Origin of the sequence: Rhodopirellula europaea 6C, assembly GCF_000338295.1 — a bacterium.
Taxonomy (GTDB): Bacteria; Planctomycetota; Planctomycetia; order Pirellulales; family Pirellulaceae; genus Rhodopirellula; species Rhodopirellula europaea.
On record NZ_ANMO01000024.1, the window covers coordinates 1 to 57,671 of the forward strand.

General features: G+C 54.9%; 42 protein-coding genes (1 of these 42 running past the window's edge). 16 read left to right on the forward strand and 26 right to left on the reverse strand.

Going from position 1 to position 57,671, the window contains the following annotated elements; translation table 11 throughout:
- A partial coding sequence (locus RE6C_RS01825) for a putative inorganic carbon transporter subunit DabA (protein WP_052034905.1) occupies window positions 1-2,404 on the reverse strand: 2,404 nt, incomplete at its 3' end.
- Window positions 2,405-2,624: 220 nt separating this feature from the next.
- On the opposite strand from RE6C_RS01825, the gene RE6C_RS01830 reads away from it, so the two are divergent.
- The 4 genes from RE6C_RS01830 (at window position 2,625) to RE6C_RS01850 (ending at window position 7,724) form a co-directional block, all read left to right on the forward strand.
- The gene (locus RE6C_RS01830; protein ID WP_008653301.1) at window positions 2,625-4,004 is read left to right on the forward strand and encodes a two-component system sensor histidine kinase NtrB; all 1,380 of its coding nucleotides are present in this window, start codon (window positions 2,625-2,627) and stop codon (window positions 4,002-4,004) included.
- The gene (locus RE6C_RS01835) at window positions 4,001-5,368 is read left to right on the forward strand and encodes a sigma-54-dependent transcriptional regulator (protein WP_008653305.1); all 1,368 of its coding nucleotides are present in this window, start codon (window positions 4,001-4,003) and stop codon (window positions 5,366-5,368) included. Before RE6C_RS01830 ends, RE6C_RS01835 begins: the two co-directional genes overlap by 4 nt.
- A gap of 247 nt (window positions 5,369-5,615) precedes the next feature.
- On the forward strand, window positions 5,616-7,313 hold the full coding sequence (locus RE6C_RS01845) for a SulP family inorganic anion transporter (RefSeq protein ID WP_008653306.1): 1,698 nt from the start codon (window positions 5,616-5,618) through the stop codon (window positions 7,311-7,313).
- 27 nt (window positions 7,314-7,340) lie between these two features.
- Window positions 7,341-7,724: a translation initiation factor gene (locus RE6C_RS01850; protein ID WP_008653307.1), complete on the forward strand. Its 384-nt coding sequence runs from the start codon at window positions 7,341-7,343 to the stop codon at window positions 7,722-7,724.
- Here the strand turns inward: RE6C_RS01850 and RE6C_RS01855 are convergent.
- The 8 genes from RE6C_RS01855 to RE6C_RS01890 all read right to left on the reverse strand — a co-directional run bounded on the left by RE6C_RS01855 (window position 7,706) and on the right by RE6C_RS01890 (window position 18,112).
- Window positions 7,706-8,389, reverse strand: a complete 684-nt coding sequence (locus RE6C_RS01855; protein WP_008653310.1) for a class I SAM-dependent methyltransferase — start codon at window positions 8,387-8,389, stop codon at window positions 7,706-7,708. The two genes, RE6C_RS01850 and RE6C_RS01855, sit on opposite strands and share 19 nt — an antisense overlap.
- A gap of 6 nt (window positions 8,390-8,395) precedes the next feature.
- On the reverse strand, window positions 8,396-9,649 hold the full coding sequence (locus tag RE6C_RS01860; RefSeq protein WP_008653311.1) for a protein kinase domain-containing protein: 1,254 nt from the start codon (window positions 9,647-9,649) through the stop codon (window positions 8,396-8,398).
- On the reverse strand, window positions 9,646-12,228 hold the full coding sequence (locus RE6C_RS01865) for an ATP-binding protein (RefSeq protein ID WP_008653314.1): 2,583 nt from the start codon (window positions 12,226-12,228) through the stop codon (window positions 9,646-9,648). The genes RE6C_RS01860 and RE6C_RS01865 overlap by 4 nt, the downstream gene beginning before the upstream one ends.
- 3 nt (window positions 12,229-12,231) lie before the next feature.
- On the reverse strand, window positions 12,232-12,606 hold the full coding sequence (locus RE6C_RS01870; protein WP_008653315.1) for a hypothetical protein: 375 nt from the start codon (window positions 12,604-12,606) through the stop codon (window positions 12,232-12,234).
- Window positions 12,607-12,619: 13 nt separating this feature from the next.
- Window positions 12,620-14,281, reverse strand: a complete 1,662-nt coding sequence (locus RE6C_RS01875) for a serine/threonine protein kinase (protein ID WP_008653318.1) — start codon at window positions 14,279-14,281, stop codon at window positions 12,620-12,622.
- A gap of 80 nt (window positions 14,282-14,361) precedes the next feature.
- Window positions 14,362-15,096 carry a polyprenyl diphosphate synthase gene (uppS, locus tag RE6C_RS01880; RefSeq protein ID WP_008653320.1) on the reverse strand — a complete coding sequence of 245 codons (735 nt, stop codon included), beginning with the start codon at window positions 15,094-15,096 and terminating at the stop codon, window positions 14,362-14,364.
- Window positions 15,093-16,553 (reverse strand): tetratricopeptide repeat protein, encoded by a 1,461-nt coding sequence (locus RE6C_RS01885; RefSeq protein ID WP_008653321.1) that lies wholly within the window; start codon window positions 16,551-16,553, stop codon window positions 15,093-15,095. The genes uppS and RE6C_RS01885 overlap by 4 nt, the downstream gene beginning before the upstream one ends.
- Window positions 16,553-18,112: a sigma-70 family RNA polymerase sigma factor gene (locus RE6C_RS01890; RefSeq protein ID WP_007328293.1), complete on the reverse strand. Its 1,560-nt coding sequence runs from the start codon at window positions 18,110-18,112 to the stop codon at window positions 16,553-16,555. Before RE6C_RS01890 ends, RE6C_RS01885 begins: the two co-directional genes overlap by 1 nt.
- Window positions 18,113-18,919: 807 nt before the next feature.
- Here RE6C_RS01890 and RE6C_RS01905 point away from each other — a divergent pair.
- Entirely contained in the window at window positions 18,920-19,465 is a 546-nt protein-coding gene (locus tag RE6C_RS01905; protein ID WP_008653329.1) for a TFIIB-type zinc ribbon-containing protein, read from the forward strand.
- A gap of 102 nt (window positions 19,466-19,567) precedes the next feature.
- Here the strand turns inward: RE6C_RS01905 and RE6C_RS01910 are convergent, their stop codons facing one another.
- The 3 genes from RE6C_RS01910 to RE6C_RS01920 all read right to left on the reverse strand — a co-directional run bounded on the left by RE6C_RS01910 (window position 19,568) and on the right by RE6C_RS01920 (window position 21,592).
- Window positions 19,568-20,395 (reverse strand): class I SAM-dependent methyltransferase, encoded by an 828-nt coding sequence (locus RE6C_RS01910; protein ID WP_008653332.1) that lies wholly within the window; start codon window positions 20,393-20,395, stop codon window positions 19,568-19,570.
- A 21-nt stretch (window positions 20,396-20,416) separates the two neighbouring features.
- A complete protein-coding gene (locus RE6C_RS01915) occupies window positions 20,417-20,971 on the reverse strand; it encodes a DinB family protein (RefSeq protein WP_008653335.1) in 555 nt (184 codons plus the stop codon).
- 129 nt (window positions 20,972-21,100) lie between these two features.
- Complete coding sequence (locus RE6C_RS01920; protein WP_008653336.1) at window positions 21,101-21,592, reverse strand: thiol-disulfide oxidoreductase DCC family protein; 492 nt, start codon at window positions 21,590-21,592, stop codon at window positions 21,101-21,103.
- Between the two features lie 207 nt (window positions 21,593-21,799).
- Here RE6C_RS01920 and RE6C_RS01925 point away from each other — a divergent pair, with 207 nt between their 5' ends.
- Together RE6C_RS01925 and RE6C_RS01930 are read left to right on the forward strand one after the other, a co-directional pair.
- Entirely contained in the window at window positions 21,800-23,563 is a 1,764-nt protein-coding gene (locus tag RE6C_RS01925) for a membrane protein (protein WP_008653338.1), read from the forward strand.
- Window positions 23,560-24,165 carry a hypothetical protein gene (locus RE6C_RS01930; protein ID WP_008653339.1) on the forward strand — a complete coding sequence of 202 codons (606 nt, stop codon included), beginning with the start codon at window positions 23,560-23,562 and terminating at the stop codon, window positions 24,163-24,165. The genes RE6C_RS01925 and RE6C_RS01930 overlap by 4 nt, the downstream gene beginning before the upstream one ends.
- Here RE6C_RS01930 and RE6C_RS01935 read toward each other — a convergent pair.
- Entirely contained in the window at window positions 24,141-24,917 is a 777-nt protein-coding gene (locus RE6C_RS01935) for a hypothetical protein (RefSeq protein WP_039960976.1), read from the reverse strand. The genes RE6C_RS01930 and RE6C_RS01935 overlap by 25 nt on opposite strands.
- 257 nt (window positions 24,918-25,174) lie before the next feature.
- On the opposite strand from RE6C_RS01935, the gene RE6C_RS01940 reads away from it, so the two are divergent.
- The 3 genes from RE6C_RS01940 to RE6C_RS01950 all read left to right on the forward strand — a co-directional run bounded on the left by RE6C_RS01940 (window position 25,175) and on the right by RE6C_RS01950 (window position 30,784).
- Entirely contained in the window at window positions 25,175-25,948 is a 774-nt protein-coding gene (locus RE6C_RS01940; protein ID WP_039960984.1) for an RsmE family RNA methyltransferase, read from the forward strand.
- 120 nt (window positions 25,949-26,068) lie between these two features.
- Window positions 26,069-27,409: a DUF8689 domain-containing protein gene (locus RE6C_RS01945; protein WP_008653345.1), complete on the forward strand. Its 1,341-nt coding sequence runs from the start codon at window positions 26,069-26,071 to the stop codon at window positions 27,407-27,409.
- Window positions 27,410-27,550: 141 nt separating this feature from the next.
- Complete coding sequence (locus RE6C_RS01950) at window positions 27,551-30,784, forward strand: serine/threonine protein kinase (protein ID WP_008653347.1); 3,234 nt, start codon at window positions 27,551-27,553, stop codon at window positions 30,782-30,784.
- 12 nt (window positions 30,785-30,796) lie between these two features.
- Here RE6C_RS01950 and RE6C_RS01955 read toward each other — a convergent pair whose 3' ends face one another.
- The 6 genes from RE6C_RS01955 to RE6C_RS01980 all read right to left on the reverse strand — a co-directional run bounded on the left by RE6C_RS01955 (window position 30,797) and on the right by RE6C_RS01980 (window position 36,729).
- Window positions 30,797-31,459, reverse strand: a complete 663-nt coding sequence (locus tag RE6C_RS01955; protein ID WP_008653349.1) for an HAD family hydrolase — start codon at window positions 31,457-31,459, stop codon at window positions 30,797-30,799.
- Window positions 31,460-31,461: 2 nt separating this feature from the next.
- The gene (locus RE6C_RS01960; protein WP_008653351.1) at window positions 31,462-33,801 is read right to left on the reverse strand and encodes an efflux RND transporter permease subunit; all 2,340 of its coding nucleotides are present in this window, start codon (window positions 33,799-33,801) and stop codon (window positions 31,462-31,464) included.
- On the reverse strand, window positions 33,798-34,469 hold the full coding sequence (locus tag RE6C_RS01965) for a signal peptidase II (protein WP_008653352.1): 672 nt from the start codon (window positions 34,467-34,469) through the stop codon (window positions 33,798-33,800). The genes RE6C_RS01960 and RE6C_RS01965 overlap by 4 nt, the downstream gene beginning before the upstream one ends.
- A gap of 203 nt (window positions 34,470-34,672) precedes the next feature.
- Window positions 34,673-35,107, reverse strand: a complete 435-nt coding sequence (locus RE6C_RS01970) for a thioredoxin family protein (protein ID WP_236617868.1) — start codon at window positions 35,105-35,107, stop codon at window positions 34,673-34,675.
- 181 nt (window positions 35,108-35,288) lie between these two features.
- Window positions 35,289-36,191: a DUF1571 domain-containing protein gene (locus tag RE6C_RS01975; RefSeq protein ID WP_008653356.1), complete on the reverse strand. Its 903-nt coding sequence runs from the start codon at window positions 36,189-36,191 to the stop codon at window positions 35,289-35,291.
- A gap of 301 nt (window positions 36,192-36,492) precedes the next feature.
- Window positions 36,493-36,729 (reverse strand): hypothetical protein, encoded by a 237-nt coding sequence (locus RE6C_RS01980; RefSeq protein WP_008653358.1) that lies wholly within the window; start codon window positions 36,727-36,729, stop codon window positions 36,493-36,495.
- 332 nt (window positions 36,730-37,061) lie between these two features.
- Between RE6C_RS01980 and RE6C_RS01985 the strand changes: the two genes are divergently transcribed.
- The 3 genes from RE6C_RS01985 (at window position 37,062) to RE6C_RS01995 (ending at window position 40,696) form a co-directional block, all read left to right on the forward strand.
- Entirely contained in the window at window positions 37,062-37,895 is an 834-nt protein-coding gene (locus RE6C_RS01985; RefSeq protein ID WP_008653359.1) for a signal peptide-containing protein, read from the forward strand.
- A gap of 73 nt (window positions 37,896-37,968) precedes the next feature.
- Window positions 37,969-40,047, forward strand: a complete 2,079-nt coding sequence (locus tag RE6C_RS01990; RefSeq protein WP_008653361.1) for a serine/threonine-protein kinase — start codon at window positions 37,969-37,971, stop codon at window positions 40,045-40,047.
- A complete protein-coding gene (locus tag RE6C_RS01995) occupies window positions 40,028-40,696 on the forward strand; it encodes a hypothetical protein (protein ID WP_008653363.1) in 669 nt (222 codons plus the stop codon). Before RE6C_RS01990 ends, RE6C_RS01995 begins: the two co-directional genes overlap by 20 nt.
- Before the next feature lie 91 nt (window positions 40,697-40,787).
- Here RE6C_RS01995 and RE6C_RS02000 read toward each other — a convergent pair whose 3' ends face one another.
- The 4 genes from RE6C_RS02000 to RE6C_RS02015 form a co-directional block, all read right to left on the reverse strand.
- On the reverse strand, window positions 40,788-43,697 hold the full coding sequence (locus RE6C_RS02000; protein WP_008653365.1) for a leucine-rich repeat domain-containing protein: 2,910 nt from the start codon (window positions 43,695-43,697) through the stop codon (window positions 40,788-40,790).
- Between the two features lie 142 nt (window positions 43,698-43,839).
- Window positions 43,840-44,637 carry a uracil-DNA glycosylase family protein gene (locus RE6C_RS02005; protein ID WP_008653366.1) on the reverse strand — a complete coding sequence of 266 codons (798 nt, stop codon included), beginning with the start codon at window positions 44,635-44,637 and terminating at the stop codon, window positions 43,840-43,842.
- 2 nt (window positions 44,638-44,639) lie between these two features.
- Entirely contained in the window at window positions 44,640-45,404 is a 765-nt protein-coding gene (locus tag RE6C_RS02010; protein WP_008653368.1) for a hypothetical protein, read from the reverse strand.
- 7 nt (window positions 45,405-45,411) lie between these two features.
- Entirely contained in the window at window positions 45,412-46,356 is a 945-nt protein-coding gene (locus RE6C_RS02015) for a shikimate dehydrogenase (RefSeq protein ID WP_236617870.1), read from the reverse strand.
- A 200-nt stretch (window positions 46,357-46,556) separates the two neighbouring features.
- On the opposite strand from RE6C_RS02015, the gene RE6C_RS02020 reads away from it, so the two are divergent.
- Both RE6C_RS02020 and RE6C_RS02025 read left to right on the forward strand, forming a co-directional pair.
- The gene (locus RE6C_RS02020; RefSeq protein WP_008653371.1) at window positions 46,557-47,855 is read left to right on the forward strand and encodes a phenylacetate--CoA ligase; all 1,299 of its coding nucleotides are present in this window, start codon (window positions 46,557-46,559) and stop codon (window positions 47,853-47,855) included.
- Window positions 47,856-48,066: 211 nt separating this feature from the next.
- Window positions 48,067-50,466, forward strand: coding sequence for a polysaccharide biosynthesis tyrosine autokinase (locus RE6C_RS02025; RefSeq protein ID WP_008653373.1), 2,400 nt, complete (start codon window positions 48,067-48,069; stop codon window positions 50,464-50,466).
- A 259-nt stretch (window positions 50,467-50,725) separates the two neighbouring features.
- Here RE6C_RS02025 and RE6C_RS02030 read toward each other — a convergent pair whose 3' ends face one another.
- Window positions 50,726-52,051 carry a polysaccharide biosynthesis/export family protein gene (locus tag RE6C_RS02030; RefSeq protein ID WP_008653375.1) on the reverse strand — a complete coding sequence of 442 codons (1,326 nt, stop codon included), beginning with the start codon at window positions 52,049-52,051 and terminating at the stop codon, window positions 50,726-50,728.
- A gap of 64 nt (window positions 52,052-52,115) precedes the next feature.
- Complete coding sequence (locus RE6C_RS02035; protein WP_236617871.1) at window positions 52,116-52,997, reverse strand: hypothetical protein; 882 nt, start codon at window positions 52,995-52,997, stop codon at window positions 52,116-52,118.
- 762 nt (window positions 52,998-53,759) lie between these two features.
- Here RE6C_RS02035 and RE6C_RS02040 point away from each other — a divergent pair.
- Window positions 53,760-55,061: an O-antigen ligase family protein gene (locus tag RE6C_RS02040; protein ID WP_236617872.1), complete on the forward strand. Its 1,302-nt coding sequence runs from the start codon at window positions 53,760-53,762 to the stop codon at window positions 55,059-55,061.
- Window positions 55,062-55,230: 169 nt separating this feature from the next.
- On the opposite strand, the gene RE6C_RS02050 is transcribed toward RE6C_RS02040, so the two are convergent.
- Window positions 55,231-57,671, reverse strand: the 3' portion of a protein-coding gene (locus RE6C_RS02050; RefSeq protein WP_236617873.1) for a dockerin type I domain-containing protein. The gene runs 1,357 nt beyond the window's last position; only the last 2,441 of its 3,798 coding nucleotides appear in the window; its start codon lies beyond the right edge, outside the window; the stop codon is at window positions 55,231-55,233.

Below are 57,671 nucleotides of genomic sequence, written 5' to 3' on the forward strand. Positions count from 1 at the left end.
GTGTTTCAATGACATCTGATTCGATTCGCCTGAACAACTCGCGAAGTGACCGCGGCAATAGATCCAAATCGTAGTAGTCGACGTCGTCATTGCAGGTGTTGTGATAGGCACCGACGAAGCGGACTTCATCGGGCAGTTTGATTCCCTGTTCGGCAACGCGGCGACGCACCCGAGGATCGTTGGCCATCACGGCGAACGCCCGAGCATTGGGGCCGCCTCGACCGCCACTGCACGCGCCGCAGTTGTAAGCGGATTCGTGTGGGTTGTTCAGGCTGCCGCTGCCATGACCAAAGAACACGATGATTGGTGGGAAGGCATCGACCATGCCGATGTCTTGCAAAATCCGAACGACAATTTGAGACATCTCATCGAGGCTGTACCCCATCGACTCGGCATCGGGACCGGGGGCTTCTGCCAGTCGTTCGAGATGCAACTCTGTTGCTGGCGGACGAACCAAGCTTCCCATCGATTCGCGAATTTGCGATGTCAATCGAGGTGCCAAGATGCGCGCGACCATCGGTACCGTCGCAATGGCACCAAACAACCCGGTGACCCAACCGCCAATCAACGTTCGCGAATTTTGATGAACTTGGTGAGCGAACCAACCCAGCCGGCGTCGCCGAACGGCACGTCGTTCACCAGCGGCCATTGAAGAAAACAACGGTTCTTCGCGGACGTAGTGCTGTGGTTTTACGATCGCCGGACAAAGAGGACGAAAGCTAGCGTGGTCGGCACCCTGGTAGTACATCGCCACGGCAAAGAAGCCGGCAGCCGATGCGGTGCGGCAATCCGGAGCGACTTCTTCCAGATGTCGGCGAAAGGATTCTTCGCGATCGTCGATGCAGAAGATCGCAGCGTAGGCCGGACGCCGTCGCGAATTCGCGGGCAATTCACGTCGGCGACGAGAGTGAATCGAAATCGCATCAAGTGCTTGGTTGGCGTAGTGGCGTTCGTACGCGGCATGCAACAACCGGCGGCGATCCAACGATGTGAATGACTCGATTTCGGTTATCAAACATCGCCATTGAGCGGCCGACATGTTCAACATTTGTTCGGGAGTCCAGCCTCCCAATTGAGCCAGCTGAAAAATCGTGTGGGTGCGAGAACGCGTCGACGGCGTGGACCGGACATCCGCCGATTTCAACGCAAGTCGAAGGATCGCGCTCGCAGTTCCGATGTTGAACTTGGCTTTGCCGAAGTGCTCGATGGCGTGTGCCAACAAAATCAAACGAACGGCCAAGTACTCGTTGAGCGATCCATTGGGGATTGGATTGGCCAAGAATGGACTGTTCGTTTCCATTTGCCAAATCATGCCTGCCCAACCTCTCAGCGAAAGCAGACATTCCGACAGGAAACTTTCGCAGTCGTTGTCCGAGATGCCCAGCCGTTCCAGCGATTGTTCAATGCTTTGAATGGCATCCCAATCCGACGACTGGACTTCATGTAGCGAAGCGTCAACGTGTTTCATCCAATCGGCACGGATGCTCCACCGGCCCAAGTACAAACCCGCGAAAGCCTTGGCGAAGCCGTTTTCTCGTTCGGGCAATGTCCAATCCGCGAAACCTTGGTCGAGGAAGCAGCCACAAAAACGAATCAGGACGTCGTCGATCTTCGTATTCAGATCCATCCCGAGTTCACTCAGCATCAGCCGATGGAGTGAATCATTGCTCACCGCCTTCGGTGGTTGAACGTCGGCTGTCTCAACACCCAGTTGGCAAGTCTCCCACAACGCGTGCAGGGTGAAGGCTTCCCATTGTTGATCGCTCCAGCGATGGATCTGGGATTCACCGGCCGCTTTCAAGCGATCTTGCAATGGAGCGGGAAGTGGCGATGCCGGATTCGACGACGCGGTGTCAGTGGTGATTGATTCCAGGTGTCGCATTACCCAACCGCGAGTTTGGGTGATTGTTTTTTCCCGATACGGCGTGGGGACTTCGTCTCGAAAGCGTTTCAGCAATTCGCTCTCGGCCAGGACCCAGCTCAGCCCTGATTCGGGCATCGGTTGCAGTTCGGTTTGCAACATCGACAAACGCAGCGTGTAGCGAGTCCCAAAGGACGCCACCAGTTTGTCAGCGTCATCCTGCAAGTCAGCCATCAACACTTCACGAAGATCCTCGCGGCTGATACGACCTCGCAGAAGCTCTTCGTGGTAGCGTTCCTCGCTGAGATAAGGCTCGCAACCAAATCGGCGTCCACCCTCGATCACTGCTTTCTCGAAAGGCAGGTCTTCGAAAGCGTGCAACGTGTTGTGGTGAACGAATACTGAGATAGGGCCCTGCGCAGGCAAGAAGTGACGTGCGTGTTCGATCGCTTGCAGGACGTTTGTGGTTCGATGTGAAGTGTTTGGTTGAGTGTCCTTGTGAAAGGCGCGAAGCGGCGATTTGGGATGCGTCCAAGAAAACAGAAGGTCGTTGGGAAAGCACGTGTTGTGCCAAGGGCGGTTCTGGGAGAAAACGAGTGCGACTGGCGGGCTAAAACAGCGTCAAAAACGGAGTTTCCGCCCGCTGAGGCAATCTCGCTCACGTTGCATTTCTCCTGACGGTGTGCAGGATCTTGCACGCAATGTGTGCAAAGCATTGCACGCTGACCGCGAATGAACATGACCCTTCAACCACGCAATCCCGATGTTTGACAACCACGATGGACCCAGCGTCAGGCGATTCGCAGCGGTGCTGGCACTGTTGAGCCTGACAGCTTTCGCGGTCACCGCGTCCATGCTGTACCACGTGCATCATGAACAAGAAATCTTTGCCAAACTGACCCAGCACCTGCCGAAGAGTGATCTCGAGGCCGCTCGTGAATTGTCAGGCGAACTCAGTCTGCAAGGCGGATTGTTGGTCCTGTTGGGGCTGAACACAATCGGAACCGCGGTCGCCTTTGCTTGGGTCGTGCGAGGCTACCTGACCAGCGAACGGACTTTGGAAGATGTCAAAGTTTATTCAGCAGACGTGCTGGCCAGCATGGACGCCGGAGTGATCACCACCGATCGAAACGGACGGATGACCAGTATCAACCCGAGCGGAAAGCAGTTGGTCAGTTGCGATGAAGAACATTTGGGGCGAACATTGGAATCACTCGGAAAGCGGCACGCGTTGCTGGCCGAGATTCGCGAAGACGTCGCGACTTATCATCACCCGATCCGCGACCGCGACTACAACCTCGACAATCAAGGCCATCGTCAAACGCTGCGAGCCGGATGCACTCTGTTGAGAAATCGAAGGGGTGAGGAAATCGGCACTGTCCTGCACGTGCGGGATGTGTCGGAACGAGCCTTGATGGAAGAACGTCTCCGCCGGATGGAACGTTACATGGGTTTGGGATCACTCGCGGCGGGTTTGCAGCACGAAATCAAAAATCCGCTCAGTGCCTTGTCGCTGCATATTCAGTTGCTTTGCGAGCGATTGGAAACAACCACGCAGGACGCGGAAGTTGATGAACTTCTGGACGTTTTGCACACTGAGATCCGCCGCATCAATGATGTTCTCGATGGGTTTCGCAATTACGCTTCCACCAACGAAGTTGGCCGGACATCAGTGGACGTCGCGATTCTGATCGAACGATTGGTGCGTTTGCTGCGTCCGCAAGGTGAGCAGCAATCGGTGAAGCTAGACGTGCAGCTTCCCGCTGAAATGCTGGGACTGATCGAGGGTGATTCCGTGGGTCTTGAACAAGTCCTGCTGAACTTGGCGCTCAACGGAATGGCTGCGATGACTGACGGAGGAAAGCTTACATTCCGGCTTAGTCGCCAGGACGAGTTTGTTCGGATCGATGTGCGTGACGAAGGCATCGGCATTCCCGAAGAAATTCGGTCTCAGATTTTTGACCCTTACTTCACGACTCGCAACAACGGCACTGGCATGGGGTTGGCCTTGTGTGACAAGATCGTTCGCCAGCACGATGGCAGCATCGATTTTCGGGTGATTGAGAACACCAATCCCGACTCCGACCACTCCGTTTTGGGTACCGAGTTCACGGTCCTCCTTCCACTGAGTCAATCAGCATGAACCGCAGCGAATTTTCGGTACTGATCGTCGATGATGAACCCAACATTCGTTCGGGGCTTCAGAAAGGATTGGTCAACGAAGCGGATCGAATCGAAACCGCTGCCAACGCGGAAGAAGGCTTGGCGACGTTCGAATCCGGTGTCTACCAGTTGGTGATTGCCGATGTTCGACTGGGTGGCGGCATGGACGGAATTGAATTGCTGGGGCGAATTCGGCACCTTGATCCGGAGGTGGCCGTCATCGTCATCACCGCCCACGGGACGGTTGAAACCGCCGTCGATGCGATGCGTGCTGGCGCGTTTGATTTCATCTCCAAACCGCTCGATCTGAATTTGGTTCGGCAACAGGTTCGAAAGGCACGCGAGCACCGAGAGCTGCGTCAGGAAAATCAATCGCTGCGAACTCGGTTGGCCGACGCTGGTGAGTTGTCAAACATCATCGGTCAGTGTGCCGCGATGCAGGATGTGTTTCATCAAATCCGACAGGTCGCCGCGACCGAAGCCACCGTGATGATCCAGGGCGAGAGCGGTTCGGGCAAAGAACTGGTGGCGCGAGCGTTGCACGATTTGAGCGACCGAAGCGGTGGGCCATTTGTGGCGGTCAACTTGGGAGCAATGCCCGAGACTCTTCTCGAGAGCGAATTGTTCGGCCACGAGAAAGGGTCGTTCAGCGGTGCTTCGCGGCAAAAACCAGGCTGCTTTGAGCAGGCGACCGGTGGAACATTGTTCCTCGACGAAGTCACCGAGATGTCAGCGAAAAGCCAAGTCGATTTGCTGCGGGTGTTGGAGTCACGTCGCTTCACGCGAGTCGGCGGTGAGAAGTTGTTGGAAACCGACGTGCGAGTGGTTTCCGCCACAAACAAATCGGTGCCAGAGCTGATTCAAGACGGCACCTTTCGCGAAGACCTTTACTACCGATTGAATGTCATTCCAATCGAAGTGCCTTCGCTTCGGCAGCGTCGCGATGACATCCCTTTGTTGATTGAACACTTCCTTCAACACTTCTGCACACGTCATAGGCGGCCGATGAAACAGATCGCTCCGGACGCCATGCGTGTGCTGGTCGGAGCCCAGTGGCCGGGCAATGTTCGGCAGCTCCGCAATTTGGTCGAGCGTTTGGTGGTGACTCACACCGGCGACGTGATCGATTCAAACGAACTCCCCGCCGATTCGCAGCCCGCTACAACAGATCGAGGGGTAAAGACGCTGCCTGCTTCGCTCAGCGAAGCGGTCGAAAACTGCGAGCGTGAGATGATCTCGACCGTTCTGGCCGAATGTGACTTCCACCGAGAGAACACGGCCAAACGTCTGGGTGTCAGCGTTCGGACGCTCCACTACAAAATGGGCCGCTACGGTCTGCACTGATTCGTGCAATTCTTTGCATGTTCCACGCAATCGTTTGCACGTTCAGTTGGCGGAGGCTCCTTCGACGCGGCGATTTCTTCAATTTCCAAGAAATTTGAGAAGTGTTTCGCCCCAGAAAATGCTGGGGAAATGAGCGGACTGCCCCAGGTCACGCGTGTTGTGAAGATGGGTTGGTACGACGCCTGCAATTGAGTGCGTTGACCTCTGCAATGGCAGTGGTTTTCACTCAATTCGCAATGCCAACTTCATGATGAATGCACCTTCGAATTCTTCGACTGCCAGCATGGATACCCCACCCCGCGGTGACATCAGCGGGTTCAAGCGGTTTCTAAAAGACGATTTGATCGCCGGCGGCTTGGTGTTCTTGATCGCCCTGCCACTCTGTTTGGGGATTTCACTCGCCTCTGGGTTCCCGGCGATCGCTGGTGTGTTCACCGCGATCGTCGGTTCGATTCTGACGACTTTTCTGAGCAACAGCGAGCTAACCATCAAAGGTCCTGCGGCCGGGATGATCGTGATCGTATTGGGGGCCGTGAATAGCTTTGGCTATACCGCTGGAGTGGACCCCGTCGCCGACATGCAAGCGTACAAAATGGCTCTCGCAGTTGGTGTTGTTGCCGGTTTAGTTCAGATTGCATTCGGTTTGCTGCGAGCGGGGATTCTCGGCGACTTCTTCCCGACCGCTGCCGTCCACGGAATGCTGGCGGCGATCGGTGTCATCATCATGGTCAAACAACTTCCCATCGTGGTCGGGCAAACTGCCAGCGGTGAACCACTCGAGATTTTGCAGGAGCTGCCGCACCTCTTGATGAATGCGAATCCCGAGATCGCGTTGATTGGTGGCGTGTCGCTGCTGATCTTGTTTGGTTTGGCATTTTTGAAGAGTCGAACCAGCGACGGTTTCATCAACAAGGTGCCCGGTCCACTGGTGGTTCTGTTGGTCGCGATTCCGATGGGAATGGCGATGAACCTAAGCAGCGATCACACATACACACTGATGGGAAAAGAATTCGCGGTCGGCGAAAGCGACTTGGTGACCGTGCCGTTCAACTTGTTTGGTGCGATCACCTTTCCTGACTTTGGCGTTTTCCTGAGCAGCGAAACACTTCCCGCGGCTTTGGGCTGGGTTCTGATGTTTGCGTTGATTGGTTCATTGGAATCGTTGCTCAGCGCCAAAGCGGTCGACATGTTGGATCCCCACAAACGAAAAACCAACTTGGACCGAGACCTTTGGGCGGTTGGTGTTGGCAACATGGCGGCCTCGTTGATTGGCGGTTTGCCCATGATCTCAGAAATTGTCCGCAGCAAAGCCAACATTGATAATCAGGCCAAAACTCGTTTCGCGAATATGTGGCATGGAGTTTTCTTGCTTGGATTCGTCGCTTTGTTGCCTGGTTTGATTCACAACATTCCACGAGCGGCGTTGGCCGCGATGCTGGTCTTCACCGGCTTTCGTTTGGCATCGCCCAGCGAATTCCGAAGTGTGTACCGCGTTGGCCGCGAACAATTGATCATTTTCGCGACAACGTTGGTTGCCGTCCTCGCAACGGATCTGTTGATTGGGATTGCGATCGGCATTGCCACCAAGTTTGCCATTCACATGATCAATGGAGTTCCTCTGCGATCGTTGTTTGTTCCGACGTTGGAGTTCGATGAAGCTTCCGAAACGGAAGTCAACGTTCACGCGGGCGATTCGGCTGTGTTCAGCAACTGGATCGGTTTTCGGCGTCAGGTCGTCGAAAAAAGCCTCAAACAAGGCAAGAACTGCACCGTCGACTTCAGTGAAGTTCATTTGATCGATCACAGCGTGATGGAAAAATTGCACGAACTCGAAGGCGAATTCGCTCGCGAAGGGATTGAATTGAACGTCGTTGGGATGGATCATCATCAACCGTTCTCACGACACCCGATGGCTGCTCGAAAGCGATCTCTCGTGAGTCATTGATTCGATCCTTTTGCCCCCTCCGACGTCATGACGCGTCTCTTCGCGGGAACTCCGTTTGATATTCCTCCGACCTGCGATTTGTGCGGTCAGAAGGAATCCGAGTGCAAATGCACACCCCAGCAAAAGGCCGAGGCTGAAGCCCAACAGCAACGTGAAGCCGACCGGTTGCCGCCGGAAAAGCAAACCGCACGGGTTCGATTGGACCGGCGCAAAGGTGGCCGAACCGTAACGCTGGTCGAAGGTTTGACGTCCCGCGCGAATGATTTGCCAGACTTGCTTGGAACGTTGCAGTCTGCATGCGGTGCGGGCGGCACGGTGAAAAAGGCCGACGATTTGATCGAACTGCAAGGTGACCACGTCGAACGCGTGCGGCAGAAACTGGGCGAGATCGGCTATCGTCTCAAGAAGTGACCGGACGTCAGGAGTTGGCGGATCGTTTCCAACCTCGCCTGGCTCGTTTCGGTGAGGTTGGGTCTTGCTTGCAGATAGCGTTGTTCCTCTGCCAATCGCTGCAACAACTGTTCGTCTTTTCGCAACAGAAACCACGGCCCGAACATCAGGCCCATGGACTCATCCAAACCAGCCCGGTCTAGCTTCTGATAGACGGGATCGGGTGAAGATCCGGATCGTCTGAAAACCAGCACTTCGAAACGCCGTTTGATGCCGGTGCACTTTTCATCTGTCAACCAATAGCCGTTGTCTCTGGCCCATTGTCGGACGGAGTCGATTGCCTTGTTGGGTTGCAACACGATTTGTTGAGGCAGTCGGTTTGGATGCTCACTGAGAATGCGAACGATGGATTGGCCACCCATGCCACAAATGCTCAGTGAGTCAATTTCATTTTCCTCGATGACGTCCATCCCATCGCCAAGTCGAACTTCCGCGTTCAGTCGTTCCAAGGTGGCGGAGGAATTCTGATGCGGTTGCGGTTTGTTCTCCACCGCGATGCCTCGTTCGATCCGGCTGGCTGACAACAGAGCGGCGAGCAGATGACCATGATCCGATCCAATGTCGGCGTGGATCTTTCCTCGGATTTCTGCCGCAACCAGTTTGAGGCGGGCATCAAGTCGAGGCATGGCAGATCAAAGAGTTTGCGTTCGCAACGCAGCACGATCGTTCAGGAAATCGCGAAGCTCTTGGGCCAACTGGCCTGCTGATTGGGGGCGTTCCTCGGGATCGTCGGACAGGCATCGAGAAAGGATGGATTCGAGTTTTGGGTTGAACTTGGGGTTGATCTCGGTCGCCGGTCGCGGATCGGTGTTCGCAATCGCATCGATCGTTTCTTCGCGGCTCAGCGACAGCGCACCGTGCGGGTGCTCTCGAAGCAGAAACAGATAAAGCATCGTTGCGACGGCGTAAAGGTCCGATCGATGATCCACGCTGTTGGCGTCACCGCGGGCTTGTTCCGGTGACATGTAAAGTGGCGTTCCCAGGACAGCCCCATCGTGGGTGCTGTTTGCCGAGACGGGTGATTTGGTTCGGAACATGGATTTGCTCAATCCAAAATCAACCAGTTTGGGTTGCTCATCGGGACCCACCATGATATTGGACGGTTTCACGTCTCGATGGATCACACCATGATCATGCGCGTGCTGTAAGGCATCGCAGACCATCGCCATCATCTCGATAATGCGAGTCGCACGCGGAGATTCCCGAGCAATGTAATTCGCCAAAGAATCGCCGTCGATCAATTCCATCGCATAGTAAGCCAAGTCACGCTCTAAGTGGCTCGCATAGATTGTCGCGATTCCCGGATGATCCATTTTCCGCATCACCTGAATTTCGCGAGCGAACCGTTCGAAGACCAAATCGGTTGCAAGATCCGCGCGGATGATTTTGATCGCGGCCGGTTTGCCCGAGGCGCGGTGCATGCCTTTCCAAACGGTTGCAAAGGCCCCGCGTCCAATCAGATGATCAATGTCGAAACCTTCGATTTGAGGTTTTGTCCATTTCATCGGTGGAACGGCTTCAACAATTCGTCTCGCTGCGGTCAAGCGACTCTTTAGAAGCGGCGCGACAATCGGTTTGGTGAGGTAGTCGTCGGCACCCGCGTCCAACCCCTGAATCATGTCTTCATCACGATCGCGACTGGTAAGCAGAATGATATAGGTGAATTGGTTTTCCGGATCCTGTTTGATTCGGCGACAGATTTCGACGCCTTCCATCCCTGGCATCAACCAATCAAGCAATGCCAAACGAGGCGGATCGTCGGACTGGAGAAGCTCGTAAGCCTCGTTGCCATCCGACGCCAACTCGATCCGATAGCCCCAATTCTCGACAGCTGCCGAAATCAGATTTCGCCAAACTGGATTGTCGTCAGCGATCAGCAATTTCATAGTGTTTCGTTTCCGGGGTGTTCTCTTCCGGATGAAGAACGCAGAAACTTCTTTAGTTCAGTTTGGGCCAAATCGAAGGCACTGACGAGTGCTTTCATTTGATTGTTAAAAAAATATGATGCCTTCTCTTCAGACGTCTCCCATGAAGGAAAGGTTTCCAACCTGTCGGCGATTTCTTGCGCCCGCGTCGCACCAATTGCCGAGGCGGTTCCTTTTAACGTGTGCGCGGCTCGAGCAATTTGCGTTGAATCACCCACTTCGATGGCCTGTCGCAGCCTTTGCATTTGCGGTGGCAATTCATCGGTGATGGTTTGGACTAACATTGCGAGCACCTGCAAGTCACCACCGACATTGTGAAGGATCACCTCGCGGTTCAATGGCTCAGCCAATGAATCGTCAACATTGGTTGAAGGCGTCTTTTCGATTGGTTGAGCCGGAGAAACCAAGTCGTCTTGATCGTCGGTATGAGACTCGAACGATTCGATTGTTTCAAACAACACCTCGGGCGGATAGGGCTTTGTGAGGCACTCATTCATCCCGGCATCCATGCAGCGTTGTCTGTCTTCACGCATGGCATGGGCGGTCAATGCGACGATGGGAACGTCGTTGGCCGGAGATGGTAAATCGTTTCGAATGATCTGGGTCGCAGTTAATCCATCGATGCCCGGCATTTGTACGTCCATCAGGACTAGGTCAAACGAATGCAATCGGAGTTGCTCCATGGCGTCTGTCGCATTGGAAACGGATGTCACACGATGCCCTCGTGCACGCAGCATTGTTTCGGCGACGGTGCGATTGATAACACCATCTTCGACTAGCAATAGCTCACGCGGTTGATCGCACTGTCCAAACGCCTTGGCGGACGTCTCAAGTGGTTGAGTCTTCGCTATCTCATGGGATGCCACTCCGTTGGTCGTTTGCAATGGAATGTCGAAGCGAAAGCTGCTGCCTTCGTTTGGAACACTGCTGACCTGAAGACGCCCACCCATTAACTCCACTAATTGTGAACTGATCGACAAGCCCAACCCGGTTCCGCCGAAACGCCGCGTCGTGGATGAGTCACCTTGGGTGAATGCCTCAAAGATTTTGGATTGCTGCTGCTTCGTCATGCCAATGCCGGTATCGGTGATCGTGAATGCGATGCGAGATCCTTTTGAATCGGAGGTGTCCAACGTCGTCGCGTCTTGTGTCTCGTTTTCGACGGTGACAATCACTCGGCCTTGTTCGGTGAACTTCAGGGCATTTCCGACCAAGTTGATCAGGACCTGACGAAGTCTTGTGGGATCACCGACAATGATTTCGGGGACACCGATGGGCGGTTGGAATTGCAGGTCAACCTCGTCGTTCTTGAGATTCGCAACGGCGTGCATGGTTTGGCTGAGTAGATCCTTTAACTCGAATGGGACGGACTCCAGCGTCATCTGTCCCGAATCAACCTTCGAAAAATCAAGGATGTCGTTCAGGACCGTGAGCAGACCTTTCGCAGAGGTCTGAATCATATGCATGTAGTGTCTTTGTTGCTCGTCGAGCGAACTGCGATTCATCAGTTCGGCAGTTCCCAAAATGCCGTGCATGGGCGTTCGAATTTCGTGACTCATGTTGGCCAGGAATTGGTTCTTGATGACGGCCGCCTGCCGGGCCTGTGCGGCGGCTTGGGTGGCCAAATCTCGCTGGTCCTGCAGCAGAGCGTGGTTCCGCTGTTGGGCAACAATACCCGCCTTCAGCATTCCTATGCTGGTGACTGCACCTAAAAACAACGTGATGAGTGCGGCAACGATTCCCATCGCGCCGAAACGGGTGACGACGATCGAACGAATGTAGTTTCGGGCTGGGAAATCGACTCCGACCAACCCCTCGATGTTCCCGTTAGCATCAAATATGGGCGCATAGGCGGAAACCCATACTCCCCAACGGTCCACGCTGGGTTGATTGCCAAAGGTTGTTGCGCCTCGGAAAGCCTGTTCGATTTGTTCGACGCTTCTGTCGTAGAAGATTTCTCCAATCTCCGTGCGACTTTCTCGAACGCCTTCGATCTTTCCATCGCCGCTGTAGTCCGTTTCCGAGTCGACGATGATTTTGTAGGGATGTCCGTCGTTATTTTCGGGTTCGGGCAATGGACGGGTGGCCAAATCCGACTCACCTATCCGTCGCATGGTGTAGATGTCGGCGACTTGTGGATTAACCGACAACCAACGCTTTTGAGCTTCGATCATGCCAAGGTATAGCGGATCATCCGGCGACGTTTGCTCGTCGATGTTCGCATGCCCAAGTTGTTGCAGTTCCGCAGCATAGGTTGGTGCAATTCCGAAAACTTGTTGTCGCATTCGCGATCGCTGGACACGGTCGGCGGTTTCGACCGCGATGAAACCTCCGACCAGCAACAACACGAGAATGCAGAATGACAATTTCGTGTGCAGGCCCGATCCGATTGCCTCGGGAGAGGTGGACGATTCCGGGTGTGTTGTCGAAGGCGGCGGCATGGCCCGCCGGACCCGCGAAAGGATGGAGGAGTGCCCGACTAAGAACACGATGGTGAACAAAGCGTAGTCGATGCGATATTCGTACCACGCTTGTCCCATCGGTCAGTTGCCCTGTGCGGGGGCGAGCGTGTGTAGCACCAGCATGCCGACTACTGCGAAGAGGGCGATCGTGTAGACCAGCACCACGCTTGACCAAAGAACTCGTTGCCATGCAGAGAAGTTTGGATTTCGCCACAAGAGCGGAATCCCAAAGGCACCAGTCACAAAGAACAAGACAGTCAACGTTGCCACGGGGCGATTGGACCACTGAGCCGCGTCGTCGTTGTGGGCACCGTTCAGGTAAGCCGGTGCAACCGTTCCTGGTTGAATCACGACCGAACGATGAACACCATCGGAGACGCCATGCTTTTGCTCCGCTGACGAGTCAACGCCTTCGTTCGGCGACGGGAGTTCCAGGTTCGCTTCGGCGGAAGTCATCCAGACGATCTCGCTAAGGAAGTTTGTCGACGGCGGCACCGGCGGATGTTTCCGCCAATCGACTTTGTGCGGTGGCAACGAGTGGTTCGACAGCCGCATTGGATCCGTACAGTTCTTCGATGCTGTACCAGATCTTTCGCGCCGCGATGGTTCGCCCTTCAACGAACATCCGGTCAGCTTCTTTCAATCGGTCCGTGATGATGCGGGCGGCTTCGGTTTGGTTGGTGTCAGCCTGTGAGATTTGTGCGATGCGGTTGCGAGCGAGATTGACCAAAGGTTTGTATTGTTCTTCGTCGCCGAGCACCGTGATCATCGATTGGTACTTGTCGACCGCGGTGGCATTGTCACCAAATGTTTCGTACCGCATGGCTTCGGCAACGAGGCGTTCGGCTTCGTTCTGGAGCGGCAAGTTGCGATTCATTTTGACTGTCAAAGCGTGCTCCGCCTCGACCATTCGCACGCGGTCGATTTGTTCGGCAGCCCATTCGGAATGCTCTCCATCCGGGAACTGAGCCAACATCGGTTCCAGGTAACTGATGCGAGCTTGCGACATCGACGAACGTGTGTCTTGTGCGAGCAACTCCTCCGCTTCGTTTCGCATCTTTGATTCGTTCATTGGCCAAGCGACCCAAACCAGTATGCCAATCAAAACGGCCAGAATTGGTAGCAGCACCAACGCTTGATCATGCCACGGTGTCGCATCCGGAATCGAATCCACTTCAGCTTCGATTTCTTTTCGCCCCAACAACTTGCGGGCTTCTTTGCGATCCGCATCATCGGTCACGGACAGCGGACTGAAACCACTCGAGGCATGCTCGGCGACGCCGCTGCGAGACATTGAACGTTTGCGGACTTCGGCTAGCTGAAGCTTGACCGCGGCAGCCGACACGGGACGCTGACCGGGATCTTTGTTGAGCAACTGCATCACCAATCGATCCATCCACACGGGGCATTCCATCACGGTGGAAGCCACGGAAGTTGGCGACTGATATTTCAGATTGCTGGTGACTTCTTGAACGGTGGAACCGGTGATCGGCGGCGCACCGGTGAGTGCCTCGTAAAGCAACGCACCAAACAGATAGAGATCGGTGCGGGTCGTCACCGGATCGTTTGGCGTGGGGGCCTCCGGAGCCGATCGCATCATTTGGCCGATCGATGGTGGACGCGAAATGTGGTACGGGCCGCTTCGAAAGGGCGGCGTCCCGTCAACGTCGCGAACATCGATCAACACGGGACTCAACCCGGCGATGATGACTTTGTCAGGGGTGAGTCTTCCGTGAACGATGTCGCGGTCGTGCAGATACATCAATGCATCGATCAAAGGCTCCGCGAGTTCGAGAACCGATTCCCAAGGCAACCGACCTCGACGCTGGATCTCCTCTGCCAAGGTGGATCCTTCGACCAATTCATGAGCCAGGTAGGCTTCCGACTCTTCGAAGCCGCCACCGTAGCATTTGACGATAGCTGGATGATCGAGTCGTTTGAGGCGATCCCATTCTTCCGCGAAAGCCTGTCGTGATTCTTGGGTTCCGCCAAATGGCATCTGGAAGACGCGAACGGCCACCGCTTTTCGCATTTTGATGTGCACGGCACGCCAAACACGCGCGTCCCTCGCCGACGGATCGGGACCCAGCGGGGATTCAATGGCGAGCGGACCGAGACGACTGCGAGGCATGAGGCAACGAACGAAAACGGAATGGAAAAAACACCTTCTCTATCATACCCACGTCATGGAAGATTGGGTCGGGAAGTGTGTCAGGCTCCCACGTTTAACCCGCCAAAACGACGTTGTCTGCCGGCAAACTCGTCCAAAGCCGCCTGGAAGTCGTCCCGCTCGAACTCGGGCCAGCATTTCGGGGTGAAGTACAACTCGGCATAGCTGATTTGCCACAGCAAATAGTTGCTGATGCGGATGTCTCCGCCTGTGCGAATCATCAAATCGACGTCAGGCAGTCCCGCCGTGTCCAGCGATTCATCCACCAGCGACTCAGTGATCTCGTCGATGGACCGCTCGCCGTCCCGGACTTGCTGAGCGAGTTGCCGAGTCATTCGAGTCAGTTCGTCGCGTCCGCCGTAGTCGACGGCCAGGACCAGTTCTGTGCCGGTGTTGTTCTCGCTCACCGCCTGCGTTTTCGCAATTTCTTTCAGGACTTCATCGCTCAGCCGATCGCGTCTTCCGATGAAACGCAATCGCATATTCTGATCGCGAATGGTTCGTCGTTCCTCAACCAGATACTGCTGCAGCAGGTGCATCAAGAAGTCAAGTTCAGCCTGCGGCCGTTTCCAATTCTCGCTCGAAAGGCAATACAACGTCAGTGCGTCGAGTTCCAGTTCGCTGGCCATTTCCGTGACCGTTCGCACCGTCGTGACGCCTCGTCGGTGGCCTTCGATGCGAGGTAAATCGCGTGCTTGGGCCCAACGGCCATTGCCGTCCATGATGATCGCGACGTGACGTGGAAGATTCATGCTGAGAAGTGGAACAGAAGTCATGCGAGTTTGGAAAGGACCGTTTCAACGCACGGTTTCCAATCCCCAAGTTCGGTTTGGCGAACGATTTCAACGCTGGGGTACCAAACGGTCGTCTCCCCCGATCGGAGCCAACGCCAGTCGGGGACTTTGCCCAGCAGCAATATCGTGCGTACACCAAGGGATCCCGCCAAGTGGGCAATGGCTGTATCGGTGGTGACCAACGCATCCAAGTTGCACAGCACAGCCGCGGTATCCACAAATTGTCCACCCGATTGATCGATGTCGTCGGGCAATCGGTGGATCGAACTTCCCAAATCGCTTTGCTCGAGTTGTTCTGAGCCATGGCCAAATTGCAGGCTGATCGATCCCACGTTTGGCATTTCGATCAGCGGACGAAACGTTTCCAGAGGAACGCTGCGATATACATCGGCATGGTGTTCGGGATTTCCCTGCCAGTTGAGCCCGATCAGCTTCTTGCCAGGTTGCTTCAGTGGTTCCAGGAAATTTGTCCAGTAGTGGACGGTCGAATCAGGAACGCTCAAGTAGCCTGCACAGTGGCTCGATTCATCCTGCTGAAACAAGTCGGCCCCGTCGTACAGTTTGCCATCGCGTTGATACAAACCGTCGAGAACCTCGAGGAACGATCCCTGGTAATCGATCTCGACACCCGCGGGCAAACTCATCAGCCCGGATTGAGCGTCGATGTCTGGGATCAAACGTTCGATTCCCAAACCCGATGGACCGACGGCGGAGGAAAACAGCGGGATCATCTTTGGCGGGCAGACGACCATCACGCGAGCACCATCCTGAGCAAGTGCCGCGGCGACACGCAGGAAGTGAATCGCATCACCGAGTCCCTGTTCGGGATAGATCAAAACGGTTTTGCCATTGAGTGGTTGGCCGGACCAAACCGGCACATGTCCACCCGCGGAACGCACGTGATCTGTGATCGCGGGACGACCGACGCCGGGCATTCGCCAACGCCACCGGTATTCGTTCCAACCACGGTCGTAATCACCCAGCAACAGCGAGATCACACCGAGGTTGCGGTGCAGTTCGGCATTGTCGGGCTGGATCGCGAGTCCTTCTTCGTACCATTTCAGACCGCGTTCGATTTCGCCGTTCCAGATCCAAAGCGTTCCGCGATTCTTGATCGCAGAAAGATAGCCTGGTTGAAGCTCCATCGCTTTGGCGAAGCTTGCCTCGGCTTGATCGACCTGGCCGAGCATTCGAAAAGCGTTGCCAAGGTTGTTCCAAGCGATCGGGAAATTGGAACGCAGGCCGATCGCTTTTTGGTACGAGTCCACCGCTCCGGTGAAATCTCGTTTGTCGAACTGAGCGATGCCCAGGTAGACCCAGGCATCAGCGGAGTTGGGTACCTGACGCAAAACGCCGCGATACATTTGCATCGCGGCGTCCACGTTACCCGATTGATGAACTTGCCAGCTTTGCTGCAAGATCTCGGCCAAGGTTGGCATCAGTCCAGGAAACCAACCAAATCTTGGCTGCGGCTCGGCTGTTGTAGCTTGCGAACCGCTTTGGCTTCGATTTGACGAATTCGTTCGCGGGTCACCTTGAAGATGTGCCCGACTTCTTCCAGCGTGTAGCTGTAACCGTCGCCCAGACCGTAACGCAGTTTGATGATTTCACGTTCGCGGTAGGACAGGCTTTTCAGCACGCCGGTGATTCGTTGACGAAGCATTTCTTGCGTCGCACCAATCTGTGGGCTTTCTGCTGTGCCATCGGGCAGCAGGTCGCCGAACTGGCTGTCTTCGCTGTTGCCAACGGGACGATCCAACGAGATTGGGAAACGGCTCATCGTCAAAACGCGACGTGCTTCTTCGATGGTGACATCGGCCCGACGAGCGGTTTCTTCGATCGAAGGTTCACGACCAAGTTCTTGCAACAACTGGCGAGCCACGTTGCGAACACGGCTCATGGTTTCAACCATGTGAACCGGAATTCGAATCGTACGGCTTTGATCCGCAACGGCACGGGTGATCGCTTGGCGAATCCACCATGTCGCGTAGGTGCAGAATTTGAAACCACGACGGTATTCGAACTTGTCGACCGCTCGCATCAAACCGGCGTTGCCTTCTTGGATCAGGTCCAAGAACGACAGACCACGGTTGCGATACTTTTTCGCGATCGAGACGACCAGACGAAGGTTACCTTCGCTCAGTTCACGTTTGGCTTGTTGGTAATCGCTGTAAACCGATCCCAACATCTTCACGCGGTTGCGAAGCGAGGTGGGCGTTTCCTGACAAGCGGTCAGAATCTGACGACGCTCGTGCAGCAACTGCTCACGAACTTCGCGGCCGTGCTTGGTTCGTTTTTGCTGACGCACCAACTCATCGATCTCGTCCAATCGGCGAGAGAATTTCTCTAGCAAGCCGATTCGGGTTTCGATGCGTTGTGTACGCAGACCGAGTTCCTCGACCAAACGAACCGCACGACGACGGCGACGAGCCAGTGCACGCCAAGCTTCCGCACGACGGCGGGCAGGTGCACTCTTGCTCATCGCGACTTTCCAGTCGTGACGGTTGCGATTGAGCAGCGTTTGAAGGGTTTTCAGGTTGTGTGGCAAACGACCAATGATCTGTTCTTTTTCCAAGCGGTCGGTCACGCTGACCTGAACGGTTCGGTCGAACGGCAGTTGGCCGCGGTAAACCTTCTTCAACGTCTTGTAGGCTTCGACCAATACGTAGTGGTTCTCGAGCAGCTTCGTGCGGAAGCGGCGGCGAGTTTCTTCGATACGTTTGGCTAACTCGATTTCTTGACGACGCGTCAGCAAAGGGATCTCGCCCATTTGCGTCAGGTACATTCGAACAGGGTCGTCCGACCAAGTTTCCGACTCATCGAGTGCAATCAGTTCGTCCGGGCTGTCCAATTGGACTTCGCCTTCGGGCGCATCGGCAACGCTGACCGCGTTGTCGTCTTCGCTGTCGTCGACTGGTAACTTGCGGAATCCTCCCGTGACCACGTCAGTGCTTTGTGCTGAAACGTCGTCGAAATCATCCATCATCGGATCAAACAAAGTAGATACTCCTTTAGGTGGCTGTCTTTTCTATGTTCGACGACCGCGATTGGTTTGGTGGGTCGTCACAAAGAACGCTGTGGCGAATCAGCGTTCGGGGCAATTCAATTGGTTTTGGAACATCCGTGTCGTGGGGCGGCGGCACTCGTATGAGCAGCTCGTCGTCGGAGTGTAGTTACGCCGAATGTGAGGTCGAGACGTAATCTGCCGCCGGGCATTCGGTCACTGGCGAAGTCGGTCAGGAGAAGTTCGAGAAGCACTTGGGTTTCGAGAAGAACAATCAATCAATAACGAATTCGAAACGGTCCATGTGTTGGGAATGTTGCCAGTGCGAGAGACGCGGGTGCAGATCAATTGACCGACCGACGACGTCCATTGAAGAAAATTCCGACACACAGTGACTCTACCACCCGTTAACCTGCGAACCTCCGAATCAACTGCCAATTGGAAAAATTTTCCGATTGACCCGATATTCCATCCTGGAGGCTGAAAAGGGACGGTGGACCGTTTGTTGCGCGAACCGAATCCCATTCGGAAGCGAAGACGAACGATAGCTCGTTGTGGTTGTATCGCGACTCATCCAGAGGATGTCCGGTCAGCAAACGTGATTCTCGTGATCGATTGGCCAAGCAAGTTGAAGAATTTCAGATGAAACTCTGAATCAACTTGCCGCCAAATGGCCGTTCGACGAGAGTGACGTCCTGACGGGAGCGATTGGTCGTGTGTTACCCTCAGCACACCGTGATTCTAGTTCCCAGAATGTCTCGGTCCACCCGGGCGTTGTTCTTTTGACCCGTGATTTCAGCCATGTATTTGCTTCCCTGTCCGCACTGCGAAGAGTCCGCCGAGGTCAGTCCCGCCCGAGCCGGTGACGAGATCTCCTGCCCTCATTGCGGTCAGAACATCCCCGTTCCGAAATTGGGTGAACTGCGTCAGCTCCCCACCGCAGAGGGCGACGCGGCGACGGAGAAGTCCAATGCCAAGGCGGCCGCGGGCCGTGCCAATCGGCCGACGGTGCTGTTCACGGCACTCGGTTTGCTAGCAGCAGGCCTCTTTCTGGCAGCCGCGTTTTGTGTCGTGAATTGGGCCACTATCAGCGTTCCACTGAACACCGAAGGACACATTGATGAGTTCCGTCAGGCCTACAAAGAGGTCAGCTCGGCTCAAATGATTCGGGAATGGGAAGAAATCAATCGCAACGGAGTCGACCTTCCGGCGATGTATCAGTACCGCGTCATGGAGCTTGACAAACAGGCTTGGCTGACCAACGCCGGGCTGTTTTCTGGAGCCGGTTTGCTGGCTGTCATCGGAGCATTTTTTGTCGGTCGATCGGGTCGAACCAGCGAGGTGTGAACCTGTTCAAAATCCAGAAAAAAAATTTGGGCCGATACAAATCTACACTGCTTGGTTGAGGGACACTTGGTTGGCGTCCTAATCGGGGGCATCTTTCCGTACTCAACCTTTGTTCTGCAGCACGTAGACGACATCTTCGGTCGACGCATCGACGGTGATGGGATCGTCCATGTCGTACGCGAAGTCGTAAGTCGCCAAGCATTCCCACTGGCCGTCCGCCGCGATCAACCGATTCATCTGGGCCGGTGTGTAACTTCGCAAATGAAGTTCATCGTTGATGCGGAAACTTCGACTGGGAGTGTGCACGTCAAAACGAATTCCGAAACGTTCCATTCGTTTCTTCTTGTCTCGGTTGATCGTCCACATGTGCGTGTTGATCGCCAAGTTGCCACGACGAGCCGACCATGACTCCGTTTCGCTGGGCGGCACCTTTGTTGGCGTCAGGTGCACACCGAGTAAGTAGATCCCGCCACGGCGAACCATCGACGCCATGCTGCGTAGGTGCCCGCGAGCGGCGGCTTCGGAATCGACGTGCCGGAAACTGTTGATCGTGTTGAATGCGACGCAGGCTGGCCCTTCCGCTTTGGACGTCTTGGCTTTGCCGAGTGCGGATCGGAAGTCAGCGGGTGAGAAGTCGCACATGTCCGCCACGATCGCGGTTGGTTTGAATCCGGCTCGTTCCAAACGTTGGTTGCAAAACTTGACGGCTTTCTCGTTCAAGTCCAATCCGCAGGTCGCATAACCTTTACGGTTCAGCGAAGCCATCAACCGTCCTGTCCCGCAAGCAGGTTCGAAGAACAACTTCGGTTTGCGGGTGAGAAAGGTGTCGGCGCAGTCCAGAATGAACTGCGTCTCCGCGGCGATGTCAGCTCCAAAGACCAAGTCGTAGTACTTGGGATGGTCGTAGATCGATTCTTCGAGGACTTCCATGGATTCAGTTTCTTTCAGTTCCTAGCGAACAGATTCCAGGCCGAGCCCACGTCGCAGCATTCCGATTTGGCCCGCGTGCAAACCTTCGTGAATCGGGCAAAACAACACCGCACCCAATTTGCAGGGGTACACCGCGTACGGCATGTCGATCTCCACGAGCAATTCGGCGGGATCCAGTGAGTCGAGCTCCGCCGTCGACAATTCGTGCACGCGATTCAATTTGTCCAGCAACTCTTGTGCGGACGGTTGGCCGTCGGTCGCCGCAGATGGTTGGCTGCCCCGAGCATAGGTCTTCCGAAAGCGACCTGGGATCAGTTCCAGGTCATCGGGGTGGCGACCTCGCATTCGAAACATCATTAAACCGTATTGGCTGACGGCCAAGTGCCCGACTTGCCAAGCCACATGGGATACGCCGCCCGGTGGAATCTCGAACCAGCGATCCATCGGAGTCGCTCGAAGAAGTTCCAGTGTGTACTGACGGGCAAATTCAATTTGGCCACGTGCGGCTTCGAACATCCGAATCGCGTCGGACAGCTCTGGCAGTGGCTTGTCGGAAGAGGGAGGTATTTGGCTCATCGCCGAACTTTAGCCCGGCCGCGCGGCTCTGTCACCCAGCGTCCAACGCTCTCCTACCGTTCAGATTCGATGTCACGTGCAAGTGAGGTCACCTCGGCGGTGCCTGACACGCCTTTTCCCGATCACGGCTCAGTGAATCGAACAACTTCCTGAGTCACACGATTTACCTGCCAGCCGATACCGACGTTTGGCGACTTCGTGATACAGCCGACGCCACAATTTTGCGGTCCCCGGCAGATGCAAAATCGGAGCAGCAAACCACAGCATTGGTAGTCGCCGCGAAAGATAGCGAACCGCATCGGCACCACCGTGACGTTGGCCTTGCTGATCAATCACGTACATCTGATCCATCAGCTGTTCTCGCGTCAGATCGGGATAACGGTCTGAAACCCGATCGTCATGGAGCGACAAAAATGCCAGTCGATTTCCGCCCCAATCCAGACGCCGAAGGTTCTGGACGCCCGCCTTGCAGAAATTGCAGTGCCCGTCGTAGATCACCACATCGCACGCCGGACACTGGTCAGGATCCGGCAAATTGCCAGATCCTCGTGTCGGTTGCGAAGCAGCGGATGACGGCTCAGCGGCCGTTTTCGCGTCGGTGATGGGTTGGGTTTGGGACATATGTGAAAGTGTACGTCACTGGTGAACCCGCCGAATAGGATTCTCGTTCCGTCGGCGAATTTGGTGAACGGCTTGGATTCCGCCGCACAGATTCTGCTGCCAGGAGCCAGATTCGGCGTGCGGGAAAAGCGTTCACCGCGCTATAATGCTGATAATTGAACCGCACTCGTTCCGAGTTCACAACTTCGGGCACCCACGGAGCTATCCATGACCAGCGTCGCCCCATCGCAGGATCCGCACGACGAGTTGACCCAGTGGTCGCCCGAGGAAGCCAAGGCCAAAGTTGAATCGAAAGTTCGATCGGCCCGCAGACGAATGATGCTCGGCAAGTTTGGACGCACGTTCGCGGTGACTTGGTTCGTCGGTTTGATTGTCGCAACGATCGCGGTCGGGGCGATGGCCATCACCCCGTTGCCGCTGGACCGCTTTGGATTGGAATCGTCCGACGTTGGAGCGACCGAGTTGACGGTGCAGCAATGGGCGATGGGATGGATCGTGGCTGTCACAGTGGTTTCCATTCTCGTGTCCGCGATTGTGACATTGGTCACGGCTCCATCGGTGATGCGCGTCGCTGCCGAAGTCGATTCGCGATTCGGTTTGAAAGAACGCTTGAGTAGTGCGTTGTCATCCGATGGTTCGTCAGATGGAAAATCCGCGGCGGGCAACGCTCTCCGACAAGACGCTGCCCGACGAGCCAACAAGCTGAACGTGGCGGAGAAGTTTGCATTGTCACCTCAGCGAGTTTCTTGGTTGCCGCTGGCGATTGTTCCGATCTTGGCCGTCATGGTTTTCGCAATTGAGCCGGCAACCGAAATCACTTCCGAGCTGAACAACGAAGTCAACGCGAGCGAAGTTCGGCAAGTCAAAATTGCCGCCGCGGAATTGAAGAAGCGTCTGGCTCAACAAAAACGCGAAGCCGATGCGAAAGGTTTGCTCGAGGCTCGCGAGCTGTTCGAGAAGATGGAATCGCAGCTCGACAAGATCACCGAAAGCAAAACGCTGAAACGCAAAGACGCGTTGCTGGAACTCAACGACATCAAAGAACAAATCCAAGCTCGCAAGGATCGACTGGGCTCACCGGAAGAGATGCGGAAGACGCTCGCTCAGATGAAGGGGCTCGACGGCGGCCCGGCCCAGAAGGTCTTGTCGCAGATTCAGAAAGGTGAGTTTGGTAAAGCAGCGGAAGAGATCAAAAAGCTTGCTGAGCAAGTGAAAAATGGCAAGCTCACCGATCAGCAGAAAGAGAAGCTGAACAAGCAGATCAAGAAGATGGCTGAGCAGATGAAAGCGGCTGCGAAGAACCACGAGGAGAAGAAGAAACAACTGCAAGAAAAGATTGACCAGGCCAAACGAGAAGGACGCAACGAAGAGGCTGCCAAGCTGCAACAGAAGTTGAACGAGTCTGAATCGGCCGATGCACAGATGCAGCAAATGCAAAAGATGGCTGATGCGATGCAGCAAGCCGCTGACGCAATGCAGCAAGGCGACGAATCCGCAGCTGCTCAAGCGATGGAAGAAATGTCCAACCAGTTGGGCGAAATGCAGATGGCCATGTCCGAGCTGGAAGATTTGGAATCGGCCTTGGGTGACCTGTCGCAGTCCAAAAACCAAATGAACTGCAAGCAGTGCAACGGCGATGGTTGCCAAGCGTGTCAGGGACAGGGATTCGGCGAAGGCGAAAAACCAGGGATGGGAATGGGACGCGGGAAAGGCAAAGGTGACCGACCCGAAGAAGAAACAGACATCAACACCTACGACACCCAAGTTCGTGGCAAGGTCAAACGTGGACGAGCGATCATCGCCGGTTTCGCGGACGGTCCCAACCGAAAAGGTGTGACACGCGCAGACATCCAGTCGGCGATCGAGTCGAACCTCAGCGAAGAAAGTGATCCACTCGAGGACCAGGTCTTGCCTCGCGACGAACGGGAACAAACTCGCGAATACTTTGACCGATTGCGAGAGGGTTCATGAACCGCGGCAACGTCTTGATGGTTGTTGTTGTTTTGCTGGGATGCGTTTGGCGAGGGCTGTGGCTGTCCGCCGGCGTGACGGATTCGACCTCGGTGGCCGATGCGACTCGTACTAAGTTGCTCAGCCAAATCGCTGATGAACTGAAGGCACGCGGCCAAGTCACCGGTCTGCAGAGCCTGCATCGCGTTCAGGTGTTGGCGTATTTTGATGATGCTGGATTTGCGGATTCAACAGTTGCGTCCTCGCGATCGTGGAAGCTTGATTCCGTTCAACGATTCGATCCCGACGCGGAAGTTTGGATCGTGTCGGGGGCTGATGGCAAACCAGGTTGGGATGGTTGGGATGACAACCAAAATGGCACGGTCGACGACCTGAGCGAGCTTGGTGCCGCGTGGAGCGATGATCATTGTCTGACGCCGCTGGACTCCGGGTACGAACAAGTCGATCCAGCCTATTCGCGGATCATCAATCGCGGCACGTTTGTACCATCCGACTTCGAATCTTTCGCGGCGGACCATGCCATCAAGACGGACGAAAGCGACCGCCGACCAAATTCGTGGCGAGTGACGTTCGTTGATCAGGCCGCGGCTGATTCTCTTTGAGCAACTGTTGCAGAAGCCCAAGCTTGACGTTGCTGGTCCAACCGATGGATCGCTTGTTCATCGATTCGTTGACATCGTTCGCGTGCTCCCCATGCCAGCACGACGTGCGTCCAAAGCGCCAATTGACGGTAGTTTTTGCCAGCCCACTGGGCGATGTATTGTGCAGCGGATTCGGTCATGCGAGGTTGAAATTGACCGGCGTGCGATAACGCTGCCAGGAGACAACGGGCGAGCGAGTGTTTGGAAACGCTCATTTCGTGACTGACACCGGAGAAGGTTGCTGGTCCCATCACAAGCAACGTCATTGGGCTGCGCCGTGGATCGAGCTTCAATGATTGCCTGTACCACTGGATCGTTGCTTGGTCGGGTGTTCCGTCGACGATGCACAACGTGTGGATGCCAACGGTCTGATTGCTTCTTGCAGTCGACAGCCATTGATGACAAACGTCACGGTCGAAGTTCGTCGCTTCGGTTCCCATGACGTCCAGCGGCAGGTCAGCCAAACCGTGTGTCGCCATCCACTGTCGAGCCCAGGTGGTTGCTCCGGATCCCGGGCGGGTGATCAACTTCGCGATTCCGACGTTGTTTCGCAGAATGGTTTCCAGCCAGATTCGAGCCTGCGAGTGTTCTGCAGACGCGAATAGAAAATCGTCCGGCTGCGATGGAACGTTGACCGCAGGAGATTCGGCAAATGGTTGGCGGAACAATCCCCAGTGGCTTTGATCGGCCGGGCTGAGCAACGGGATCGGCATCGACGGCAGTCTCTCTCTCGGAAAAGAATCGGCTGGCCCGGCGGGGCGATGCATAAACGAAGCTGACGTGGCTGCAATTCGTTTCAGGCATCTCTGTTGGCGTGGGGCACCAACCGGGCTTCGCTATTCAGTCAGATCGACTGACCCGCTCGCCGATCACTTTCCGTTTCGGTTACCTTGCACCGATCGGTGCAACCGGCACGATCAGACCTTTTGGCATCTTTTGTATCTCCTCGAATTTTCCTGAACCGCCCGCGATGACTCGACGCTACTACGTTCCCGATCTGCGAACCCAAGCACCCATTGTGCAACTGCCCGATGAAGAGGCTTCCCACGCGTCGCGGGTCATGAGGGTGCAAACTGGCGACTGGATCGAGTTGTTTGACGGGTGTGGGCACCAGGCGGATGCGGAAGTGGTTACTGTCAGCAAACGAGAATGTGTTGTCCGGTGCGATGCGATCAAGGCGGTTGATCGCGAGCCAAGCGTTGCGATTGATCTCGCGATCGGTTTGCCCAAACCGGATCGAGCCAAAGAGATGATCGAGCGATTGACCGAGTTGGGCGTCGCACGCGTATTTCCGATTGTCTTTGAAAGAACCCAGCGGCCTCCCAAAGACAACTTTCTCGACAAGCTTCGAAGGATCGTGATTGAGTCGTGCAAGCAATCGGGACGCAACGTTCTGATGACAATCGAATCACCAACCGACTTCGCCAGCTTCGCCGAGACAATCGCCGCGAACAACAGCATCAGTGATGAGGGAGATGCCCCGTCGAGTTGGCAACGGGTGCTGGTCGCGATGCCGGACTCACCGCCGCTCAACGCAATGGATGTCAATCAAAACGACATGGGCCAATCCGATGTAAACGGCCGACCGAGCACGCTGGCATTGATCGGCCCCGAGGGTGGGTTGTCGGAAGCGGAGCACCAACGATGCATCGACATCGGAGCAGAATCCATCGGATTAGGGCGACGGATTCTGAGGATTGAAACGGCTGCGGCAATTGTTGCGGCACGTTTGGTAGTGGATTGATAGATATGTTCACTAGGGAGGCAGGTTGCGGTTCGGTCTCGAATCGCAAGCTAGGTTTGCATGGCCAACGATCTCGTCCCGCTGGGGTGGGTTGTTCGGAACTAATGCAAACAACTCCAAATGCTTGCTTCACGCATGAATGCCCTGCTAACCGACACACACAATTTCGAATCAGCCGCGTTGGGCGGTCTGTTGACGGACGATACGTTTTGGCCAGCGGAACCCCGCTCGCTGAATGAACTCGGCCTGTCGGTCAGCTTTATCGAAGCATTGACAATCAAGTCGATCCATCAAATCGGAACCATCAGCGGCCGCAGTGTGGCAACGATGATGGGTTTGCCCTTTCGTTTGGTGGAACCCATTGTCGATGCGCTTCGAACTCGGAAGTTTGTCGCACACGTGCGGCCGGCGGCATTCAACGACTACTACTACTCGCTGACCGAACTGGGGCAAAAGCGGGCGCAAACTCACCTGCAACAATGCAGCTACATTGGGCCGGCACCCGTGCCATTGGCTGACTACTCACTCAGCGTGGAAGCTCAAGCCGCCGGCGTCGATCCCATCGAGCGAGATGATTTGCAAGCTTCGCTTTCGAAGATCTCCTACCAGGATGAGTTGCTCGACCAGATTGGTCCCGCCATCAACAGCAACACCGGGATGTTTTTGTTTGGTCCTCCCGGCAATGGCAAGACCACCATCGCTCGAAGCTTGACTCAGTGTTTGGGCCAGGAAATTTGGATCCCTCATGCAATTCTGGATGATGGCAACCTGATCAAAGTCAAAGACGATGCCTATCACCAAGAAGCTCCCGTGCCGGAAGGCGACGGTCAATTGTTGAAGGCACAAGAATGGGACAAGCGTTGGGTGCGAATTCAACGACCCAGCGTTGTTGTCGGCGGTGAGTTGGTGATGGAGAACCTCGAAGTTCGCCACGATCATCGATCGAATATCTGCGAAGCGCCGCTTCAGATGAAAAGCAATTGTGGTTGTCTGTTGATCGACGACTTTGGTCGTCAACGAATCGCTCCGGAAGAGTTGCTCAACCGGTGGATTGTGCCGCTGGAAAATCGATGCGATTACCTGACGTTGCCAACGGGAAAGAAGATTCAGATCCCATTTGAGCAGCTCATTTTGTTCTCGACCAATCTGAATCCGGATGACCTCGTTGACGAAGCATTTCTTCGCCGCGTGCCCTACAAGATCTTCGTGAACGATCCGTCGCCGGATGAGTTTCGGTCACTGATGAAAACGGTTGCTTCACAAATGGGTTTCCCTGAGACACCCGAAGCCGCCAATCATTTGCTCGCCTATTACAAACAAAACAATCGACCACCGCGTCGATGTCACCCCCGAGACTTGTTGACGCAGGTCGCGAATTTCTGTCGCTACCGTCGATTGCCTTTGACATTGCGACCGGAGTACCTCGATCAAGCCTGCCGCAGCTACTTCAGTGCTCTCTAGGATTAGTACTAAACGGGCTCGCCCCTTTTCGAGCAAGGCTCGATCCTTCCTCATTTTTCAAAGCTTCGGATTCCATCAAGGAATTCGTGACGAACCAAACTTTCCAATTCGCCGCTCAACAATGTTGTTCACAGTCGTCCGATGACCGTCAAGACAACCCAAACGATCGCTCCCGGATACGAACCAATCACTGGCTACACGCTGGAAAAAAAGATTGGTGAAGGGGGATTTGGTGAAGTGTGGTTGGCCAATGCGCCAGGCGGATTGAAAAAGGCGGTCAAGTTCGTGTTTGGTGCCAACGACGCCCGACGCGGTTCACGCGAGCTGAAATCGTTGGAGCGAATCAAGGGAGTTCACCACCCGTTTTTGTTGACTCTGGAGCGATTCGGAATCGTGGACGATCGCTTGGTGATCGTCACGGAACTGGCGGACGGATCGCTCGAAGACGTTTTGAAACGACACCAAGACCGCGGTTCATGCGGCATTCCTCGGGCAGCATTGCTGTCGTATCTGCACGATGCTGCGGACGCGTTGGACTATTTGCACGGCAGCTATCAACTGCAGCACCTCGACGTGAAGCCGGGGAACTTGTTGTTGGTCGGTGGACACGTCAAAGTCGGTGACTTTGGTTTGTTGAAAGATCTGCGAGAGATCGATCACTCGGTGATTGGCGGATTGACGCCCATCTACGCTCCGCCGGAACTGTTCGACGGTCGGCCATGCATCAACAGCGATCAGTATTCGCTTGCGGTGATGTATCAAGAATTGTTGACGGGAACGCGTCCATTCACCGGTCGCACGATCGCTCAATTGGCAACGCAGCACATCCATGCGGCACCCGTGTTGGATTCATTGCCAGCGGCAGACCGTGTGGCGGTGGCGCGCGCATTGGAGAAAGATCCGGAGCGTCGTTTCGACTCGTGCAAAGACTTCGTCGAAGCCCTGCGAACGACCCGTGGACGCGACGAGACGCCGATCCACACCTCCGCCAAACCAAGCATTCGGACTCGTCAGGAAGCGGTTGAAGACTTGCCAAGTCTGAAGTCCGGAAAAGCAATGGTACACGCCCGTGTGACGGGACATGCTTTGGTGGTTGCCGTCGGCGGTGTCGGAGCAGAATGCTTGCATGAACTGCGCAACCGTGTTGCGACTTTGCACAGTGCATGTCCTTTGGATTTGCATTCGGTGTTGATCGATACGGATATGCATACCATTCACGCGGCTCGTTTGGCGGAGGCATCGGACCGCATTCCACCGGCGACGATCCTGCACACACCACTCAAATCAGCTCAGCAATATCGCGAAGGACGGACCGATCACTTCCGATCGTTGTCGCGTCGTTGGATCTACAACGTGCCTCGCAGTGGTACGACCGAGGGCATGCGTCCACTGGGACGACTGGCGATGATTGACCACGCGAAAACCATTGACTTGGGGCTTCGCGAATCGATCGATCACTTGGCGGCCGTTTGTGGTGACCGTATTCCATCGGTCTATATCATCGGTTCGCTTTCAGGCGGAACGGCGAGCGGAATGGTGATGGACTTGGCACCTCGCATTCGGACCATCTTGGATGAAGCAGGCTTGGAAAGTGCTTCGGTGTTGCCGTTGCTTTCGACTGTGTCGCTGCAAGGCAACCCGCACCAACCATTGACGTTGCACGATTCATTCGCAGCGATCTCTGAGATCGGTCACTACATGTTGCCCGAGAATAGCTATCCCGGGGATCCCGGCGTTGACTGGTCCGGTGTTCCGGCGTCTCGGAATCCGCTGCGAAATGCGTATGTCGTCGTCGACGGCGATCACGCTCTTCCGTCAGGTTCTGCCGCGGCAACGATGGTGGACTACTTATGGGCGGATGCGACCGGCGCAGGCGAGTTGTTGGCGGAAGCTCGACGAAGTGACCAAGCCGACGCGGCGGTGCTCGCGAAGCCTATGTTGCGATCTGTCGGAGTGGCCCGATTGAAATGTGTTCGAGCGTTGGAAGAGAACCTGCTCGCACCCGCCGCCGCACGTCACCTGTTGTTGCGTTGGCTCGGCAATCCCAACGAGTCACGCCAGATCGCAGGCCCAACGACCGAACGTTTGCGGAAGCGGTGCGGTTTGGAGATCGCGAATTATTTGGACGAAGTGAAGGCACCCTTTGGCCAAGACGCAGACGCAATTGCTCGAAATCTATCTGAGATGCTTTCGCGACTATCGGTCCAGGAGATGATGGATGGCCCACGAATCGCGCGACTGTTGAAAGAAAAACTGAGCGAGTGTGATGTCTTGGATCGGTTGGACCGTCGGGCAGCGACCCAAATGGTCATGCTTCGTCGCGAAGTTTCGGTCCGGATGCACGACGGACGAATCGACGTCACGTCGAGCATCCAGGCCACCGAAGGATTGATGAAGTGGTGCTCGACCCAAGTCCAGAAACTCGAACAATTCCGAACCGACCTGCGAGAGCAGCAGACCGCCTTGCGGCAAGAGCTACGCTCCGATACCGATTTGGAACGCGAAATCGAAGCGGCTGAGAAGTTGGCGATGATGGAGTTGAATCTGATCGCATCGGAAATGGCAGGCGAACAACTCAAAGCATTTGCAAAACGAATCGAGAGTCTGCATGCGACTTTGACCAAGATGGCGGTTGGAATCGCAAAAGCCATTCGATGTGTTCCCGGTGACAATCGTGACACTGAAAACCCGTGGACGGAGATGCCCCAGGAGATTCAGATGCGTTTCAATGCGGTTCTAGAAAACCTGCATTCACAAACCGCGTCGCCTTGGTTGCTTGGTCCGTTGCGTGATGCAAAGGTCGAGTGGGACGAACAGGAAATGGCAACCGATTTAGTCGGGAAGTGTCTGCCCGTTGTCGAGAACGTGATCGACGCTCATCGACAATCGTCTGCTAGTTTGAACGATTCGACGACCTCATCGGCGTCGGTTCTGACTCAGGATTCAGATCTGACGAACACCCAAACAATCCATGAACAACGCGACACCAACACGGATCAGTTAGCACGGACAGGAGTCTGCGAAACTCAGACGTTTGAGCAACCACAGAACGGCACTTCTTTGTGGAATGAACAAACGACGATTGAATCCGCGCTGCAAGTTGCATCGCCACCGTTGCTGCAATGCGGCGGTCGCCAACGCCTGTTGTTGTTGGTCGGAAGTGAGTCGGACCGCGAACGTTTGGAACCTCAGGTTTCATCCGCTCACACGGGATCACTGACGACGGTGGTGATACCAGGCGTCACGCCAATCCTTGTTCACGAAGCCCAGCAAATTCCGATCGACAATGTTTTGGAACAGTTGGAATTGGTTTCTGGTGGCAACACGCAGGTCAGTAAACGCTTGCATGCTCGCAGCGACGTGAATTGGAAATAAATACCTAGCCTTTCAAGCGTTGGTGGGCTGCGGTAGCAATTCCCAAAGTCGCGGATCGGCAAGTGAATCGGCGATCAACTGGACCTCCTCAAAAACATGCGACCGAGTGTGCTCGTTGGGGACGGCAACCGTGAACGCACCGGCCGAAACCGCCGCTTTCGATCCGTTGCCGCTGTCTTCCAATACGAGCATTTCTGAGGGCGATACGCGGAGCCGATCGGCCGCTTTCAGATACATTTCTGGATTGGGTTTGCCGTGAGTGACATCGTCACCGGTCAATATAAACGCCAGATCGCCGGACCATTCGGTCGTCGGCAAGATCATGTCCACGAACTTGCGACGACTGCTGGTGGCCAAACCAAACGGCAGTCCACTGGTTCGCAACCGATCGATCCATTCTGCCAGACCTGGCATCGGCCGAAGTTCTTCAAGCAACAGATCGCCATAGACGTCATCAGACTCAGCGAGCAAAGACACCGGGTCGTCGTCCAATTGGTGGTGATCGATCATTTGACCAACCGCGGACAAGCCTACCCGGCCCATCATCTTTTGTTGCAGTTCCAAGGTGAACGTGTGACCGCGACGTTCCATCAACACTTGGCCGACTTGGAAATAGATCCGCTCGGTATCGAATAGCAGCCCATCCATGTCCAAAGCGACGCCTCGAAGATGCATGTTCAATCCAGTTTACAGTATGAGTGTTTCGAACGATCGACCGCGACAATGGCAGCGGGCAACAACGTGAGGTTAATCAAGGCGGACGCCGCCAATGTCGCGGCGATCAACATGCCAAAGGTGGCCGTGGGGATGAAGGGGCTGGTCATCAAAATGCCAAACCCAATCACCAATGCCAATGTCGCAAGCAAGATCGGAGTCGCCACATCCGTCGCCGCGTCGGTCGCGGCCACCACCACAACCACGCCCGCAGATCGTGCACGTTGATAGCCCGCCAGGAAGTGAATCGAACCGTCGATAGACAAACCGATGGAGACCGCACCGATCATGGCGGATCCCAGGTCCAAGCCTCCGCCGGCGAGTCCCATCGCGGCCAGAACTAACATGACTGGCAACGTGTTGGTCAACAATGCGACAAGAGAGTATCGCAGGCTTCCCGTCGCAATTCCAATCAAGATGCCGACCAAGGCCAGAGCGATCGCCAAGGCTTTCCATTGATCGCGAAGCAAGCTGCTGACGAGCTGAGACATTAAAACTGAGTAACCCGTGACGAGTCCTCCTTCATCAAATTCATGCGTCAATTGCGCGACTTGATGAATGAGTTCTCGTTTTACCTTGCCGGGCATGCTTTCTTCGCTTCGCAGCATGATTCTCAGTTCTCGCGTCCCGCCTTCTTTGGGTGGATCGAACGTCAACAGAGCGTCGGCGAAAGTTGGGATCGCGGTTCTCATGCCTGCCAAGCGGACTTCGGGTGTCACGATGGATAGCAGTGGACTCTGGGCCGCAACTGCGTCGGCGTCTGCGAGTGACAAGACCTTCGTCAGACGGTGAGTTTGTCCGGTGGAGGAATCAACAACTTCCAGTTCACGCAGCTTGTTCTCAAAGGTTTGAACCCGAGACACATACTCCGGCGAAATGGTTTCTGGTGCGGGAAGTACCACGTCCCAGACCCCCGCGCCACCCAGTTGCTGTTCCACTCGAGCGTAAGCTTGAACGATGCCGCTGGTTTCGCGAAAGTTGCTGAGGAAGCTGGTTTCCGTTCTTAATCGAGTGACCATTGTCGTGCTCAGAACCAGAGCAATGATGGAGACAATCGACAACAGTTTGCTGTGGCGAAGGCTGGTTGTTACCAAGTGAACGAGAAATCGTTTCAAGAGATTCGGTGTCTGGTATGACTGCGCCGGTTGAGACGGAGTTCGTTTGCCCGACGGCAGGCTCATCAGGGCGGCAGTGAACCAAACCAGTGCGGCGACGATCGCTAGGGCGGCGACGGCGGTCATCGTGCCGAATTGCTGAACCGGTCGCACTTGGGAATTTAAAAGTGAAGCGAACCCGCCCGCATCTGTTAGGCAGGTCCAAAGAATTGGGATCGCCAAGAATGCGGTGACTCGGACGATCGATTCGCTCGTATTGGATTCGCCTGGGGCGTTGGAGTTGTCTCGCGAGCGGACTCCGATATGCATCACAGCAGCCACCACGATGACCGCGATGATTGCAATCAGAATGGTCGAGACCAATGACATTTCCATGCCCAACGCGACGATGGACGCTCGTGTGCAAAGCGTTGCCCATACGATTGCCATGGCGGCCAGCAAGACAACGCGGTAATCGCGAAGCGTCAACATCATCACCAGGCTCAGCAGGCCGATCGTGCCCCACGCCAATCGGTTGCCATCAGCTTGGATCATGTCAAAAGCATCGTCGAGCAGCACCGGTTCACCAATCAAAACCGGGGCTCGCTCGGAGGGGATTTGATCAGCGAGCCGTCGCAATTCCGCGATGGCCGATTCGGTCTGCCCCGGTTGAAGCATCGCCACAATCGCAGCGGTCTTCTCGTCCTGCCCATGTGTGTACCCCGCGAAGAGATCTCGAAACGAATTCGCGACCGGGTCGTCTTTCGCCAGCATCTTTGACGGAGGCGGCGGAGCCTGCGAATTGGATGGAAGAGATCCTGTCAGGAGCGAAAACTGTGGCCGAATATACGCAAACGCCTGGACCAATTTCGAGACTGACAAAACGCCTCGAACGCCATCGATTGATTCAGCAGAGGTGGTCCAGGCTTGATTCCGGGCGACTCCTTCTGGGGTCATCAACTCGGCGTCATCGTAGACCAACATGACGACCAAATTGCCGCCAAAGGTTTGCTGTAGATGTTGATACTGAATGAGCGTCGGATCGGTTGGCGAAAACATCGCCGCCAGCGACCGGTCCATCCCCAGATCCGTCTGATAGATCGCGAGCGGGATCGCCGAAACACATCCGGCGAGGAACAACCACCAACGCCAAACCCAGAGCAATCGAGCCAGAGTGTGTCGCGGCGACGCGATCAGCGAAGTCTTCACGACGCGGCCGGCTTCGTGCCTTCGGTCGGTTCGTCCGGCACCCTCCGGCCTGGTAGCTCATTGCCGTCGGCCTCACCGTGCGGTGGCGGCGGGAAGAAGAAGGATTGAACCAACAGCATGATCGCTCCGGTGACCAACAATGAATCCGCAATGTTGAAGTTGGGCCATTTCCATTGATCGGATGCCTGCCAAAGGATCCAATCGCGAACGCCGCTTTGCCATTGATCCGGCATTCCCGGTTCCCACCAGAACCCTAGCCGGTCGTAAAGGTTGCCGATGATTCCGCCGGTGATGCACCCCAGGGCGAACGTCAACCAACACGACCGCGCGGCTTTGAAGAAGAACAGCCAAATGATGATCGCCGCAGCGGCAAAGACAGAAATCGCCGCGAACACCAAACCTTGGCCGGCTCCCAAACCGAAGACCGCCCCGATGTTCACCGCGGTTTCAATTCCGAAGTAGCCTTCAATGATCCAGTGAATATCTTTGGTTCCCGGCAAGCCGCGCCATTGGAAGATGGCCTCTTTGCTCCACAGGTCCAACGCGCCACCAGCGATGGCGAGACCGAAGAACAATGCATAGCGGCTGGCGGGAAACGCTGGCCCCTGACTAGCGGTTTTCGCTGGGGTGGGGGCGTGTCCGGAAGGATTCACTTTGGCTGAATTCATTCGGGCGGGCCAAATGGAGGAACGCGAAGCAGAACGTGCCTGCTCGGAGTGCTTCAATCAGCCAGCACCGTAGATTGCGGAGACAAAATTTCCCAGATGACTATTCGAGAAGAAGCCGCAAACGTTTCAGAATGTTGGAAAGCGATTGGGCCCGCATTCCAAAGAGCCAGCAATTTCGCATATCTAGGCTGGCTCAGCCGGGGTCACTGATAATTGGCGATCCAACTTCGAAGCTGAGATTCCGAACGATAGCCCACTTCGTCCGCCAAGACCTCGCCGTTTCGGACCAGGAACATTCTTGGGATGCCCTGGATTCCAAATTGGGTGGCGACGCCTGGTTGCTCGTCCACATCGATTTTGACGACACGAACCTCCCCCGCGAGCGTTGGTTCGAGTGATTCCAATTCCTTGTCGATTTGCCGACACGGTCCGCACCATGGCGCGCCAAACTTAACGAGCACCAAGTCCTGGTCGTCCGCTGAACCGACCACCTGTTGGATGGCTTCGGCGGGGACGTTCACGGTCGGCGAAGGATTGTTGGGGACGTTGCACCCAATGAAGAACAACGAAGCCAAACCGATACCAGCAGCCGCAATCGAAGTCACGGCAAGCGAAGCGGGGCGAGGATAGGACGTCATGATCAGACTCCGCGAACAAAGCACCGTCAGAAAATGCGGTGCAAGAATGGGCAACGCGAAAAAACGCAATGCGAGGAACGGAAACAAACGATTGTACTTCTAAGAATGCAATGTCTGTTCCACCGATTTCCCCGCACTGGATTTCATTTCAAATTCGCCCGGTTTCAGGCGGACATCCCACTCAAGAGTGGAAGTTGTAGTCCTTGTTGTACGGATCGAAATCCGCGTCGGTTAGTCCAACATTGACTTCAAGATTGAGGTAGTTGTACTCCTCGATCACTTCGCCGCGTCCGTCCGCGTTGCTCGGCCAATCGTAGGCGATGTAGCGGATTGGCATGTTCAGTTCGTCGTCCATGTAAACCTCAGCTTTATGGAATTCCGCGTCTGGACGACGGGTCGGCTGGGTCAGACGCAACAAGGTGCACGCGCGATTTTGAAAGCGAGCCCCACTTCGCAATTCTGCGTGGACATCTTCGAACTGAAGAGCCTTCTCGCCTCGTTCGATCAGTTTTAGAATCATGTTCTCGACCCCGATCTCGGTCATTGGATATCGCTGGCCGCGCATGGCAAGCATTCCGGTCGGCGGAATGGAGACGGTCGGCAAGAAGCGGCCTTTGAATCCGCCTTCGTGAGCGACGATGTTGCCGTTGTTCTGATTCTCAACGTAAATGACTTCGCGACCTTTCACCGAAGTAGGTTTTACGAACGCCAAATAGACGCTGAATGGTTGCACCAGACGACCGTTCTCCTCTTTGCGATTGCGAACCTTGATCTGCATGTATTCGTGTTCGCCGACGGTTTCGCCGATGCGTTCCCGTTTCACCAGAACGGCCGTGTAGTCCCTGACTTCCGTTTTGGATCGCGTCAGCGATTGACGAGCCATCTCCAAGCCACGAACCAAAGCGGCTTTCGCGGAACTGGCAGGGGTAGCCGGTGCAGCCTTTTGAGCGGACAGGGCGGCGTTGGCGACTCGGTGAACCGGTTTGGTCCACTGTGGGTCTTGCCCAAAGAGGGCCGATTGAGAGAGTCCACCGGCCAGCAGTCCGCCGGCGAGTCCCAAAAATTGACGACGGGGTGTATTCATCTCAGCTTCCTTGCTGCTTGTGGGTCAGGCATTGAGTGGGAGGAACGCCACGGGAAGACGGTCCAAGGGTCTGCGTCAATTAGGATCGACCGACTTGGTGTGCAGCAGCCAATCGAGTGTTCGACTCAACTACAACCCGAACAATCCGAGTAACCAATCGGACAGATTCGTTCCGCGGCCATCGTGAAAAGTGCCGAAGTGCCCTGACCGTAGCAAAAAGCCAGGATGAAGACCAAGCCAATCACGCCCACACGCTACGAAAAACTAGGCGTTTTTCGTGGTGCAGAGCCACGCTCAGTCACTAGCGAGATTCTTTCAGTCCACGCGAAATGGAACCGTGCGATTGAAAAGCGGACAAACGGGTTTCCATGTCCGACAAATCCGTGTCAATCCAATCGCCAAATGCGGCGCTGACTGATTCGGTGTCAAAAAGAGCCGTGATCCGTCCCCAATCGAGACATTGGATTTCATGCCGGGGCGAGCCGGTTTCAGACGGCACCCATTCGGATGGATTCGGCGTTGGTGATGAAGTTGACATGGTTGTTTCTCCAGGACCATTCCAGATGGCTTCACCCAGGATAAGGTTCGGCAAAAAATGGGCCGAAGAATCAATCTGGTTTATTAAAAACCTACGTTAAACGCGATTGAGACGCGTCCGAATCGGCTGAAAGAGAAAAGAAAACGCCAGCCTGGGAATAATGTTTCTACGAATGGGAACCGCGGCAGGTCGCCGGAATTCACCCTGTTTGTGGGATTTTCGGTTTTTTTGCGCCCGTTTGCCAAGACGCGACCGCCTGGAACGAAGAACACACTGATGCGGCACTGACTCCGCCCCGAAATCCCACGAAATGTTTTCTCAGGAGAACACACATGCTCAAAAAACTAGTGCTGGCAGGAACCGCTGCCACCTTGTTGTCTGGTTTGACCATCGCCACCCCCATCGGCAGCTACGCTCGTTGCGGTTGGTCGTACATGACCAACACCGCCAGCGATGCGGTGCCTTTGGAATGGGAGCTCAACCGAGCCCGCCAATTGATCGTTGATTTGAAGCCCGAAATTCAACAAAACGCTCGCCGAATCGCTCAGGAAAAAACTGAGGTGGTTCGTTTGCAACGTGAGTTGTCGACAACCGACGAGAAGTTGGCCAAGGCGAAAAACGACATCGAACGACTGACCAATGACCTGCGGGATGATAGTTCCGTTTACTCCTACGGCGGAGTGACTTACACGTCGGCTCAGGTGAAATCGGATTTGGGAAATCGTTTCAAACGTTTCCAAACTCGTCAGCAAACCTCGGAAAAGCTCCGTCAAATGCTCGCTGCTCGCGAAGCTTCGCTGGCCGCCGCTTCTGAGCGGATGGACGCAATGCTGGACGCAAAACGCCAGTTGGAAGTCGAAGTGGAAAACCTGCAGGCTCGCTTGGGTGCCCTTCGCGTTGCTCAAACCAGCACTCAGCTGCACCTCGATGACAGTGCTTTGTCGGACACTCGACGTTTGTTGGATGACATTGCCACGCGAATCGACGTGGAAGAGGAAACGATGAAGGTCGATGTCGAGTACTTCGGCGAGATCAACTTGGACGAACCTTCGGACGAGAACCTGCTCGACGACGTCACCGCTTACATGCAAAAGCTGGATGGCGGCAAAGATCAGGCCTACGTTTCGATTCAATTGGAAGATGAAAGCAGCGATTCGTCGCTGTGATCTGTCCGGCACGGGGAGCATCGGGCTCCCCGTGTGACCGTCCGAGTCAATCTGACGGAACGTTCTCGTCTTGATGAAAAGGCATGCGATGAGTGCTTTGGCCGATACAATGGAACTTCCCGCAGACTACTCGAACCCAATGCCATCAACTCGTTCGATGAAATTCACCCACTCCCCTAACGATCTGGTCCTGGACCGATACACGATTCGTCGTGGCATCGGGGTGGGCGGATTTGGCGAGGTGTATTTCGCGGTCAGCCAAGCGGGCAAGGAAGTCGCACTGAAACGCATCCAGCGGAATCTGGAAGTTGAACTGCGAGGGGTTTCTCACTGTTTGAATCTCAAACACCTGAACCTGGTCTCGCTTCACGACGTGTGTCGGGATGCCGACGACCAAGCTTGGGTGGTGATGGAGTATGTCGCCGGTCCCAACTTGCGGGAAGTATTGGACGACGCGGCCAAATCCGCCACGTCCGACTCTCGCAATGTCTTGCCGAGCGGCATGTTCGAATCGCAGGTCCGCCACTGGTTTGCGGGAGCCGCGGCTGGCGTTGCCCATTTGCACTCGGCCGGTTTGGTCCACCGTGATATCAAACCTGGCAACTTGTTTGACGACAACGGCATCGTCAAAGTCGGTGACTATGGGCTGAGCAAATTTATTTCCGCCTCTCACAGAAGCGGACACACCGAGAGCATCGGAACGTTCCACTACATGGCTCCCGAGATCGGTCGTGGGCAGTACGGTCGCGAAATTGATTTGTATGCACTTGGCGTGATCTTGTTTGAAATGCTGACGGGCGAATTGCCGTTTGATGGCGAGACCCCGCAAGAGATCATTGTCAAACACCTGACCGACTCGCCCGACTTGTCGCGTGTGCCAAATCAATACCGAAACGTGATCCATCGCTGTCTGCAAAAGGATCCTCGCAAACGTCCTCGCGATGTTGCAGAGATGCTTTCGCTAGCTTCAATGCCAACCGATGAGACGCCCGTTTTGGCCGAAGTGGTTTCGTCCGATCCGAAAGAACGAAATAGCGATACATATCATTCTTATCCCAAAAACAACCGACGCAGCGAGCCTGTTGGTGCCGCAGATGGTGTGACTTCACCAAATGCTGATACGGCAACGATGGTTTTGAATGCACCGGTCGATGAAGAACCGATCGCACGAGCGGTTCGAAATAGTTTTTCCGATGCACGAGCTTGGTGGCGGGCACTTGAGACATCGCCTGGTATCAAGCTGGTCTTGGCCATTTCGGCAGTCGCGATTTTGTTGATCAACACGCACTGGTTGTTGCCAGTTTTGTCGATGGTTGGATTCTTTTACGTTCCGTACTACGTGATTCGTCACGTTGTGCTGCAGCTATCCGAACCGACATCGTATTCAACAAACGCAGCGGATTCGCGAAGTGTGCCACAACATGATTCCCCTGTTCATGCCGTCGCGAATGTTCGACCGGCTGGAAAGCCCGTGATGACGAAGACGCAAGTCCGATCGCTGCTGAGAACCAGTTTGTCTGAACGGACTCGGTTGTCGCGTTCGGCGGAATGGGCGACATCAGGAATGACATCGATGATCGTGGCCGGCGTGCTGCTGTTGCTTAGTTCTGTGATCGGAATGCGAAGCACCCCGCTCACCCCCATCGCTTTGGCGCCCTACGTTTGGATGGCGTTGGTGATTTGGCTGGGAGCCTTTGGGTTGCTCGGCATTGGTAAGTTCTGGGAAGGCAGTGAAGGCGAAGGATTGGTTCGTCGCCTAGTCTCCGCTTCTTGGGGAGCCTGCGTTGGACTTCTCGCTTACGCTCTCGGCCATTTCCTGATGGTGCCAATGGATGAGGGATTGGGACGAGACATCGATGCAACGGTGCTGCCGGTTTCGTTCTATCTGGAATCGGGCGTTCCCAAAGCCGCGGCGATGATGGGGCACTTCGCTCTGCTGTTTGCACTCCTTCGGATGTGGAAACCAGTTGATCCCTTGCGTCGAGTTCGATTGAGTTTGTGGGCGGTTACCGTCGCGGTGGTTGGTGAATGGGTTGTTCATCAAATCGTTCCCGTTCCTCAGCCCGCAGGCATGTTGATTGCCGGCGGCGTGATCGTGATGACACAATTGTCAGCTCCCTGGGTGAAATCCAATGCAATCTCAACAGTCTGAATACCGATGGATGACCGTCGCGATCGCGATGGTTTTGCTCGGCGCTCTGCCCGGTTCGGGGCTTTCCAATGCACACCGATGCTTTGCCGATGATGAAGTCAAAGCGAAAGTGGAGCCAAAAGAAAACGAGACCGCTGAACTCAGCGTCGCGCCGCTTTCGCACTTGATCTATCCGGACGATCGACCCGGCTGGATTGATGAGCCGATCGCGAACGACGGTACGGATTACAGCTTGGTTGTGACTTCGGGACCGAGCGGTTCGATAGAGGAAGCCGATGAACTCATTGGAGTTTACGCTCGCGGTGCGGTTCAGAGTTACGTCGATAAACTCGTGTCGGAGCAAGAATGGGCGACCGAGCCCGAGATGATTCCGCTGGACATCAATTGGATTCGCGATGAACTTGTCGTGCGGCGTTACGAGGGCGTTGTCCAGGTGGGCGATGAGCAGCAGTTCGAAAAAGCGATCTTGATCCGAATTGAACCGGACGACAAAAAGGTTTTTGAAACCGCTATCGCGGACATGAAGCTCAAAGAACGGTTGGCAGCGACGGGAATCGTGATCCTGGGCGGTTTCTCATTGCTGGTCGGAGGTTCAATTGTCCTCGGCGGATTGGCTTCGCGTCAGAAGCAACCCACCGCTGCAGTTTGAGTTCCCGCTAGGACGTGTTCGCAATGTCCTGGCGATTGTCAGGACTGATTCGTCGGCGGTCGACTATTCTCTGTTGGCTTTTCTCAGCGACTCACTTTTGAGCCGTCAATTCATTGGCGGCCCGAAACAGTTCGGTTGAAAACGCTCTTTCGGACTGCATGCGAAACTCCGCCAAATCCACAACAATGTCTTGGTGTTGTTCGGCGTCGTCATTCGGATCGTCCGCTGCGAGACTTAAGTCAGGGGTGTCGGCTTCCTTAATGACCTCTTCGCTTAAGTCGTACGGAAAAGCGGAGTCATCAAGGTAAACTGCGTCTGTGGGCGTCAGGTAGTCACTTGCGCTAGCCTTCGGGATCGGGGATGAGCGTTTGCGAACACGACAACCGATCAAACGGGTATGAAATGGAGGTGCGAAGTTGACGAAAAATGTCTGATCGTGAACGCCCAAATCCAATGTCAGCCGAGGATTCAACGCCAGCAAATTAGCAATTTGTTTCGGATTCAGGGAACAGTCTTTCAGGACAACGCGACGAAGCGATTGCGAGTTTGCCAGGGTGTCGAGATGCGACTTGCTAAGTTTGCACCCGGTTAGGTCCAGAGCCTCAAGGTTGCCAGCAGCGAGGAGTCGCTGCAAATCCTCGGCCGGAAATTCGCATCCGCTCAAGTTTAAAGAGGACAGTTGGTACAGAGTGCTGACCATTCGTCGTGAGTCGGCGTTCAAAGGTACTCGAGCAATGGATAGTCGGCGCAGCGATGGAATCGCATGCAGCCATTCGAACGTTCGCAATGAAACCCGAGTGTCGTCAAAATTTGCGACTCGGAGACGAAGCAATTTAGTCCAGTGAGCTGTCACCTTGTCATCCACTTGGCAACCTGGGATCTCCAGTCCGGTCAGGTACTTGTATTGCCCTAGAGATTGAAGCCTGTCAGCGGAAACATTTGGATACGCCAGAACGATGTGATCGAGCTGTTTGAACTTTAGCAGTTGATCAATCACATCATCGTTCAACTCAGGGCCACCGCCACCGAAATAGCGCAGGTTGGTTAAGCCTTCCAAGCTCGCCTTTCGAGGCCACGGGCTCTCGACTAGCAACTCATCGAGAAGTGGTAAATTGACAAGATTCACATCGTCAATCTTGCCGCGAATTTGAATGGAACCACGAAGTCGAGGAAGATTCCTCAATTCCAGTTTGTTCAAGTTGGAAACTTCGAAGTAATCAAGCGAAACTAGGTTTGGATTCTCAGCAATTTCTAGTTGGTCCAGATCGGAAAGATCGGCTTGGACCATTCGCAAACTCGGAAGCTTTGCCAGGCAGTTTTGAAGCCACTGAGCCGAAATTCGGCAGTCACGAATGCCGAGCGATTGGAGCTTTTCCAGACTCAAAACCCAATCGAGATCCGTGTACTTCAGTCCGCACTGTTGGATGCTGAGCTGTTTCAGATAAGACAGCGTTGCAAGTTGTTCGAGAGACTCGGGCCGGAAGTGAACGCTCGCCAAGTCGAATTTGGTCAATGATGGTATTTGGGCGATCTGCTGCAACCAGGCTTCGTTACCGACGACCGTTTGCGAGTTGGTCGTGACTTGCCCTTGCGAGTCATAGGAGTACACGCCTAAGTAGAACTCCTTCAGTCGGCCCACGTCCGATAGCCGAAGTTCTTTCAAATCGGCAGCATGGCACTGCAATCGACGAAGGTTGGGAACATCATGGAGGTCGACGCTTTCGAATCGTGTGAGACCTTGCAATTGGTCGTTCCGGCCATACAAAAGCATCAGGTCAATCGGTTCTAAGATCCGCCGGAGTCTTGGCAGGTTCTTTGCGTGCAGCGAATGCTTTTGCGAACGGTCCAGTTCAATCTCGATGAGGGACGGCAGGTTCGTAAGTGTCAACTTAAGGGGCGCATTGTTGTATATGCGAATCGAACTGCGAATGGACAACCGTTCAAGACTAGGCCATTGGTAGAGATTTAAATGCCCTTTTTCACCTGGCGCAGGACGACTCAGAAGCAATTTACGGCAAGTGGTTGACCATTCTGGTTTTGAGATCGAATCTAACTTCAGTGGGTTTCTGCGTAGGTCGACGTACTGCAGCTTGTCCATCTCATTGATGGGTGCTGCCATCTGAGATGTCAGATTGCATTGGTTCAGGCTAAGAAACATCAGCCGTTTGCAATCACGAATGTCCTCGCAGACTTCGTTTGATACGGGGGACCGGTTCAGCGTCAGGCTGGTCAGTTCGGTGGCGTTGCGAAGTGGATCGAGCGTGTGCGATCCAAGACGACCGTCCGTGATCAGGACCGATCGCAAGGTCTTGGTTCTGATCAGCGAATTCAGTCTGTCTTCGGTCGGTGAATAGAGTTCCAGCGTGCGAAGCCGCAGGAAGCACGGATGCAGTTGTTCCGGGATCCGTTTCTTCAAAAAGCGAGGAGCTTCGAATGTGAACTGATAACCACCTCGCGATGTCGATGATTCGATACTCGCCAATTGCGCCTTGGCGGTCCAGTTGCTCGCGAGAACCAAGACGCCCGGCAGAAGGAAGCAAGTCGAAGCGACGGCGATGTCAAACTTTCGACGCGTTCGCTCAGGGGTTTCAGACACCGCGATGCGTTCGCCTCGCCAGCACCACAGTCGAAACGTCAGACCGACCAACATGCAAGCAAAGGCAAGGTCGGCCAGCAACGCCCATTCGGACCAATACTGCGGAGCATTGTTGGCAAGCGAACGTGCCGCGAGAACATTGCTGGTGGATTGTTTCGAAATTCCGTCCGGGCCTTCGTCGACGACAACCTGATACCGCCAAGGCCAGCCAGCCCGCGTGATTTGATCCGCTTCCAAAGTGGGCACACGTTGCACCAGCGTGAATGGTTCGCCCATCCAGCGTTCACTGATCTGGGTGTACCGCCATGGCAAGTTGAGAAGAACCGCTAAGACTGCAATCAAAGCGGCAACGGCATAAGCTGTCAGCCGAGTGCGACGGCGATACTGCGAGACTGAATCCAACAAATCGATGCCCCATGCGAGTGCTTTTCCGCAGAGGGGTTCCCGTGCGGCTCTCCGGTCAATCTGTCGTCAGTTTAACAGACTCATTTGACGGAGGATCACGTGAAATTTGCAACTTCGCTCGGATCGTTGATGGCTTATTGGCTTACCAAATTTGAGCTTCCACGAGTTGGCTGGTCGCCTTTCCCGCCCAATCCTTGTTCGCCGCCGGTGACGCGGGGCTGGGATGCAAGATCCGATGGATCGAAATGGACGATGCACTTTTGCCCGCAGATTTTTTGGCTGAATCGTCCTCGGACGTTTGCTCGATGGACTTCATGACGCGTTTGAGGCAATTTTCAGCAAACGCTCCCACGCCGACCAGATCCGTCCACGGTGCCGCGGCAATCACCTTTTTCAAATGCGCATCGCAGACTGCTTGCAATGCGTCTCTTTCGGTCGCGGGTAATTTGTCCGGGGTTCGGTTTCTGCCACTCTCTTCCATGAAAACCAGCGGGCAGTAGTTCGCGACGAAGTGATGCTGGAAAAAGTCGGCCGGCTCGGGATACCTTTCGGAAATCAATCCCCACAGTCGACGTCCACTGACTTCGCTACGTGAACAGTTCAAACCTTCGACGGGACGCTTGGGATGTTCGTTGCTCGGGCGTTCAACTTCGCCTTTCAAACCCATCCACTGAACCACGGACTCGATCTCACCGAATGGAACCCCACTTTGCGCCATGCCCCATGGCCCCGGGTTCATGCCGAGAAACAACACGTGAGCATCGGCACCGATTTGCCGGACGTATTGTTCGTGAAGATTCCACGCATATCGCAGCGGGTTGTAGACGTGAGTGACCGGTTCAGCGAATTGCAGTTGATCGACTTCATCCGAAAGTTCGCTCGCGGCGTCGAGCAATTGCTTTTGAATCTTCTTCTGACTTGGAGTTTTGGCTGACGTCATGGTCACTGCGGGTTTGGGTTGCGAGTCGGCGTCGTGGTTCCAACGGACTGGTTGAGGATCATGATCTTCTGCCAAATTTTTCGCGACAAACCGGTGGAGAGTTGTTCCACTTCGCTGACGGCAGCGACGGAGGCGGAGTCGTCGAAATTCTTCACGTACAAAGCAGCAATTTTGCCGGTCAAGGACAGCATCTCGCTGCAATAGTCGAGGTATCGATTCAGCTCCAGCGGCGTCATTGTCTGTCGCGGCGAGTTGTCAGTGCCGCGAAAGTTGGACAGCACCCGCTCGGGATCTTTGGTGAGCTGATGCATATCGATGATGTGACAGATCGAACGTAATTCGTGAATCGCTGTGAGAGCACGGCGACGTTTCAGGCGTGTTTCCAACGAGATCAAAAAGTAGATGCCCGCACTGAGTAACAGCATCACCTGGCTGGACGAATCCGCCATCGCAATCAGATTGGGCAGCTTCATGTCATCGCTGGACAAATCCGTCGTTGCGGGTTGTGCGATGGAGAAGATCAGGACGACCAATGATCCGATCAATCCGGCCAGCAGCAGGTAGCTGGCGAATCGTATGCGCCGAATCGGGCGGCCGATTTCTTGTGATCGCTGAGAGGCACTGCGTCCAACTTCCAGCAATTCTCCACACAAATGCTGGAGTCCTGAATCGGGGAACCGCTCGCTGATACGACGTTGCAATTTTGCAATCGTTTCCACGATGTGGGTGTCTTGCAGCGTTAAGCGAGAGAGCAATTGCTTTTCCATCGTAGCCTTAAACGGATAGATACTCTTCCATCGCTTCGCGAAGCACATCCACCTGCACTTCGGAACCAAGCCACTGAGGAACGACTTTTGCCAAGCAGGCAGCGTGGATGTCCCAGCGAGTGATGCAGTTGCTGCCCGCATCCATTTTGCAGCGTTCCCACACGCTGATGTCGTTGGCGTCCCAATTTTCGTTCAGATCCACCAGCACTGTTCCTGGAGGTGTTGTCGAACGACGGAAGGCATCAATGATTTCGGATGCAGGACCGTCGACTGCCAACCAAACGTTTGCCAGCGACGTCGTGGTGATCTCGTCTGGCGAAGTCACCGTCACGACGCGGTCCAACGTCGATTCAAGCTCTGGTTCAACGCCCGCCGGACAATCAGGAGTGCTCTGTTTTGCAGAGGCATCCTTGTCAGGTGGAATGGTTTGCTTTGATTCGGTCGCAGCGAGTTGATTTTCAGCGACCAGCCTTTGTTCGAGTTGTTTGCGAACGTCCGCATCTGCACTGATGATCAACACTTGTTGAACTGAAAATCCGCCTCGTTCGAGCTGATCTCGGACCAACTGAGTCCAGGTGTTTTCTCGAACCGCAATCGCTTTCCAGTTTGATCGGGGCTCATCGCCTGATTTGGATTCCGGTGCGTTTCGCAATGCTTCAACGGGGGATGATTGGTCCACGCCGGTGATGTGAAGCTGGTCGGCGGTGTTAGAGTCCTTCGAGATTTGGTCGCGACAGCTCACGTCGACCCAAACGCCTCGAAAGCTCATGGCATGCATGCCGCTCAGTGCGATAGGCAATTGCTCTGGATTGAGATCGAACGACAAAACGCGGCAATCCACGTTGGCTTGTTCCAGTGCGCTCTCAAGAGCAAATTGGGTGGGGTTGCCGGCAACCGGATGGCCAATCACCGCTAGCACGGGCTCGATCTTTTCGTCCATGGATGGCGGCATGCCGTGAGTGGTGGGGCGTTCGATCTTGTCAGAGGCATTCCATTTGGAAGTTGCGATCCGCGTCGCGCCTCTCTGTGTTCAGTCTACCGTTATCTATCTTGATGCACGACCTTGGTATGCTGGGCCAATCGGCCGCGGTCTTGTTTTGCTTGCTTTCCCTTTTGCGGCCGGGGTGATGCCACGACACGACGATCAACTTCATGGAACCTTCTCGATCTGAATTCCGCTCGATGGACCGCGACAGCCTTCGCGCACATCAATGGGCCAAGTTGCAAAGCGTTTGGCAAGGGCTGAAAGAATCCAAGCATCCGCTCTATCAACAGGCAGTCACCGCGACACCGGATTTGCTTGATTGGAATTCATTCGAATCTCTGCCGTTCCTCACCAAATCTGATTTGCTTGGAAATTCTCGCGAGGAGCCGTCCAGGCTTTTCACTCTTCCACGGCAAGCCTATTCGCGAGCACATCAGACCAGCGGTTCACGCGGTTGGCCGATGCCAATCTTTGACACGCCTGATGATTGGCGTTGGTGGTTGAATTGTTGGCAGTACGTTTTGGATGCAGCTGATGTCACGCCCGCTGACACGGTCATGATGGCGTTTTCGTTCGGCCCGTTCATCGGGTTTTGGACTGCCAACGATGCTTTGGTCGAGCGAGGTTGCCTCGTCGTTCCAGGTGGTGGTCTGTCTTCATCGGCTCGTTTGCAGATGATGCTCGATCGCGAGTGCACGGTCGTGTGTTGCACTCCGACCTACGCGTTGCATTTGGTATCGGTCGCAAATGAACATGGAATCGATTTGAAAGGCAGCCACGTTACACGATTGATTGTCGCGGGAGAGCCGGGCGGAAGCGTGCCCGAAATCCGTCGTGCAATCGAGGAACCCTGGGGGGCTCGTGTGATCGATCATGCCGGTGCCAGCGAGCTTGGAGCGTGGGGATTTCCGACCTCTGACGATCGTGGCTTGCACATCATCGAGTCAGAGTTCATCGCTGAGTTTGTGGTGTTTGACGAAGACGGACGGGCCGTGCGTTTCGCGGGGCCCGGTGAAGAATCGGAATTGGTAATGACCAACTTGGGACGCTCAGGCGGACCGATTGTTCGCTATCGAACAGGTGACATCGTTCGGCCGGTCTGGGATCACGGACTGCCGTGTCAGTTCGTCAAGCTAGACGGCGGTGTGATTGGGCGAGCAGACGACATGCTGGTCATTCGTGGTGTCAACGTTTTTCCCGCCAGCATTGAAGCGATTGTTCGTCAGACGTTGCCCGAAGCGGAATTTCGAATGATCGCGACCCGTCAGGATCATTTGGACCAACTTTCGATCGAAATTGAAGCACCGGACGAAACGGACACCAAATCCGGCAGGCTGGGAGATCTGCGAAACCTGCAAAATGCCTTTCGTGAGCGATTGGCTTTGCGAGTTGAAATCGCTTCGGTGCCGGAAGGATCGTTACCTCGTTCGGAGGGAAAATCCAAACGCTTTGTGGATCATCGCTGATCTGTTTTGGTCGTTTGTGCGGATCGCACGGATTGTCTCGGCTTTAATTCTGAAGTGCTGTCACATTGACAGCACTTCGCAAAGGGAAAAGCGGGCAAAAACGCTTTTTCGCTTGACGATATCGAGAGCGCAAGTGAACATCGGTTTGTCACGGTAGGGGGATTCCACGAAACCCTGCGGTCCACAATCGATCGATCTCGAGAAATAATCTATGGCTGAGTCTGCCAAACCGACCAACCGACTTCCATCACGCAGTCCATCAAGCTCAACGTCTGACGGCGAAGAAACGCTGGATGTTCTGCAGATATTGAGCCGCCAACGCTGGTTGATCGCGTTTCTGTCAATCGCCGGGCTCGCCGCTGGTGTGGCTTACGCGTTGAACGCTCAGGTTTGGTACGAGTCCAACGCCAAGGTTTTGATCAACCAAGCGAGTGCAGGTTTGGGTGGCGATAGCACCGGCGCTGACATGGTTGATGAGGATATTCTCGCCAACCACATGGAATTGCTTCTTAGCCGGAAAATTGTTGGTGAGGCACTTGATCCCGAGCCCGTCAAGGATGAGGAAACGGACGAGCTAATCAAGCGGGAGAAGTTGATTGATTTGCCATCCGTCTTGCCTCATCTCGACGAAAAAACGGATGCGATCGACTACGTCATCGACCAGCTTTCGATCGTTAAAGGTGGAGACGGCTCCGCGAAGACGGCTCGAACTCTCAACATCACCTTCACTCACACGGACCCGGATGATGCGAAACGGATCTTGACCGCCGTGATGAGTCGATACCAGCAGTTTCTTATCGATCAAATTGATCAAGTGATGGGCCATGCCAACGACATGGTGACAGAGGCCAAGTCGAAAGTGGAAAAAAGCCTGGAGGATGCTGAGAACGAATATTTAGCAGCCCGCCAAAAGGCGCCGTTGTTCTTCCAAGGTGAGGGTAGCAGCAACATTTATCAGGATCGGTACCGCCGGTTGCAGGACGAATTACTTGATCTGGATATCCAGGAATCAACGGTCAAGACGCGTTTGACTCGGGTCGATGAAACGCTCAAAGAGATGGATGAGTCGGTTGACCCAATCGATCAACTGGACAAACTTGCTTTGATTGATAGCGAGAGTTTGGAACGTCTTGGCGTCTTTGCAGGACTGCAGATGAACTCTGCCAACACGGCTGAATTCAAAGCGGCGATGCCAGCCAAAATGGAAGAAGCTCGGACGCAGATCACTCACCTGTTGAGGCTTAACAGTGAAAAGCAACGGTTGACTTCGGTCTTTGGACCTGGGCATCCGAAGGTGCAGGAACTTGAGAGCGAAATCACGCTGGTCAAAGAGTTTTTGCAGGACCAAAAGGATCTCACCAGCCCGGCAGAAATGTTCGGTGACAGTGCGCTCACGCCCGAGGGATTGTTGAAAGCTTATGTGGGCTTTTTGAATCATGATTTGGCGGCTCTTTCTGAGCGTCGCAAGGAACTGACCTATCTTGCGGACGACGCCGGAACGAAAGCGAAAGAACTGATCGAGTACGAGCTTCGCGACATGATGCTGCGAAAAGCGATTGAACGTCAGGAAGCTCTCTTCGATGGTGTTGTTCAGCAACTTCAGAATCTGGACACCACAAGTGAATTGACTGGTTATCTGTACGAAATCCTTACTATTCCGCGGACGGGCGAAAAGTCATGGCCGAAACTGCCGCTTTGCGGACTTGGCGGTTTGATGCTGGGTTTGTTTTCTGGACTGTTCCTGGCTGTTGCCAATGACGTTCGTGATGGACGATTCCGGTCGGCCGCTGAGCTGGACGAAGCAATCGGATTGCCAAGCCTGGGGCGTGTTGGCAAGCTGAACTCGATCAACCAGGGCATCAAGGGATTGATCGCAACGGAGCTTTCGCCTGACGCTGAAGCTTTCCGTTTGGGACGCACAGTCTTGCTACCTGATGTCCGAAACGGGAATGTTCGTGCGATCGGGTTCACCAGTCCTATGCAGGGCGATGGCAAATCGACCGTGGTATCCAACTTTGCCGTGTCGTTCTCTCAAGTCGGATTGAAGGTATTAGTCATCGACGCCGACCTTCGCCGTCCGAGTGCTCATCGATACTTCAGCATTGGGAAAGAAGACGGTCTCTGTGATGTTCTTGAAGGTCGCTTGGAAATTCCGGAAGCGATCAAAGTGACCGAGGCTGACAACGTTTCAGTGATGACAGCAGGATCATCGAGCCAAACACCTGCCGAACTATTGCAGTCGCAACGACTCGATGAGGTTTTGGCGGTTGTGAAAGAAGATTTCGACTTGGTCTTGGTTGACCTGCCACCTGTGCTGGCAGTTTCCGACCCCGTGGTGGTGATGCCGCGACTGGATGGTGGTATTTTGGTTGTCAAAGTTGCCAATGTCCGTCGAGATGAAGTGGTCAACACGCTTCGCCGGATTGATAGTTCCGGCGGTGAGATGCTGGGCTGCATGCTCAACGCTTTCGGAGCCGGCAAGAAGTTTGACTCCGATGGCGGCTACTATGGGTACTACAAGAGCGACTACACACGACCGTCATCGTCAACGACTCGCCAAGCCGCTCCAAAGGCTGCGACCATTTCCAGCAATGGACGTGTAGCAGAGTAGAACCGTCGATCCAGTTGCTTCGTGAGAGAGTCTGAGCTTGCAGCAGTTCTCTGCGGATTTGATGAGCAGCTTGGCAAGAGTCTTTCGGCATTTCAAATGATTGGCAAGCGTGGTTGCTCCCACGTACAACCGGGGCTAACGTCCAAACGGCTCACATGGTTATGCCCGATCATTCCTACCGGCCTGCTTCGCAACGCAAAAAAAGGCCGCGAACAAAAATTTTGTTCGCGGCCTTTTGGCTTTTTCGATCAGGCAATCACTATTCTCGAGTGAATGCGACCAAGATTGAATCGCCGCTGAAGTAGTTCAGGAACCCGTTGAAGAACGCTCCACCTGGTTTCTGTTGTAGCATCACAACGTCATCAGGAAGAATTCGAATCCGTTCTTTCGGATCTTTCATGGCACGGTCAAGATCGCAACGAATTGTCATTTGCCGACCGTCAGACAGCGTTCGTAGAATCAAGACGCGGCTTGGTTCGCGAAGGTAACCCGGCGTTCCGCCGGCCAAAACGCTTCCGTCTCGTCCAAGTGGACCGCCGGCTGAACCGCTTGCAAGAGCGATCGCTTCGATCACGTCGACATCTTGATCACGCGGCAACGGTACGCGTCCACCAGGTAGCAAGCCGCCCGAGATGAAGTATTCGTTTCGACGTGGGATGTAGACAACATCGCCCTCTTCCAGGATCACGTCTTCCTGCGTGAACGGTAGGTTGTCGCAAGGGCATCCCGCGAGCGGAATGCGGATGACACCCGCATTGCACTGGCCGCCTTCACCGCCAGAGACGATGCTCTGAAGTTGACCGCCACTGATGAAGCTGTTGTTCAGACCGGCACTGGCACGGATTACGTACAGTTCACGAGCCGCATCGGTGCCCGGCAAACCACCGGTCGACGCCAAAGCATGCAGCACGTCATTTTCGTAGATGGGCAAGTCGATGACTTCACCCGATCCGCGATGGATTTCGTCGACGGCTTGCGGCGACACCAGCGCGACTTGAGTGTTTGGAGTGTCTTCACGAAGGACAACGACTCGCTTGACACGTGGGATCAAGAGATCAACCGTCACACGTTCCTTGCCTTCTTGAACGACTTCTTCTTCGATCAAACGCGAGGTAATGCGTTCAATCGTTTCAGCCATCGTCAGACCATTGACGTCCAGTCGACCGATGATGGGAAGCGTGATACTGCCATCAGCGTCGACTTGAATCGGAAGGCCCGTTGTTGGTGCAACGACACTACCACGTGGTGGGTAGTACCGTTGATTGACGGCCTGGGTTCGTTGCTGAACCGGAGTCTCGTCTTCATTCGGCGGAAATACCCCGAAGACATAGACACTGAGAGTGTCACCAGCGGCGATACGGTGGGCAGCTGGCTTGGGTTGCCCAAGTGTCGCATAGGGCAGCGGCCCCAATGCTTCTCGTGAGCAAGCAAACAGCTCTGGGTCGAGTCGGTGCGCCGGAACTGCGTGAGCAGCGGACGAAACCAAGTGTTGATGGCAACCGGTGGTGCCGATCGCAGCCAGAGCAAGCAATCCGCATGCGGTCTGTGCCACGCTTTTCAGAATGGATTCTTTTGAGCGAGTCATTGCTGAGTCCCTTCGCAATGCAAGGAATGTATGTGTTGTTAAAGTTGCAAAAACGGGAACTCGACTATTCGGCGAGTTTGACAACCGATTCGGTTTCAATCATTTCAAAGAAGCCGGTTGGCAATGCGATTGCGTTGCCGCTGGCATCTTTCAACTCAGCCGTTGCCTTCAAGCCTTTGTCAATTGGCTCTACCATGCGAACGATGGTTGTTCGAGCTGAGGCGGGCGTTGCCTCAATTGATCGAACATTCTTTTTCGCCACGAGTTCCGACTCGTGCTTGGGAACAGCACGGCGGGCTGCTGTATCTGCTGACACTGCCTTGGAAGACGGTTGGTTGACTTCAGTCTCGTTGCTTGGCAGAACGCCAGCGTCCAAGTTGATGATCGCGTTCTTCTTGGCGGCGGCCGCTTGCAAGTCGCTGAACGACTTTTCGATGTCGGTCGTTTCGACGGTTGGCATCGGAACCGGAGCCATTTCGATCATTTCATCCGAAACAGGCATGCCCATCGTTGGCATTCCACAAGGCACGCAGGTCCCGTCCGCACAGGGCTCTTCGCATCGCGGGAACGGGCATTCGCAAGTTTCAAAAATGCGAATGGTGTGTGTGTCGGGGAACTGCTCGGCACGTGCTGCACCGTCTTGCCAACCGCTGTAGTAGGCGTGTCGTTTGTTGTCACAATCCTTCAGGATCTGACCCGGTTTCCAATACCGCGATGGAGCGACGGCTGGCGGGCATGTGCTCCCGCCGGTCGAGACTTCGTAGAAGCCATCGATCCAACCGCATTTGTAGTCATGCGGGTAGCAGGACGACTCAGGGTTTCCGCACTTGACGTACTGGACCATCGCTCGAGCTGATTGAGTGTGCTCGTAGCAACAATCATTCAGCGATGCACAACCGCCGAACGGGACCATCAGCAGCATGGTCGCTAAAAGTTTTCGTTTCATTTTCATACTCGCACCGTGGCTCGTTCGAGGCCCGTGATTGGGATCGCCTACCGGTGTTTTCGGAAAGTCAAGCGAATTGCCGGTGGGGAACTCGGGAAAACACGGCCAATTGGCACTCCCCCCATCCTGCGAGCTTCAAAACCGGCGCGACTGCAACAGCCGTCAAAGTTTGCCCAGGCGGTTCGCTAGGGTTTGGGCGACTGCTCGCAACCCGCCACGCAACAACGTTTTGCACGTCTTTGCCTACCATTCATAACCCGCAGCGTCAGCAAGGAAGCGTATACCTCGCAGCCGTCTCTTTCATCCAAACGCTGGCAAGCAAGGCAGACCCGCCGTTGGGCTCTCCATGCACTTCTCACCGCAGCAAACGAACGCGACCCAGACTAAACTGATGTCACGCTGAACTGGTTGCCTTCCGCCCGGCAGCCAAATTCGCCAGGACCGACCGTTGTTCGCAACCTACCGCCGAAACACGATCTAATTTCAGCAGCAGGACGCTCCAGGCCCGTATCTGCGTCCTAACCCGCAGCGTTAGCAAGGCTCCCAAAGTCAACGTGCTAGACCGCAAGGGGTGACCGGTGAAATCCTAAGTTTTTTGGGCGGCAACGATCCATCTGCGGCTCTTTTCTTCGTTTCTCTTTCAACCTTCACCTGCACATGCTCAGCCCCGAAATCTCTTTTTGGATCATGCTGGCCTTTTCGCTTGGCTTCGCAGGATGGTTCGGCTGGCGGCACGGCAAGCACTACGCGCTAGGGGCGGGTATGGCAGCCTCGCTGCTCGCTGGCACGTGGTTTGACATCATCGCGATGGGCACTCGGATCAACGTGACGATGGCGACTGCGATTGTGCTTCTCGTGGTCTATTGCACGCACTCATGGCGAGAAATCTTTCGCTTTTTGGGGCCGCTCGACTACTTGATCGGAGCGATGACTATCTGGCACATCGTCGTCGACACATACTATGGCGAGCAACCACTCGCAGTCGCCGCCCAAGCCTACGGCCAATGGATGCTTCCCTACGCAGCAGGGCGATATGCATTTCTGCATCGGGATGCCTTGCTCAAACTCGCGCCCGTCTTCGGCATCATCGGTGCCGCTATCTCCATGTTTTGTATCGCGGAAGCTTGGACCGGGATCAATTTGTGGGAGGCAGCGTTTTCGCCTCGTGACGAACTCGTCACTTTCACCGGGCGACTGCGTTACGGAATTGCTTATCGCGCCTGCGGTCCGACCCGACACGCAATCTTTCTGAGCAACGTGCTACTCACCCTGGTCCCCTTTGCCGTTTTGATGACGCAGCGAGAAATTACCTGGGTTCCCGGACTCGGCAAATGGAATCGATGGATCGGTTCCATCCTTTTAGCCGTGCTCCTTTTAGGCGTCGCATCGTCGCTGTCTCGCGGTCCCATCGTGACACTCATTTTAGCGGGCGGTCTGGCCCTAGCATGGCACTATCGCCCGGCCGCTTTGGGACTGTCAGTAGTCGTTGTCGTTTTAATAGGATTGATCGCAAGCGATTGGGACGGATTCCTCCGTCTACTTGAGTCTGATGCAGATGAGCACAAACGAGCAGCGGTGTTGGTCGTCGACGATCAACAGGTGGTGTACACCGGGACTCGGAATCGTTTGGTCAATCTGCAGGTTTACGTGCCGATCTTGATCGAGGGCGGACCATTGGGCTACGGAACAATCAGCAGCACAGGATTTCCGCCTGCAAACCTGCCGGGACTGCCAACCGATCCAAAAGTAAGGAAACGCCTCGGAATCGTTGACAACGCGTTCCTAAACAACGGCCTACGTTTTGGCTGGGTTGGACTCGCTTTGTTTTCGGGCTTGTTTATCGCCGCGGCAACCACCGCGTTCCAACTGTCGCGTCGAGCGAGCACCTATTTCTTCCCACTCGATCAACGCTACTTCATCGCGGCCGCAACGCTCACCCTGGCGTTTCTATTCGAAATCGCCACAGTGTTCTGGTCGTATGATTACGCCCTCTGGATCATCTTCGGGTTCGGGTTACTTTCTGGCTTGGCATCGAGCTTGAAACGAACCAACTTTTGTGATTAAGAAATCCTATTGTTTGCCAGCGGTTTTTTCGCGTGACTAGAGCACAGCAGAAGACCACAATTCTGCAAGCGTTGCTGCGGTTGGCACCTTTAACGGTGCCGTTGGTGCGTTTTCGCGAACGACGCAAATTGGTGTCGTCGCTCTATTGCAATGTCAATACTGATGGAGCTTAAAAGAGGTCTGTTGAGATACCTAAGTTGTGTTCCAACAGGAAGTCTTCATCAGAAGCAAATACCTCATCAGCGTCCCATCGGGGAACTGTTTTGTTTTCGTCTGTTTTCGAGCCAATGTCGCTCTGTTTGGTCAAATAATTGATGACGACAAGTGCGTCACGAGCGGTGACGAACCCGTCCCCATTCGCATCGAACGACTCCACTACGTTTGGTAGCGAAACGTCTGCTGGCTCACTCGAGCTGTAATTGGAAAGGAAGTTGATAATGACCAAGGCGTCTAGCGCGCTTATGGAGCCATCGCGATTTGAGTCCATTGCGATACCATCATTGTTGTCGTAGGTCGCTGCATTGCTAGACGTCATCGCCACAGCTTGGTTGAGAGAGGCATTTGATGTTGCGGCTCGTGCGAGAATGGCACCGATTTCGAAGGCTGCGAATCCAACGTTTTCGTCCGAGTGGCTGGTTTCTGCGTCGGCAGACTGTTCCTCTTCGACGAAGACCTGGACCGAGTTTTTGTCGAGATTGCGGAATCGCAATCCAGCAGGATCGGCCCCGGTGGTGGTTTGCATCGCAGCCAAGAATGCGGGTGGGGCATCGAAACCTGTGCCAAGGTTGATTGATGCGAAGGCTTCGGAGATTCTCTCGCCGGTGCGGCCGACACGATACGCCGTTCCAGCCGCGTTGCCAGTGCCGGCTTCGATGGCGACATAACCAACACGCTCATTGCTGTGGCTGTTGTCGGCTCCCTCTTCTTCTTGCAAGCGAACACTGAAACCGACTCGCCCAATATCCTGCTGACGAGTAACAATCGCTGCGGGACCGTTGACTGTTTGGCTCTGGCTGAGAACGACCGGGGACGTCTCGAAGATGTCCGGAAAATCGACGCGTTTCAGGTTCTGATTGACACTCGTTGTTCCCGCGTGCAGCACACGTCCATCGGGTAGCGCGTAGGAGCCTTTTTCAACGACCAAGTAGCTCACTGTTTCTAGGGAGTGGTTCCCGTCGTCGTAGTCCCATTCTTGCAACCGAACTTGGAAACTATTGGATGTCACGTTGCGGACACGCACGGTGACTGGATCTGAGCCACCGAAGGACGCGGGAGAAGCGATCACGACCGGATCTACATAAGCGTTTTGCAGCTGGATCGTTTTCCAATCCTGATCCACGCGGAACGTCCCCGACTCGCCGACTACTTCAACGGGCTGACCCACGAGTGAGCCGATTTCGAAGGCTGCGAATCCAACGTTTTCGTCTGAGTGGCTGGTTTCTGCGTCGGCAGACTGTTCCTCTTCGACGAAGACCTGGACCGAGTTTTTGTCGAGATTGCGGAATCGCAATCCAGCAGGATCGGCCCCGGTGGTGGTTTGCATCGCAGCCAAGAATGCAGGTGGGGCATCGAAACCTGTGCCAAGGTTGATTGATGCGAAGGCTTCGGAGATTCTCTCGCCGGTGCGGCCGACACGATACGCCGTTCCAGCCGCGTTGCCAGTGCCGGCTTGAATGGCGACATAGCCAACACGCTCATTGCTATGATTGCCATCTGCTCCCTGCTCTTCCTGAACACGAACCCTGAACCCAGTTCGGCTGATCTCCTGCTGACGAGTAACAATCGCTGCGGGACCGTTGACTGTTTGGCTCTGGCTGAGAACGACCGGGGACGTCTCGAAGATGTCCGGAAAATCGACGCGTTTCAGGTTCTGATTGACACTCGTTGTTCCCGCGTGCAGCACACGTCCATCGGGTAGCGCGTAGGAGCCTTTTTCAACGACCAAGTAGCTCACTGTTTCTAGGGAGTGGTTCCCGTCGTCGTAGTCCCATTCTTGCAGCCGAACTTGGAAACTATTGGAAGTCACGTTGCGGACACGCACGGTGACTGGATCCGGGCCGCCGAAGGATGCGGGAGAAGCGATCACGACCGGATCTACATAAGCATTTTGCAACTGGATCGTTTTCCAATCCTGATCCACACGGAACGTCCCCGACTCGCCGATTTCACGATCGATCAGTGATGGGCTTGGAGGATTAGGAGGAGGCGGTGGTGGAGGAGGCGGTGGTGGATTTGTATTTCTGACGGCCGCGACGGCAGCATTCGCGTCGATAAGCCCAAATCCTGTGAAGTGATCAAACCCGTTACCGGTCAGCGGGATGTCGATGGCAGTATTGGCCATGGCGGCGCGAATCTGGGCGGGCGTTAATGAGCCTCGCCCGCCAGCAGCTTGAAGCATCAACGCTGCAACGGCAGCGGCGTTGGGCGCGGCAGCCGATGTGCCCGCGAAATTGAAGATTCCGTCGCCTTCAACGTCTAGCGGTGAGCCAAAAAACGAATTATTGATTGTGTCGGGAGCGGTAACAACTGGCTGAGTCCGGATCTCGGGTGTTGCAAGCCGGTTGCCCGCGGTATCGAACAGAATAGGCAAACCTCCTTCACTGGTTGATT

Excerpts from the sequence above, each read along its gene's own strand:
- RE6C_RS01830 (WP_008653301.1), top strand. The coding sequence starts at position 2,625 with ATGTTTGACAACCACGATGGACCCAGCGTCAGGCGATTCGCAGCGGTG.
- RE6C_RS01835 (WP_008653305.1), top strand. The coding sequence starts at position 4,001 with ATGAACCGCAGCGAATTTTCGGTACTGATCGTCGATGATGAACCCAAC.
- RE6C_RS01845 (WP_008653306.1), top strand. The coding sequence starts at position 5,616 with ATGATGAATGCACCTTCGAATTCTTCGACTGCCAGCATGGATACCCCA.
- RE6C_RS01850 (WP_008653307.1), top strand. The coding sequence starts at position 7,341 with ATGACGCGTCTCTTCGCGGGAACTCCGTTTGATATTCCTCCGACCTGC.
- RE6C_RS01855 (WP_008653310.1), bottom strand. The coding sequence starts at position 8,389 with ATGCCTCGACTTGATGCCCGCCTCAAACTGGTTGCGGCAGAAATCCGA.
- RE6C_RS01860 (WP_008653311.1), bottom strand. The coding sequence starts at position 9,649 with ATGAAATTGCTGATCGCTGACGACAATCCAGTTTGGCGAAATCTGATT.
- RE6C_RS01865 (WP_008653314.1), bottom strand. The coding sequence starts at position 12,228 with ATGGGACAAGCGTGGTACGAATATCGCATCGACTACGCTTTGTTCACC.
- RE6C_RS01870 (WP_008653315.1), bottom strand. The coding sequence starts at position 12,606 with ATGACTTCCGCCGAAGCGAACCTGGAACTCCCGTCGCCGAACGAAGGC.
- RE6C_RS01875 (WP_008653318.1), bottom strand. The coding sequence starts at position 14,281 with ATGCCTCGCAGTCGTCTCGGTCCGCTCGCCATTGAATCCCCGCTGGGT.
- uppS (WP_008653320.1), bottom strand. The coding sequence starts at position 15,096 with ATGACTTCTGTTCCACTTCTCAGCATGAATCTTCCACGTCACGTCGCG.
- RE6C_RS01885 (WP_008653321.1), bottom strand. The coding sequence starts at position 16,553 with ATGCCAACCTTGGCCGAGATCTTGCAGCAAAGCTGGCAAGTTCATCAA.
- RE6C_RS01905 (WP_008653329.1), top strand. The coding sequence starts at position 18,920 with ATGTATTTGCTTCCCTGTCCGCACTGCGAAGAGTCCGCCGAGGTCAGT.
- RE6C_RS01910 (WP_008653332.1), bottom strand. The coding sequence starts at position 20,395 with ATGGAAGTCCTCGAAGAATCGATCTACGACCATCCCAAGTACTACGAC.
- RE6C_RS01915 (WP_008653335.1), bottom strand. The coding sequence starts at position 20,971 with ATGAGCCAAATACCTCCCTCTTCCGACAAGCCACTGCCAGAGCTGTCC.
- RE6C_RS01920 (WP_008653336.1), bottom strand. The coding sequence starts at position 21,592 with ATGTCCCAAACCCAACCCATCACCGACGCGAAAACGGCCGCTGAGCCG.
- RE6C_RS01925 (WP_008653338.1), top strand. The coding sequence starts at position 21,800 with ATGACCAGCGTCGCCCCATCGCAGGATCCGCACGACGAGTTGACCCAG.
- RE6C_RS01930 (WP_008653339.1), top strand. The coding sequence starts at position 23,560 with ATGAACCGCGGCAACGTCTTGATGGTTGTTGTTGTTTTGCTGGGATGC.
- RE6C_RS01935 (WP_039960976.1), bottom strand. The coding sequence starts at position 24,917 with ATGCCGATCCCGTTGCTCAGCCCGGCCGATCAAAGCCACTGGGGATTG.
- RE6C_RS01940 (WP_039960984.1), top strand. The coding sequence starts at position 25,175 with ATGACTCGACGCTACTACGTTCCCGATCTGCGAACCCAAGCACCCATT.
- RE6C_RS01945 (WP_008653345.1), top strand. The coding sequence starts at position 26,069 with ATGCTTGCTTCACGCATGAATGCCCTGCTAACCGACACACACAATTTC.
- RE6C_RS01950 (WP_008653347.1), top strand. The coding sequence starts at position 27,551 with ATGACCGTCAAGACAACCCAAACGATCGCTCCCGGATACGAACCAATC.
- RE6C_RS01955 (WP_008653349.1), bottom strand. The coding sequence starts at position 31,459 with ATGCATCTTCGAGGCGTCGCTTTGGACATGGATGGGCTGCTATTCGAT.
- RE6C_RS01965 (WP_008653352.1), bottom strand. The coding sequence starts at position 34,469 with ATGAATTCAGCCAAAGTGAATCCTTCCGGACACGCCCCCACCCCAGCG.
- RE6C_RS01970 (WP_236617868.1), bottom strand. The coding sequence starts at position 35,107 with ATGACGTCCTATCCTCGCCCCGCTTCGCTTGCCGTGACTTCGATTGCG.
- RE6C_RS01975 (WP_008653356.1), bottom strand. The coding sequence starts at position 36,191 with ATGAATACACCCCGTCGTCAATTTTTGGGACTCGCCGGCGGACTGCTG.
- RE6C_RS01980 (WP_008653358.1), bottom strand. The coding sequence starts at position 36,729 with ATGTCAACTTCATCACCAACGCCGAATCCATCCGAATGGGTGCCGTCT.
- RE6C_RS01985 (WP_008653359.1), top strand. The coding sequence starts at position 37,062 with ATGCTCAAAAAACTAGTGCTGGCAGGAACCGCTGCCACCTTGTTGTCT.
- RE6C_RS01990 (WP_008653361.1), top strand. The coding sequence starts at position 37,969 with ATGAAAAGGCATGCGATGAGTGCTTTGGCCGATACAATGGAACTTCCC.
- RE6C_RS01995 (WP_008653363.1), top strand. The coding sequence starts at position 40,028 with ATGCAATCTCAACAGTCTGAATACCGATGGATGACCGTCGCGATCGCG.
- RE6C_RS02005 (WP_008653366.1), bottom strand. The coding sequence starts at position 44,637 with ATGACGTCAGCCAAAACTCCAAGTCAGAAGAAGATTCAAAAGCAATTG.
- RE6C_RS02010 (WP_008653368.1), bottom strand. The coding sequence starts at position 45,404 with ATGGAAAAGCAATTGCTCTCTCGCTTAACGCTGCAAGACACCCACATC.
- RE6C_RS02015 (WP_236617870.1), bottom strand. The coding sequence starts at position 46,356 with ATGCCGCCATCCATGGACGAAAAGATCGAGCCCGTGCTAGCGGTGATT.
- RE6C_RS02020 (WP_008653371.1), top strand. The coding sequence starts at position 46,557 with ATGGAACCTTCTCGATCTGAATTCCGCTCGATGGACCGCGACAGCCTT.
- RE6C_RS02025 (WP_008653373.1), top strand. The coding sequence starts at position 48,067 with ATGGCTGAGTCTGCCAAACCGACCAACCGACTTCCATCACGCAGTCCA.
- RE6C_RS02030 (WP_008653375.1), bottom strand. The coding sequence starts at position 52,051 with ATGACTCGCTCAAAAGAATCCATTCTGAAAAGCGTGGCACAGACCGCA.
- RE6C_RS02035 (WP_236617871.1), bottom strand. The coding sequence starts at position 52,997 with ATGAAACGAAAACTTTTAGCGACCATGCTGCTGATGGTCCCGTTCGGC.
- RE6C_RS02040 (WP_236617872.1), top strand. The coding sequence starts at position 53,760 with ATGGCAGCCTCGCTGCTCGCTGGCACGTGGTTTGACATCATCGCGATG.